The 57070-nt window shown below is 45.7% G+C and carries 67 protein-coding genes (1 of these 67 cut by a window edge); 20 read left to right on the top strand and 47 right to left on the bottom strand.

Going from position 1 to position 57070, the window contains the following annotated elements:
• The 10 genes from ICN30_RS06030 to ICN30_RS05985 all read right to left on the bottom strand — a co-directional run.
• Positions 1-327: the 5' end (the start) of an MBL fold metallo-hydrolase gene (locus ICN30_RS06030; RefSeq protein WP_255533131.1), read on the bottom strand. The gene continues 606 nt to the left of window position 1, outside the view; 327 of the gene's 933 nt are visible here — the first part of the coding sequence; its start codon is at positions 325-327; its stop codon lies beyond the left edge, outside the window.
• Between the two features lie 24 nt (positions 328-351).
• A complete protein-coding gene (locus ICN30_RS06025; RefSeq protein WP_216274032.1) occupies positions 352-777 on the bottom strand; it encodes a DsrE family protein in 426 nt (141 codons plus the stop codon).
• A 23-nt stretch (positions 778-800) separates the two neighbouring features.
• Positions 801-2531, bottom strand: coding sequence for a thiosulfohydrolase SoxB (gene soxB / locus ICN30_RS06020; protein WP_216274030.1), 1731 nt, complete (start codon positions 2529-2531; stop codon positions 801-803).
• A gap of 44 nt (positions 2532-2575) precedes the next feature.
• Entirely contained in the window at positions 2576-3214 is a 639-nt protein-coding gene (soxX, locus tag ICN30_RS06015) for a sulfur oxidation c-type cytochrome SoxX (RefSeq protein WP_216133307.1), read from the bottom strand.
• A gap of 19 nt (positions 3215-3233) precedes the next feature.
• Positions 3234-4049, bottom strand: coding sequence for a sulfur oxidation c-type cytochrome SoxA (gene soxA / locus ICN30_RS06010; protein ID WP_216274028.1), 816 nt, complete (start codon positions 4047-4049; stop codon positions 3234-3236).
• 55 nt (positions 4050-4104) lie between these two features.
• Positions 4105-4413 (bottom strand): thiosulfate oxidation carrier complex protein SoxZ, encoded by a 309-nt coding sequence (gene soxZ / locus ICN30_RS06005; RefSeq protein ID WP_015421154.1) that lies wholly within the window; start codon positions 4411-4413, stop codon positions 4105-4107.
• Between the two features lie 58 nt (positions 4414-4471).
• A complete protein-coding gene (gene soxY, locus ICN30_RS06000) occupies positions 4472-4924 on the bottom strand; it encodes a thiosulfate oxidation carrier protein SoxY (protein ID WP_216274026.1) in 453 nt (150 codons plus the stop codon).
• Between the two features lie 86 nt (positions 4925-5010).
• The gene (locus tag ICN30_RS05995) at positions 5011-6090 is read right to left on the bottom strand and encodes a c-type cytochrome (RefSeq protein ID WP_216274024.1); all 1080 of its coding nucleotides are present in this window, start codon (positions 6088-6090) and stop codon (positions 5011-5013) included.
• Positions 6074-7429 carry a sulfite dehydrogenase gene (soxC, locus tag ICN30_RS05990; RefSeq protein ID WP_370625610.1) on the bottom strand — a complete coding sequence of 452 codons (1356 nt, stop codon included), beginning with the start codon at positions 7427-7429 and terminating at the stop codon, positions 6074-6076. The genes ICN30_RS05995 and soxC overlap by 17 nt, the downstream gene beginning before the upstream one ends.
• An 80-nt stretch (positions 7430-7509) precedes the next feature.
• Positions 7510-7851 (bottom strand): metalloregulator ArsR/SmtB family transcription factor, encoded by a 342-nt coding sequence (locus tag ICN30_RS05985; RefSeq protein WP_216274021.1) that lies wholly within the window; start codon positions 7849-7851, stop codon positions 7510-7512.
• Positions 7852-7956: 105 nt separating this feature from the next.
• Here ICN30_RS05985 and modB point away from each other — a divergent pair, with 105 nt between their 5' ends.
• Genes modB through ICN30_RS05970 form a run of 3 tightly spaced genes read left to right on the top strand, consistent with a single transcriptional unit; the run spans position 7957 to position 10659 of the window.
• The gene (gene modB, locus ICN30_RS05980; RefSeq protein WP_216274019.1) at positions 7957-8607 is read left to right on the top strand and encodes a molybdate ABC transporter permease subunit; all 651 of its coding nucleotides are present in this window, start codon (positions 7957-7959) and stop codon (positions 8605-8607) included.
• The gene (locus ICN30_RS05975) at positions 8607-9716 is read left to right on the top strand and encodes an ABC transporter ATP-binding protein (RefSeq protein WP_216274017.1); all 1110 of its coding nucleotides are present in this window, start codon (positions 8607-8609) and stop codon (positions 9714-9716) included. Before modB ends, ICN30_RS05975 begins: the two co-directional genes overlap by 1 nt.
• 43 nt (positions 9717-9759) lie before the next feature.
• On the top strand, positions 9760-10659 hold the full coding sequence (locus ICN30_RS05970; protein ID WP_216274015.1) for a prenyltransferase: 900 nt from the start codon (positions 9760-9762) through the stop codon (positions 10657-10659).
• A gap of 58 nt (positions 10660-10717) precedes the next feature.
• Here the strand turns inward: ICN30_RS05970 and ICN30_RS05965 are convergent, their stop codons facing one another.
• The 7 genes from ICN30_RS05965 to ICN30_RS05935 form a co-directional block, all read right to left on the bottom strand.
• The gene (locus tag ICN30_RS05965; protein ID WP_216274013.1) at positions 10718-10915 is read right to left on the bottom strand and encodes a DUF2892 domain-containing protein; all 198 of its coding nucleotides are present in this window, start codon (positions 10913-10915) and stop codon (positions 10718-10720) included.
• A 66-nt stretch (positions 10916-10981) separates the two neighbouring features.
• Positions 10982-11959 carry a sulfurtransferase gene (locus ICN30_RS05960; RefSeq protein WP_216274011.1) on the bottom strand — a complete coding sequence of 326 codons (978 nt, stop codon included), beginning with the start codon at positions 11957-11959 and terminating at the stop codon, positions 10982-10984.
• Between the two features lie 13 nt (positions 11960-11972).
• Positions 11973-12596: a hypothetical protein gene (locus tag ICN30_RS05955; protein WP_216274010.1), complete on the bottom strand. Its 624-nt coding sequence runs from the start codon at positions 12594-12596 to the stop codon at positions 11973-11975.
• Positions 12597-12605: 9 nt separating this feature from the next.
• Positions 12606-12839, bottom strand: a complete 234-nt coding sequence (locus ICN30_RS05950; protein WP_216229028.1) for a hypothetical protein — start codon at positions 12837-12839, stop codon at positions 12606-12608.
• Between the two features lie 20 nt (positions 12840-12859).
• A complete protein-coding gene (locus ICN30_RS05945) occupies positions 12860-13429 on the bottom strand; it encodes a YeeE/YedE thiosulfate transporter family protein (protein ID WP_216274008.1) in 570 nt (189 codons plus the stop codon).
• A gap of 1 nt (position 13430) precedes the next feature.
• A complete protein-coding gene (locus ICN30_RS05940) occupies positions 13431-13955 on the bottom strand; it encodes a YeeE/YedE thiosulfate transporter family protein (RefSeq protein ID WP_216274005.1) in 525 nt (174 codons plus the stop codon).
• A gap of 149 nt (positions 13956-14104) precedes the next feature.
• Positions 14105-14689 (bottom strand): rhodanese-like domain-containing protein, encoded by a 585-nt coding sequence (locus ICN30_RS05935; protein ID WP_216274003.1) that lies wholly within the window; start codon positions 14687-14689, stop codon positions 14105-14107.
• Positions 14690-14888: 199 nt separating this feature from the next.
• Between ICN30_RS05935 and ICN30_RS05930 the strand changes: the two genes are divergently transcribed.
• Positions 14889-15197, top strand: a complete 309-nt coding sequence (locus ICN30_RS05930) for a high-potential iron-sulfur protein (protein WP_216133322.1) — start codon at positions 14889-14891, stop codon at positions 15195-15197.
• A 64-nt stretch (positions 15198-15261) separates the two neighbouring features.
• On the opposite strand, the gene ICN30_RS05925 is transcribed toward ICN30_RS05930, so the two are convergent.
• The 25 genes from ICN30_RS05925 to ICN30_RS05805 form a co-directional block, all read right to left on the bottom strand.
• Entirely contained in the window at positions 15262-15978 is a 717-nt protein-coding gene (locus tag ICN30_RS05925; protein ID WP_216274001.1) for a Crp/Fnr family transcriptional regulator, read from the bottom strand.
• A complete protein-coding gene (locus ICN30_RS05920) occupies positions 15975-16598 on the bottom strand; it encodes a class I SAM-dependent methyltransferase (RefSeq protein WP_216273999.1) in 624 nt (207 codons plus the stop codon). Before ICN30_RS05920 ends, ICN30_RS05925 begins: the two co-directional genes overlap by 4 nt.
• A gap of 33 nt (positions 16599-16631) precedes the next feature.
• Positions 16632-17840, bottom strand: coding sequence for an O-succinylhomoserine sulfhydrylase (locus ICN30_RS05915; protein WP_216273997.1), 1209 nt, complete (start codon positions 17838-17840; stop codon positions 16632-16634).
• A gap of 69 nt (positions 17841-17909) precedes the next feature.
• The gene (gene purF / locus ICN30_RS05910) at positions 17910-19448 is read right to left on the bottom strand and encodes an amidophosphoribosyltransferase (protein ID WP_216273995.1); all 1539 of its coding nucleotides are present in this window, start codon (positions 19446-19448) and stop codon (positions 17910-17912) included.
• A gap of 4 nt (positions 19449-19452) precedes the next feature.
• The gene (locus ICN30_RS05905; RefSeq protein ID WP_216273992.1) at positions 19453-20019 is read right to left on the bottom strand and encodes a CvpA family protein; all 567 of its coding nucleotides are present in this window, start codon (positions 20017-20019) and stop codon (positions 19453-19455) included.
• Positions 20019-20825, bottom strand: coding sequence for an SPOR domain-containing protein (locus ICN30_RS05900; RefSeq protein WP_216273990.1), 807 nt, complete (start codon positions 20823-20825; stop codon positions 20019-20021). Before ICN30_RS05900 ends, ICN30_RS05905 begins: the two co-directional genes overlap by 1 nt.
• A 3-nt stretch (positions 20826-20828) precedes the next feature.
• Positions 20829-22154: a bifunctional tetrahydrofolate synthase/dihydrofolate synthase gene (gene folC / locus ICN30_RS05895; protein WP_216273988.1), complete on the bottom strand. Its 1326-nt coding sequence runs from the start codon at positions 22152-22154 to the stop codon at positions 20829-20831.
• 5 nt (positions 22155-22159) lie between these two features.
• A complete protein-coding gene (accD, locus tag ICN30_RS05890) occupies positions 22160-23047 on the bottom strand; it encodes an acetyl-CoA carboxylase, carboxyltransferase subunit beta (RefSeq protein ID WP_216273986.1) in 888 nt (295 codons plus the stop codon).
• Positions 23048-23069: 22 nt separating this feature from the next.
• Positions 23070-23867: a tryptophan synthase subunit alpha gene (gene trpA, locus ICN30_RS05885; RefSeq protein WP_216181259.1), complete on the bottom strand. Its 798-nt coding sequence runs from the start codon at positions 23865-23867 to the stop codon at positions 23070-23072.
• Between the two features lie 48 nt (positions 23868-23915).
• The gene (gene trpB / locus ICN30_RS05880; RefSeq protein WP_216273984.1) at positions 23916-25109 is read right to left on the bottom strand and encodes a tryptophan synthase subunit beta; all 1194 of its coding nucleotides are present in this window, start codon (positions 25107-25109) and stop codon (positions 23916-23918) included.
• A gap of 32 nt (positions 25110-25141) precedes the next feature.
• Positions 25142-25816: a phosphoribosylanthranilate isomerase gene (locus ICN30_RS05875; RefSeq protein WP_216273982.1), complete on the bottom strand. Its 675-nt coding sequence runs from the start codon at positions 25814-25816 to the stop codon at positions 25142-25144.
• 38 nt (positions 25817-25854) lie between these two features.
• On the bottom strand, positions 25855-26682 hold the full coding sequence (truA, locus tag ICN30_RS05870) for a tRNA pseudouridine(38-40) synthase TruA (protein ID WP_216273980.1): 828 nt from the start codon (positions 26680-26682) through the stop codon (positions 25855-25857).
• 8 nt (positions 26683-26690) lie between these two features.
• Positions 26691-28076 (bottom strand): FimV/HubP family polar landmark protein, encoded by a 1386-nt coding sequence (locus tag ICN30_RS05865; RefSeq protein WP_216273978.1) that lies wholly within the window; start codon positions 28074-28076, stop codon positions 26691-26693.
• The gene (gene asd / locus ICN30_RS05860; protein WP_216273975.1) at positions 28076-29233 is read right to left on the bottom strand and encodes an aspartate-semialdehyde dehydrogenase; all 1158 of its coding nucleotides are present in this window, start codon (positions 29231-29233) and stop codon (positions 28076-28078) included. Before asd ends, ICN30_RS05865 begins: the two co-directional genes overlap by 1 nt.
• Before the next feature lie 40 nt (positions 29234-29273).
• A complete protein-coding gene (leuB, locus tag ICN30_RS05855) occupies positions 29274-30347 on the bottom strand; it encodes a 3-isopropylmalate dehydrogenase (protein ID WP_216273973.1) in 1074 nt (357 codons plus the stop codon).
• Positions 30348-30370: 23 nt separating this feature from the next.
• Positions 30371-31018 (bottom strand): 3-isopropylmalate dehydratase small subunit, encoded by a 648-nt coding sequence (leuD, locus tag ICN30_RS05850; RefSeq protein WP_216273971.1) that lies wholly within the window; start codon positions 31016-31018, stop codon positions 30371-30373.
• A gap of 30 nt (positions 31019-31048) precedes the next feature.
• Positions 31049-31252: a hypothetical protein gene (locus tag ICN30_RS05845; RefSeq protein ID WP_370626605.1), complete on the bottom strand. Its 204-nt coding sequence runs from the start codon at positions 31250-31252 to the stop codon at positions 31049-31051.
• 9 nt (positions 31253-31261) lie between these two features.
• Entirely contained in the window at positions 31262-32671 is a 1410-nt protein-coding gene (gene leuC / locus ICN30_RS05840) for a 3-isopropylmalate dehydratase large subunit (protein WP_216273969.1), read from the bottom strand.
• A gap of 18 nt (positions 32672-32689) precedes the next feature.
• Positions 32690-34003 carry a citrate synthase gene (gene gltA, locus ICN30_RS05835; protein ID WP_216273967.1) on the bottom strand — a complete coding sequence of 438 codons (1314 nt, stop codon included), beginning with the start codon at positions 34001-34003 and terminating at the stop codon, positions 32690-32692.
• Positions 34004-34085: 82 nt separating this feature from the next.
• Entirely contained in the window at positions 34086-34355 is a 270-nt protein-coding gene (locus tag ICN30_RS05830; RefSeq protein WP_216273965.1) for a succinate dehydrogenase assembly factor 2, read from the bottom strand.
• Positions 34352-35056 carry a succinate dehydrogenase iron-sulfur subunit gene (locus ICN30_RS05825; RefSeq protein WP_216273963.1) on the bottom strand — a complete coding sequence of 235 codons (705 nt, stop codon included), beginning with the start codon at positions 35054-35056 and terminating at the stop codon, positions 34352-34354. Before ICN30_RS05825 ends, ICN30_RS05830 begins: the two co-directional genes overlap by 4 nt.
• Before the next feature lie 17 nt (positions 35057-35073).
• Positions 35074-36852: a succinate dehydrogenase flavoprotein subunit gene (gene sdhA / locus ICN30_RS05820; protein ID WP_216273962.1), complete on the bottom strand. Its 1779-nt coding sequence runs from the start codon at positions 36850-36852 to the stop codon at positions 35074-35076.
• 3 nt (positions 36853-36855) lie between these two features.
• Positions 36856-37221 (bottom strand): succinate dehydrogenase, hydrophobic membrane anchor protein, encoded by a 366-nt coding sequence (sdhD, locus tag ICN30_RS05815; RefSeq protein WP_114691369.1) that lies wholly within the window; start codon positions 37219-37221, stop codon positions 36856-36858.
• Between the two features lie 24 nt (positions 37222-37245).
• Positions 37246-37665: a succinate dehydrogenase, cytochrome b556 subunit gene (gene sdhC / locus ICN30_RS05810; protein WP_216181217.1), complete on the bottom strand. Its 420-nt coding sequence runs from the start codon at positions 37663-37665 to the stop codon at positions 37246-37248.
• A gap of 143 nt (positions 37666-37808) precedes the next feature.
• Positions 37809-38546, bottom strand: coding sequence for a GntR family transcriptional regulator (locus ICN30_RS05805; RefSeq protein ID WP_216273960.1), 738 nt, complete (start codon positions 38544-38546; stop codon positions 37809-37811).
• Between the two features lie 151 nt (positions 38547-38697).
• Between ICN30_RS05805 and ICN30_RS05800 the strand changes: the two genes are divergently transcribed.
• Positions 38698-39687, top strand: a complete 990-nt coding sequence (locus tag ICN30_RS05800) for a malate dehydrogenase (protein ID WP_216133346.1) — start codon at positions 38698-38700, stop codon at positions 39685-39687.
• A gap of 12 nt (positions 39688-39699) precedes the next feature.
• Entirely contained in the window at positions 39700-40074 is a 375-nt protein-coding gene (locus ICN30_RS05795; RefSeq protein ID WP_216273957.1) for a hypothetical protein, read from the top strand.
• Between the two features lie 79 nt (positions 40075-40153).
• Here ICN30_RS05795 and ICN30_RS05790 read toward each other — a convergent pair whose 3' ends face one another.
• Positions 40154-41365 (bottom strand): DUF2863 family protein, encoded by a 1212-nt coding sequence (locus ICN30_RS05790; protein WP_216273955.1) that lies wholly within the window; start codon positions 41363-41365, stop codon positions 40154-40156.
• Positions 41366-41376: 11 nt separating this feature from the next.
• Complete coding sequence (gene yaaA, locus ICN30_RS05785) at positions 41377-42153, bottom strand: peroxide stress protein YaaA (protein ID WP_216273953.1); 777 nt, start codon at positions 42151-42153, stop codon at positions 41377-41379.
• 68 nt (positions 42154-42221) lie between these two features.
• Between yaaA and ICN30_RS05780 the strand changes: the two genes are divergently transcribed.
• From ICN30_RS05780 to ICN30_RS05720, 13 genes are all read left to right on the top strand, one after another.
• Positions 42222-43424 carry a pyridoxal phosphate-dependent aminotransferase gene (locus ICN30_RS05780; protein ID WP_216273951.1) on the top strand — a complete coding sequence of 401 codons (1203 nt, stop codon included), beginning with the start codon at positions 42222-42224 and terminating at the stop codon, positions 43422-43424.
• Positions 43425-43464: 40 nt separating this feature from the next.
• The gene (locus ICN30_RS05775) at positions 43465-44172 is read left to right on the top strand and encodes a glutathione binding-like protein (RefSeq protein WP_216274155.1); all 708 of its coding nucleotides are present in this window, start codon (positions 43465-43467) and stop codon (positions 44170-44172) included.
• Position 44173: 1 nt separating this feature from the next.
• The gene (locus ICN30_RS05770; RefSeq protein ID WP_216273948.1) at positions 44174-45028 is read left to right on the top strand and encodes a 3-hydroxybutyryl-CoA dehydrogenase; all 855 of its coding nucleotides are present in this window, start codon (positions 44174-44176) and stop codon (positions 45026-45028) included.
• Positions 45029-45070: 42 nt separating this feature from the next.
• Complete coding sequence (locus ICN30_RS05765) at positions 45071-45550, top strand: DUF3429 domain-containing protein (RefSeq protein WP_370626604.1); 480 nt, start codon at positions 45071-45073, stop codon at positions 45548-45550.
• Positions 45551-45560: 10 nt separating this feature from the next.
• Complete coding sequence (locus ICN30_RS05760; protein WP_216273946.1) at positions 45561-46874, top strand: replication-associated recombination protein A; 1314 nt, start codon at positions 45561-45563, stop codon at positions 46872-46874.
• Positions 46871-47512, top strand: coding sequence for a 2-hydroxychromene-2-carboxylate isomerase (locus ICN30_RS05755; protein WP_216273944.1), 642 nt, complete (start codon positions 46871-46873; stop codon positions 47510-47512). The genes ICN30_RS05760 and ICN30_RS05755 overlap by 4 nt, the downstream gene beginning before the upstream one ends.
• A 79-nt stretch (positions 47513-47591) precedes the next feature.
• A complete protein-coding gene (locus ICN30_RS05750) occupies positions 47592-48140 on the top strand; it encodes a peptidylprolyl isomerase (RefSeq protein WP_255533139.1) in 549 nt (182 codons plus the stop codon).
• Between the two features lie 37 nt (positions 48141-48177).
• On the top strand, positions 48178-50004 hold the full coding sequence (locus ICN30_RS05745; RefSeq protein WP_216273939.1) for a bifunctional chorismate-binding protein/class IV aminotransferase: 1827 nt from the start codon (positions 48178-48180) through the stop codon (positions 50002-50004).
• 9 nt (positions 50005-50013) lie between these two features.
• On the top strand, positions 50014-50574 hold the full coding sequence (locus ICN30_RS05740) for an NUDIX hydrolase (RefSeq protein ID WP_216273937.1): 561 nt from the start codon (positions 50014-50016) through the stop codon (positions 50572-50574).
• 13 nt (positions 50575-50587) lie between these two features.
• Positions 50588-51325 (top strand): leucyl/phenylalanyl-tRNA--protein transferase, encoded by a 738-nt coding sequence (gene aat / locus ICN30_RS05735; RefSeq protein ID WP_216273935.1) that lies wholly within the window; start codon positions 50588-50590, stop codon positions 51323-51325.
• A complete protein-coding gene (locus tag ICN30_RS05730) occupies positions 51322-52077 on the top strand; it encodes an arginyltransferase (protein WP_216273934.1) in 756 nt (251 codons plus the stop codon). The genes aat and ICN30_RS05730 overlap by 4 nt, the downstream gene beginning before the upstream one ends.
• A gap of 9 nt (positions 52078-52086) precedes the next feature.
• Complete coding sequence (locus tag ICN30_RS05725; RefSeq protein ID WP_216273933.1) at positions 52087-53118, top strand: quinone-dependent dihydroorotate dehydrogenase; 1032 nt, start codon at positions 52087-52089, stop codon at positions 53116-53118.
• A gap of 92 nt (positions 53119-53210) precedes the next feature.
• Entirely contained in the window at positions 53211-54029 is an 819-nt protein-coding gene (locus ICN30_RS05720; RefSeq protein ID WP_216228988.1) for an IclR family transcriptional regulator, read from the top strand.
• A 28-nt stretch (positions 54030-54057) separates the two neighbouring features.
• Here ICN30_RS05720 and ICN30_RS05715 read toward each other — a convergent pair whose 3' ends face one another.
• Together ICN30_RS05715 and ICN30_RS05710 are read right to left on the bottom strand one after the other, a co-directional pair.
• Positions 54058-55110 (bottom strand): serine hydrolase, encoded by a 1053-nt coding sequence (locus ICN30_RS05715; RefSeq protein ID WP_216273932.1) that lies wholly within the window; start codon positions 55108-55110, stop codon positions 54058-54060.
• A 109-nt stretch (positions 55111-55219) separates the two neighbouring features.
• Positions 55220-56107 (bottom strand): DMT family transporter, encoded by an 888-nt coding sequence (locus tag ICN30_RS05710; RefSeq protein WP_216273931.1) that lies wholly within the window; start codon positions 56105-56107, stop codon positions 55220-55222.
• Positions 56108-56312: 205 nt separating this feature from the next.
• Between ICN30_RS05710 and ICN30_RS05705 the strand changes: the two genes are divergently transcribed.
• Complete coding sequence (locus ICN30_RS05705; protein ID WP_216273930.1) at positions 56313-56879, top strand: phasin family protein; 567 nt, start codon at positions 56313-56315, stop codon at positions 56877-56879.
• A 95-nt stretch (positions 56880-56974) separates the two neighbouring features.
• Here the strand turns inward: ICN30_RS05705 and ICN30_RS05700 are convergent.
• Positions 56975-57070, bottom strand: a 96-nt coding sequence (locus ICN30_RS05700) for an IS3 family transposase (RefSeq protein ID WP_216217816.1), incomplete at its 5' end; no start/stop codon positions are given.

Genomic DNA, 57070 nt, shown 5'->3' with positions numbered 1-57070 from the left:
TTGCAGGCCATAGACGTGATCGGCATGGTAGTGAGTCACAATGACTGCAACTACTTTCTGAGGTGTGATCTTTTTGATTTCAGTAATAAGTTTTTTTGCGAGAACCGGCGAACCTAATGCATCAACAACTACTACGCCCTTAGGCGTAATAACAAATCCTGCATTGGAAATGAAATTCTGATTCTTGCTGTTACCCATTTCAGCAAGGCCTTGCACGAAATAAGTGTGTGGCGCTACCTGGATAGGCTTAAGAATTAAATCATCCGCGGCAAAAGCCGTGGTTAAAAAAAGGAAAAACGAGAAGGCGCCTAGGAGAAGCGATCGCATCTGAATGGCCATCACAGCTAAAAATTAAGGCTTTATGTAAGCGAAATGATTTTGGTACTGAAGGTCGGCAACGCGAACAACCCCAGATGGTGTGAAGTCAGTATCGAGAATAAATTGATCCTTCTTAAGATTACGATTCTTTAAGGTAATCTCGCAGACCTCGAAACGCACTCCCCGTGACTTCAATGCGCCAACTAGGGGTGCATATTCAATCCCATTCTTCTTATCTTTTGCACCTTCCATCATGATATCTACCCCATTGGCATGGGTAACAACAATGATCTTGGTTTGTGGAGATACATCCAAATGATTGCGGATATTACGCAGGCCTTTAATGCCCTGAGTCTCCGCATCATCAATGTGATAAACCACTTCAGTGGGACCAGCAGCATGAGCAGCTAAAGCAAAAAATGCAAAAGAGGCTGCGAGGCACTGAAGTAATTTTTTCATTATGTATCTCTGATTAATAGGTATTAGAGGGAAACCATTCCAGGGTTATTTTTTACGCCTTTGATGATTGGCTCGTTTAGCTTCACAGCCTTCACAACCTTCACATCGCGCAAATGACGCTCGATTACATCCCAGATCGGCTCACCACCAGCATTTCTAGCCTCTTCACTAACCGGCGCCCAACCAGCAACTTTATAAGTCTTGCTTGGGTCAATATCCTTGCCATTTAAACGCATATCGCTAATGCGTTTTCCTGCAGAGGCTGCCGGGTCGATGGTGTATTGCATACCACCAACACGAACCATATCGCCGCCCTGCTGGTAATACGGATCAGGGTTAAACAAGTTATCAGCAACGTCCTCAAGAATAGTCTTGATAGTCTCACCAGTCATATTCGTAACTGTGGTGTATGGATAGGTAATTGCAGTTTGATCCAATAGATTCTCACGGGTGATGGCCTGACCTGGCAATAAGCTTGTGCCCCAGCGGAAGCCTGGAGAGAATGAAATTTCTGCGTTCTTTTGAGCCATCAGTCCGTCCAAAATTAACTGGTCGAAGCTGCCATTGAAGTTGCCGCGACGATACAAAAGACCATCTGTAGTAGCTAACTTCTCATTCAACTTTGTCTCGTATGGAGCGCGAACTTTAGCGATCAACTTATTCATAGCCGGATCAGCCGGAATCATATTGGAGAAGATTGGGAAGAGTTTGTAGCGGAAATCTACTGGCTTGCCACCCTTCACATCAAAATCCAGCACGCCCAAGAACTTGCTATTTGAGCCTGCATTGGTAACCAAAGTAACGCCACCTGAATTCTTCACCTTGACTGGAATTGGTACGCCGTCATGCGTATGTCCACCCATGATTGCATCAAGACCACTTACACGTGATGCCATCTTCAAATCAACGTCCATACCGTTATGCGAAAGCAATACGACAACCTTTGCCCCCTTGGCCTTCACTTCATTAATTGTCTTTTGAAGATTCTCTTCCTGAATACCAAATGTCCAGTCAGGAGTGAAGTAACGTGGGTTGGCAATTGGCGTGTACGGGAATGCTTGACCAATGATGGCCACTTGAATCCCGTTTTGCACTTTCATTACGTAGGGATTAAATACAGAATCACCAAAGTCTGCGGTCTTAATATTTTGGGCAACAAAAGAAACCTTGCCCTTAAAATCGCCATTGACGATTTCCATTACGCGCTTCTCACCAAGAGTCATCTCCCAGTGAGGAGTCATGACATCAACACCCAACAGCAAGGCTGCATCAACCATGTCCTGGCCATTAGTCCAAAGCGCTGTACCGGAGCCCTGCCAAGTATCACCACCATCTAATAGCAATGCGCCTGGACGGCTGGATTTAATTTGCTTAATTAAGGTTGCCATATGGGCGAAGCCGCCCATCTTGCCGTAATTCTGTGCTGCAGCCACATAATCTAAATAAGTGAATGCATGCGCATCACGTGTGCCTGCAGCAATACCGTTAGCCTTGAGGAAGTACTCGCCAACCAAGTGCGGCGTCTTACCTTCTTGCGCGCCAATACCCAAGTTAACGTTAGGTTCGCGGAAATAGATTGGCAGGAGTTGCGCATGGCAATCCGTGAAATGCAGAAAGTGGACATTACCGAATTTCGGCAAGTCATAAAATTTTTGCGCAGTAGTTTGTGCGCTAGCAAAATTGGATTGCAAACTCATGCCACCAGCGGATGCGATAGCTAGCGCTTGTAAAAACTCACGACGGTTTAAAGACATAGTATTTCCTTAAGAAAACAGGCCTTTCGGCCTGTTTAGATCTGTTATTTATTTACAGGTGATTCTGGGTCAAGTAATAAAGCCATGACATCCTGAATTTGTTTCTCATTTAAGAGTTTGAAGTGGGCGATACGCGGCATATTGCTGCATGCGTTGTAAGCCTTTGCATTATTAATGCGGTTCCAAGTGTAAGTAATGACCTCAGGTGAGTAGCCACGCATTTTTCCGTAACCGGATAATGAAGGGCCAATCGTTCCATAGGAGATTTCTTTTGGATCGATTTGGTGACAGTTATAGCAGCCTCCACCGATCACAGTATCAGCCTTATCAGACCAGGTTGCGCCGCGACCGCTTTGGGCAATTTTTTCGCCATTCTTCCAGTCACCGATGTACTTGCCATCTGACGGCTGTTGAATCGTGTCCATATTCATTTTCTGAATTTTTTCACGCATAGCCTCGCCCTGCTTGCTATTAGCAAATTGAGGATCTGAACAGAATTTCTGTGTCGCATCTTGATCAATACGATCCAAACCGGCAATGCCTTGAGCCCTAAAGCTGTCTTGCATCATCTTATTGAATTTAGGGTCATTTTTTTGCTGAGCAAGAGCAGGTGTCTGCACCAAGCCAGCAGCAAAAATAAATCCAGAAATAGCTAAGAGTTGTTTTAAGTGTGTCATTTTCATTTTCGTCGTCTCTTATCTATTAACGCTTCAAGCCAGGTGTTTCAACTGTGCCGCCATTAGCGTTCTTTGCCATATACATTGACAAAGCCATGGTGACATCAGAGCCATAGATTGGGAAAGGGAAACGTTGTTGACGATAGCAATCATTTAAACGTTGCTGCATTGTCCAAAACTGACCGCTAGAAACACGGTATGCAGGCCAGTAACCCCAACCTAAAGCAGCACCCTTTTGTTCCGTGATATTTGGTAAATCTTGCAAACGAATACGCTTTCCATTTTCGGAGTGGCAAGATGCGCATGAGAAGTCCATCGGTCCGCCCTGGAAGAAAAAGGCACGCTTGCCGAGGTCATACATTTCTTTTTCTTTTGGATGGGCAGTGCTTACCTTGATCTTGTCACCCTTAGACTGGGTTACAACGTAAGCAACAATTGCCTCCATGTCCTTCTTTGGACCCTTTTGGAATGGTGCATCAATCATCTCTTGCGGATCGCGACCTTGTAAAACTTGCATACAGGTCATCAAGCGGGATTCAAGATCCTGAACCTTGTTGGTATCTTTAAAGTAGCGCGGTAGTTGTGCTGCAGCGCCTTTAACTACGCCTGGGCCTAAGCCTAAATTACATTTTTCAAGCGTGGCATTTTTAGGGCCCGCTGGTTTCTTCCATAAATTTTCGCCAGCCGCCTCGTAGAGCTCTGAAGGGTTACCATCAGCAATCATCTCTCGATATTTGGCAATATCGTCTGTAGCACTTTTTTGTGCTGACACCGAAGATGTCATTGTTAATAAAGTTGCCACTAAACCAGTAGCTAACCCTAAGGTCAATTTACGCTGCATTTCCTACCCTTTCAGAACCACGGAGGCGGTGATGATTTATTAAAGCAAAAAGCAATTAAGAAGCAGTTGCTTCATCAGTACGCTTGTCACCCTTGCTATCGTTCCAAGTTACAACAATCTTGTCACCTTTAGCGCCCTTGTATTTAAAGTTCAAGAATGGATCCTTAGAAACCGCTGGACCAAATTGACCGTTAAACACATCTTTGCCATTAGCTTTTACATTGATTGTGCTGATAAACCATGCTGGAATAGTTTTGCCTGAAGCGTCTTTGCGCTGGCCAGATTCCATATCATGTTTCATCAAAATTTTTACATCTACAGTACCGCCATTTTCAGCAGCTCTTACGCGCATTGGATCAGCCATTTTGGTTCCTCTTTTAATCTATATATAAGTGAATCGTATTTATCTACTTGCTTCGGTATTAACCGCCGCAACCACCAAGGGTTACCTTGACTTCTTTAACAGTCATTAACCACTTGCCATCAGCTTTTACCAAGCCGTATACATTGGATGTTTGACCCATTTTGATACGGGTTGTTACAAATGAATCAGTGCCAGCCGGGATGAAGAATTGAGCTGCCAATGAACTTGGGTTCTTTTCAACCAAGATGGCCATTTGTTCAGCCTTCAGTGTGGAAGTAATTCCAACAGGAACAACTGCGCCGTTTTCAGCGATATCTGGAGCGTTCAAAGTCACTGCAGATGATTTCTCTGGACTACCAGCGCCCAAGATCTTAAATACATCATCAATACCTTTGCCCTCAAAAGCGGCTTTGTTCCACTCTTGAGCTTGTGCGGTGCTAATGAGACCTGCTGAAGCCATCAAGCCAAATACTGCTGAATACTTCAATAAACTACGACGCTGCTGATTCATAAAAACTCCTTTATTAATCTTTACTTCTATCAATTTATTACCTATTTTGCATTAAAACATGGTGGTTACTACTTAGTTGGCAATTTTTATTTGCCACCAGATAGCACCCACGTTACTAAAGTCTTGCGGTCTTCATCCGAAAGCTGGGCTTGTGGTGGCATTGGAATAGAACCCCACACACCAGCTCCTCCAGATTTCACCTTTGCCATCAGCTTATCAACCGCTCCGCTTTGACCTTCATATTTCTTTGCAATCTCAGCAATTGAAGGCCCCACTAACTTTGCATTAGGAGCGTGGCAAGCCGAGCAGTTTTCACTTTGGAATAAAGCAGCAGGACCTTTTTTAGCGGCTGAATGCGTATCCTTGGCATGAGCCAAGCCCTCGCCGGCTGCGCCAGGTAATGCTTTTAATGGTGGCTTAGTTGAATCTGCTCCGCGGTATGGGCCATACATGCGGTTTTGCTCTGCAATATTGTCATGCGCATTTCGAGCAAAGTCAGGCAATGTTGAGCCGATTTGGACAAATGGTACGCAGTTATGCATACAAGCATTTCCATTAACGTCCGGCTTGTCCTTTACATTCCAGAAGCCGTGCTTTGTGGTCATGCCATTACGATTCGGCATTTTGACATCGGCAATATTTTTATCGCTCAGCACAAAATCATCAGGAACAATCTCGCCTAGACTCAAAATAAACGCAACAACCGCGTAAGTATCGTCAGGTGTTAGTGATCTTGGTGCATTCCATGGCATCGCGCGATAAATGTAATCCCATAATGTAGATACCGTAGGCACCTTCATGAGGGTTGTACGTTGCGGCTGCTTCATATCCTTTAATGAAGCTACCTTACCCGTTTTGACATCATCCTTAGTAGTACCACCAGCAATCGGAGTGAAGATCTCATTAGACTCACCAAATGTGCCGTGACAGCTTGCACACTTAGTCTCCCAAATTACTTGGCCCTTTTCGACAGAGCCAGATCCTTTTGGCAAACCTTTAAAGTCGGGGCGAACATCAATATCCCAAGCGGCAACTTCCGCAGGAGTAGCCGTTCTACCAATACCAGGGAATTTGACTGAACCAGACTGCGCTAACGCTTGTTGCGCAGTGATTGTGATGAGCGCCGCAAAGCCTAGGCCAATACTAAATTTATCCAACTTGAACATTGCTCACCTCGCCGTTTGAATCCAATTTCCATGATTGAATTGCATTGTTGTGATAAATCGATCGAGTGCCGCGAACATTGCGGAGTGTCTTGATCGAGGGTTGAATATAGCCAGTGTCATCCATCGCACGGGACTGGAGAATCGCGGGAGAGCCATCCCAAACCCAATCAATATTGAAGCGAGTAATGGACTTCGTAAGAACTGGAGTCTCTAGGCGAGCAGTACGCCAGTTATTTCCGCCATCAAATGAAACGTCTACACGTGTAATTTTTCCGCGGCCTGACCAAGCCATACCACTCACGTTGTAGAAACCTTTATCTAGCAACTGCTGACCACCTGAGGGAGTTGTAATAACTGATTTGCACTCTTGGATTGATGCGTATTGACGATGCGTTCCGTCAGGCATGAGTTCAATATAGTGAACCGCTTCGTCTTTTGCATTCCATGGCATATCGCCTACTTCCAAGCGACGCAACCATTTAACCCAGCTAACACCTTGAACACCCGGCACCACTAGGCGCAATGGGAATCCATTTTCAGGGCGCAACATCTCACCATTCATAGCCCAAGCCACGATGGTGTCATTCAAGCAACTCTCAAGATTGATGGTACGAGTCATACCTGAGCCATCGCCACCTTCGGCAAGCATGAACTTACCCTTTTTGAGATCAGCGCCACACTCTTCGAGCAAGACCTTTAATGGAACACCGGTGAACTCACAGCAAGAAAGCATGCCGTGTGTGTACTGAACCGTAGGAACGGCAACGTTGCCCCACTCCAATCCAGTATTTGCTCCACACTCAATAAAGTGGGTACGAGAAACAGAAGGCAGGCGCATTAAATCGTTCATGGTGAAAACACGTGGGTTTTTCACCAAACCATTCACCATCAAGCGATGGGTTTCAGGATTAAGGTTGTACCAACCTTGATGATGGCGCTCAAAGTGCAAACCATTTGGAGTAATAGTTCCAAATAAACCCTGTAATGGAGTGAAGGCAACCGAAGCCGCAGACACACGCGTTAAACCTGGAGACTCACGACGAATCAAGTTGGACTCATAAATAGATGGCACGCCATAAGGCATTGTTGCCACATTCTTACCAAGAGTGGTTTGCCATTCTTGCTTCTCAAGGATCGCAGGATCACCCTCGCCTGCAGCCATAGCCAGTGGTGCTGTTAAGCCAGCCGCCGCACCGCCTAGAGCAGACATAAAGCCCTTGCGCAAAAAGCCGCGACGATTCTCATCTAAACCATTGGCATTGATATCGGCGATAAGCTCTTGGGAAATAAAATGCTCAGGTGCCTTAACAAGGCGTGCCTGGTTAGCTGGCTTTTCGATAGCACCGATATCCTGCGCACTAATCTCTATTTGTTTTTTGGTCATGTGATCTCTACTTTGATGAATAGATACTTAAAAAATTAATGCAAACTTTCGGCCATCTTCGCGCAAACTGTTTGGCACATCTCTACAGTAGCGTTGTCAGCGATTGAGTAAAAAACAGTCGTGCCCTCTTTGCGTCTCAGCAATATTCCTGCCTTGTGAAGCGCTGCAAGATGACGTGAAACATTTGCCTGACTGGAGCCGCACAACTCAATAACTTCAGAAACAGACTTTTCACCGCTACACACTGCATACATGATGCGCAAACGTGATGGTTCAGAAAGCACGCTGAAATAATCTGCTGCGCGCGCGAAAACCTTTTCCATCGCTTTTGGAGAAAGATCCTTAGTGGCTTTTTTGACTTTTGCTTTGATATTCACTAGCTTAAAATAATATATGCGTATACGTGCATATATTGGACACCCAAGACCAAAACACTTATATAGTGGGATACCCTAGTCCGCAAAGGCAATACAATCAAAAAAATGGATATTGATGCAATTCTGCTGTCCTTAAAGCTCGCTTTTTGGACTATGGCTTTGATGCTCCCATTTGGGGTTTGGGTTGCCCATAAGCTAACCAAGCTCAATAAAAGCCGTCCATGGCTTGAGGCCGCTCTAGCCCTTCCCCTAGTTCTTCCGCCCACTGTTTTGGGTTACTACTTTCTAGTTTCATTTGGAAATACCAGCATTTTCGGCTTTCCTCTTGTATTTTCATTCACAGGCATCCTTCTTGCCTCACTGATTGTGAACATCCCATTTGCGATTCAGCCCATTCAAAGGGCATTTGAGGCCATCAACCCTGAAATTCGTGAGGCCGCCCAAGTCAGTGGTCTAAGCAACTGGCAAATCTTTCGCTTGATTGAGCTGCCGCTATCCTGGCGAGGCATTACTGGTGCTGCCGCCCTTACCTTCGCTCATACCCTTGGTGAGTTCGGCGTAGTCCTCATGGTTGGTGGTGCAATTCCAGGAGAGACAAAAACTGCCTCCATTGCAATATATGACAAGGTACAGAGCTTTGATACCTCGGGTGCAGGATCTTTAGCGCTCGTACTCTTGGGTATATCTTTAGTGTGCATAGCACTCTCATACGGAATATTCGGGCGCAACCCAAATCGTCGCAGAGGTATCAGCTAATGCTAAAGGTAAAGATTAGCCAAAACACACCTAGTCCACTACAAATTAGTCTGGAATGCGCACCTGGAGACTTGCATGCCTTGGTTGGCCCCTCCGGCAGCGGTAAAACTACAGCTCTTAGAACCATAGCAGGCCTAAATACGCCATCTAGAGGAAAAATTGAATGTAATGGCGAGGCTTGGTTTGAGGCTGATGATCTTGGCGGCAAGATAAGGCAGCTTTCGCCTGCGGAACGCTCATGTGGATTCTTATTCCAGCAGTACGCACTCTTTCCACATCTCAACGCAGTAGGCAATGTGGCAATTCCTTTGCAAAATTCTGGTCTCAATACATCTGAACGCAAGAAAGTCAGTTTGGATCTACTGGATCGCATGGGTATAGCTGATCTTGCAGATAGGTTGCCACACCAACTATCTGGCGGACAGCAGCAACGTGTTGCCCTCGCCAGGGCTTTGGCTAGACAACCTAAAGTCTTACTACTGGATGAGCCATTTTCAGCAATCGACGCTCCAACACGTCAAGGCCTTTATAAGACATTGGCACAGCTTCGTACAGACTTAAATATTCCCATGATCCTGGTAACGCATGACTTACGTGAGGCCGATTTATTGGCTGACCGGATTACCGTCATAGATCAGGGTATTAGCTTGCAAACTGCCGCACCAAGAGTTTTATTTGAAAGACCTAGGAATTCCCGAGTTGCGGAATTAGTTGGTATTAGCAATATGTTTCAAGGCGTATTTGACTCTGGTAGCTTGAGTTGGGATGGGTGCAACACCGCTTTTAGTGTTGCAGATAAAGGAAAGATTCCCCCCAAAGCACGTGTCGCCTGGGTTATTCCTCAGAGCGGCTTGAGTGTTCATAACAATCCGACTCAGACTAGCGTCCCTGCACTGGTTGAGAAGATGAGCGCGCTTGGCCAGATAGCAGTCATTCAATTGCGAATACAAAATAGTGAAAATACTGTTGAATGGGAAGCCTCTGCAGCTGAAGTTAACCGATTGCAGATGCAGACTGGGGCGCTAATGCATCTCGAACTCGATGGAAATCAAATTCATATCATGCCGCTAAGGCCAATCAACGATCCACGACGATTTATCGATCATTAATTTAGCCCCTTAGAATGCTTACGATAAGATTTCTAAATTACTGATGAGCAGTATCAAAAATTTCTTTTTGGCAACAAGGCCAAACTTCTTAATCATTACCCTATTGGGCTGCTGTATTGGTCTGTCATTTCCAAGTCTTGGAATTAAATCATCATGGATTGTTAACCTCCTGGCAATCATAGTAGCGATGCTTGCACATTCAGGTGCAAATCTACTAAATGACTACTGTGATCATCGCAATGGTAGCGATGAAAATAATGAGGAGCGCATCGCCCCCTATACAGGTGGTAGTCGATATATACAGAATCAAATCCTAAGCCCCAGACAAATTTACTTATCAGCACTCGTATTGCTGGGTCTAGCTGCAATCTCAGGCCTCCATATCTGCAGCGTTACAACTTGGGAGCTACTCCCCATTGGACTAGTTGGCATCTGCATGGCTTGGGGATACTCGGCGCCACCCTTACAGCTCATGTCTAGAGGCATCTTGGGTGAACTGGCAATTGCGATTGCATGGTCCAGCCTTGTAGTGGGTATGGCAAGTTTACAGATTGCTAAATTGGCGGTATCAGCAATTCCCGTTGGCTTGGCGTTTGGATTAATGATATCGAACATCCTATTGGTCAATCAAATACCCGACATCAATGCAGATAAAGCGGCTGGGAAGAATACCTTGGCAGTTCAATGCAAAAATAAACAAATATGGGTCTGGCAAATCCTAATTTTGTTAAGTGGATTCGCGCTTCAATTCATGAGTATTTATGATGGAACACTACCAAAATACACCTTGATAACATTGGCCTGTGTTCCGGGGTTTGCTTATTGCGCTTCTATACTTCGCACTCGCGCCAACATAAAGGCTCAGCTGAAATTGGCGATACAAGTCAATCTATTAACTGTGCATTTGTATGCAATATTGCTATTGACTGGAATGTTTCTCTAGAAATAAAAAATGCCCTTGCTAGATTTTCATCCAAGCAAGCGCATCAATATGAGTGGGATTATTTAGAGCAACTACTACCACTTGTATTGATTCCCAACAATGGATAGGCTGGACAGAATTTGAATAATCCGGTTGCCAAAGGAACAACGCCAACCCAGGCCCAAGCACCAGTAGTTCCAGTTAGAGCCAAACCAATTAATACGAGCCCAACGACAATACGTAAGATGCGGTCAATTCCGCCAACATTGCATTTCATATCAACATCCTTTTTAAAATTACGGAAAATTACTTAACTTATATGTGAAGCAAAAAATCAATGCAGTTAGTTCAGCGAAACACCTACCAATGGGCGACCTTCTAAAGTCCAAAGATATAGAGACCCGTCATAGAGCTTGGTAGATTTATTACCAATCAACTCAGACATCACAAACCAACCACCAGCAGCTAAGTGACCACTATTGCAATAGCTAATTGCAGGTGCCTTAGGATTAATGCCGTTAGCAGCAAATAAGGAGTTATAGGTATTCTTATCCCAGAAATACAATGCACCTTTTGCTGGCTTTGCCAATAACTCAGGTGCAAGCTCTTTCGCTCCAGCGATATGCCCATAAGCCCCTACATAGTCACGCTTGCTAAGACCAAAATACTGAACAGGCTGACGAGCATCAATCAAGGTGGATTTTCCTGTTTTTGAGGCAAGGGCTACCTGCTCTGAATTGGCAATTAATTCTTTACGCTCTGCTTTACCGAGCCAAGTTCCATTCGATTTAAGGGGTGGTGCAACAGAATAATCGCGGCCTTCAGAAAGCCAGCCAGCCATACCGCCATCCAATACAGCAATATTGTCCTCGCCGTAAACCTTAAATTGCCAATAGGCGCGTAAGGCTTCATCAATATCTGAAATATCAAGACCAACGGGAACCAAAATAATGGGTTTATCAGAATTAACTCCTACAGACTGAATAATCTTTTCAAAGTCGGCCTTTTCAGGAATGAGATATTTAATCTTCTTCCCATCAATCATTCTGTCAGCCCTAACTTTTTTGAAATCCAATAATGTTGAGTCCTGAATATGCCCGCCTACCTCAACCAAAAATTTCTTTCCAGTCTTTTTATCGACTTCAAATTCAGGGGCACGCGTATAGCTAGCGACATCACCGCGAACTTCAAGTATTTGAACTTCTGATTGGTTAGCTGCCAACCATTCTGCACTGACCACTGGACCAGGCAATGTCACGGCCTGAACAATTCCGATAAAGCTTGCGATGGCCAAAGCCAGTCCTAATTGCATCTTTTTCATTTGAACTCCTAGGTTAATTTTCAGGTAATAAATGCTGCGAAAGTTGATCCAATAAATCAATCTTGCTTTGCGTTAAAACATGATGACTCTTCGAATCCAATGCACTCTCCAAATCTCCAAGCTCGATCTTGAGCTCGCTAATTTTTTGGTCTCGGCTCAGGATCAGCTTTTCCATGTCGATAAAATATAGTTTTGTTAATGCGCTGATCCACCGTGCAATTGGACCCATTCTGCCCTTTATCGCCATATCAAAATCACGTAGCTGAGCAATAACTGATTGTGCAGAAACAAACTTTTCACCGGTGACCCATTGATTTGTGGTGAATAGCCGAACTGGCAAACCTTGTTGATTTAACGCAATCCCAATGAGGTGATGAAAATCATATCCACATCTCTTAAATAAGTGGAAATGGCCATGCTCACCATCCACCATCTCATCCGCTGAGTGTGCGTGGTAGTAAAACTCATAACCACTGACTTCGTCCACCAAGTCATTTGCTGGGTAATGATTCCACTCAATAAACTCCTTGGCGCCACAAAGCGCTACCTCGCTAAGGGTTAAGCCCTTTTTTGCGTATCGTGTTTGGATGCTTGCAATTTCTTGAGCAGCCAGACAGAGAGTGGATTGGATCAACACGTTTATGAATTAGTCAGCTGATTTACGCTTTTTCGGTCCACAGGGGTTTGCTGGTCCACAGGGATTAGCAGCCTTCTTCTTAGCTGGGCCACATGGGTTGGATGCATCCTTCTTTGGACCGCAAGGATTTTTTTGCTCGGCGCCAGCTGGTGTTGCTGGAGCATCCGCTGCATTTGCCATCGGAGCTGATGCCAGTCCTGCCAATGCTAAAGCTAATGCAACTACAGTTGATTTTTTAGACATTATTTTTTCCTTTTAAAGTATTAAATTTCTTGCGAGCTAACTGGACCACGTGATTTCTTTTCCATCCAGGATCCCAATGCAAATACACCAACCGCCGCAATCACCATTACGACATCAATAGATAGGCTAGAAACACTTAAGAGCTCTGGCAATGAATCGGCACTAGGAATTTCACCAAGAGTAGTGAGGGACTCAATACTTGGGTATATACCAGCGAATACGATTGTTCCAAGCAGCAACCCGATTAAAAAGATTCCAGCATCCATCCGACCCGACATGAGGCCAACCACTGAAGTTCCGGGGCAATAGCCACCAATAGCAAAACCCGCCCCAACAAATGCACCACCTAAGGCGGCAGCACCTAAAAATGATGGCGGCACAAAGAGGCTGCCACTATCTACAACGCCAACTTTTTCCAATATCAACAGTCCAACTGCCGAAAATACGATTGCAGTAAACATGACTTTAAATACAGACCAATCTGTTAGACGAAACTGACCTGTTAATTTATTGGGGTTACCAAAGCCAGCGCGCTCAAGCACAAAGCCAAAAGCTCCACCAAGCAATAGCCCAGAAAGAATTGTTCCCATCTTATTTCTCCTCTTTCATGAAGCGGCTAGCCAAGAGGCCAACAGCAAAGAATGTACCCAGAAAGGTAAATCCAGCGAGGCTAAGTACGGCTGCTCCTGATAGTCCTAAGCCACTTGTACAACCAGCAGCAATACGCGCACCAAAGCCCGCCAAGATTCCGCCAAATAGCGCTGTAAATGGCCTATTAGCACCACCGAGGAATTTCTTTCCATCCAGCTTAATGGCTATTCTTCCAGCAAAAAAAGCAGAAATTAGCGCTCCAAGCGCAACCCCTATGACCTGCCACGTAATCCAAGCATCGAGCGGCCTACCCTCCTCAACCATTCCGCCCAGATACTCATTGGCATTTGTTGCGGTGGGCATTAAATACATTCCAAACCATGCCGTCAGCCTGGTTGTAAAGCCGGTTGCCCCCAATCCATGACCAGTAAATAGAAATGTTGATAGCAGCACGATGCCAAGTAGGATTCCCGCAATTAGCGGATTCCAATATGGTGCTGGTTGCTTAAGTTGCTGTTGATTCATTGCTCAGAACCTCAATTAAGGTATTAATAATATATTTAATTATATATTATTACTGAGGAAAGAAAGAGTCAAGTGTCAATTGCAATGAATCTGAGCTAAAAAAATGGGGCTATAAAAGCCCCATGCGAAACTAAGTTCAATAGGAAAACTTAGAACTCACCCTTAACGGTAGTCAAACCTAGAGCATCCCAATCGAGCATGCCTCCACGGTAGTAGTAGATCTTTGTAGCTGGGAAGCCGTCGCGCGTCATGGCAGCCATCGCCATTGGGCTTTGCGGGCATACCGGACCATTACAGAAGGCATATACCTTTTTAGCCTTAGAGCAATCCCATTTAGTGGATCCGGCGATTGGCTTTTTGCAACCCAACTCGTCCATGCGCATGGCAACTTCGGTATAAGGTATGCCAACTGAGCCAGGAATAGTTCCTTTAACGCGATCGTCAATAACACGCATATCCACAACAATAGAGTCTTTGTCATTAAGCGCATTTAAAACATCGATCTCATCTACAGGAACAACCCCCTTAATTGGGACTAGCGGCTGCAACCAGCCCTTATTCTTAGCGCATGGGGTCATTACGCGGGTAATTTCCACGGGACCCTTAGGTGTATTTACAACAAATTTAGTGGATTTGTCGAAAATTTGTAGCAATTCGGGATTGGCAGGTGCGGATGACTGCGCAGAAACAATGCTGGATGCAAGCAGTAGACCAATTGATAAAAACTTTTTCATAGAACCCCTTTTATTATTTATCTGCCAATGAAATGGCTATTTAAATGCCTATATACGCATCAACGCATAATTTCACAGTTTGAGGCCAAGTCTTGCTAAACTTAATCCTGAGAAACCCCTATTGTTGTTGGTGTTATCCCCTTTAATATCTCTAAAGCTTGTTATTAACGCTTTTATTGACCTAAATACTGGAATCCACATGAAAAATAGTCGTCGCCAATTTATGATTTTGTCCGCTGCTGGTGCTTGCACCTTGGCTTTGAACGGAAAAGTTCAAGCTCAAGCAATGGTTTCTGAAACTGATCCGCAAGCTGCTGCTTTGGGTTACAAAGCTGTTGCCACATCTGTTGATAAAGCAAAGTATGCAAAATACGCGGCTGGACAAGAATGCGATAACTGCGCTTTGTTCCAAGGCAAAGTTGGCGATGCAACTGGCGGCTGCTCTTTGTTTGGCACTAAGAAAGTTGCTGGCAAAGGCTGGTGCTCTGCTTATGCTAAAAAGGCTTAATGCCAAATTAGCTTCCGTATTAAATAAAAAAGCTGCTTCGGCAGCTTTTTTAACGCTTAGTGGTTTAGGCGCTAGCTTGTGAGAACGCTTTTAACTTCTCAATACTTGGTATTTGAATGCTCAAGCGAGAGACATTTGAAATGACTCCCTGGTCAGCCATAGAGGCTAGAGCTCTGCTAATAGTCTCAAATTTCACATCCATCATGAGACCCATATCTTCACGCTTAAAAAGGGGTGCAACTGCCATGTCGCCAGAAACCTTAGCAACCCTTAAAAAGAAACGCGCTAAACGCACTTCAATACGACCGGTATTGATTTCAGAAAACCAAGATTCCGATTGGGCAAGAGCTTCACCCCATTTCTTAACAATCTGGCGATGTAAACGCGGTGACTCTTCACCTAAGGATGAAATAATCCTCTTGGGAATGCGGCATAGATGAATATTTGAAAGTGCGGCAGCTGAATGGGTGTAAACATCGCCTAGCAATGCTTCCATGCCAAATAAGTCTCCAGGAACTACGAGACGGACAATTCTTCCGGAGCCATCGGAATTAATGTGAAGTAATTTGATATAACCATCCCTCAGGGTGAACAGATAATCAGCCGCATCACCTTGCGTATAAATTCCGGAGTTGGCCTCAAACCTCAGATCATCAATCGGCTCATGTATCTTAGAAAAGTCTTCTTCATTGAGCTCAGCAAAAAGTACGGAGCTACGTATTGAGCAGGAATTGCAGTCGCTATTACCTTGCCAAGCACTCTTAATTTCGATCGTCTTCATGAGCTCTTTTTAGCAACCATACCGAGTAGTGCTGACATGCCAGTATGTCTAGCTCCTTCAGATAACTCTTTTTCATAACACTGTAGATCAAGAATATCGAAACCCTGACTCAGCTCTCGAATCATTTCTTCTGTATACAGGTGCTCAATTAAAGATGGACCACCCGTTTTATATTCCAATTGCTTCGGTGTATAGCCTTGCAGAATAAATAGGCCGCCAGGTTTCAAAGCCTGATGTACTTGCTTAAAAATCCTGGCACGCATTTCGGGATCAGCAAACTGGATGAAGATGACAACAACCGCATCATAGGCATTTACCTGCCAATCAAAACCATCGGTATCGCAGAGGCTATATTGGATGCTAACTTGATTCTCATTAGCAAATTGCTTAGCCTTAGCAAGAGCGATATCAGAAACATCAAAGCCGGTGACATGCATTCCCTGCTTTGCAAGCCAAACGCCATTACGCCCTTCACCATCAGCAATGCAGAGAACAGAATTTTTGGGCTTTAGATATTGAGCGGACTTCTGAACGAGATACTCATTTGGCTCTTTGCCAAAAATAAATTCACCTGTATCAAAACGCTCATTCCAGAACTGGGTAGCATCAGTAAAACTCATTTAGGCTCCGACCTTCAATTTGCGTTTATGCAACTACTTCTTGATACCACCAACGAGGTCATTCTTCAAATCAATCACATTTTCAAGTCCAACCGCAATACGAACAAGGCCATCGGTAATGCCGGCGGCTTTACGAGCTTCTGGACTTACACGGCAATGGGTTGTTGTTGCAGGATGCGTAATCGTGGTACGAGTGTCACCCAGATTTGCAGTGATAGAGCAAAGTTTGGTTTGATTGATAAGCTTGAATGCAGCCTTCTTGCCACCCTTAAGAGTGAAAGACAAGATAGCGCCGCCCGCTTTTTGTTGGCGCTTAGCCAGAGCATGCTGGGGATGTGACTTTAGACCAGGATGATAGACACGCTCTACTCCTGGCTGCCTTTCTAACCATTGAGCAATTTCCAAGGCATTCTGACTCTGCTGCTTCATGCGCAACTCGAGAGTCTCTAAACCTTTTAAGAATACCCAAGCATTGAACGCTGAAAGTGTTGGACCAGCAGTTCTTACATAGGGAAATACTTTGCCCATGATGAAATCATTGCTACCCACAATAGCACCGCCAACCACTCTACCCTGGCCATCCAAATATTTGGTTGCCGAATGAATGACCACATCAGCACCTAAGGCTAGCGGTCTTTGTAAGGCTGGTGTGCAAAAGCAGTTATCGACCGCAAACAAAGCATTTGCTTTTTTTGCAATCTTAGAAATAGCTTTGATGTCTGCAATTTCAGTTAATGGATTGGAAGGCGTTTCCAAATAAAACAACTTGGTATTTTCTTGGACGGCATTCTGCCAAGCCTTGGTATCAGCCAGATCTACATAAGTAGTGGTGATGCCAAAGCGTCCCAAAATATTGCTAAACAATTGGATGGTGGCACCAAATACAGAGCGAGAGCAGACTACATGGTCACCCGCCTGCAGATGAGACATTGCCATTGTCAAAATCGCAGCCATTCCTGAGGAAGTTGCGATACAGGCTTCACCGCCCTCTAAGGCAGCGAGACGATCCTGAAACATGCTGACTGTGGGATTGGTGAAACGAGAATAAATAAAGCCTTGATCTGCATGGGCAAAACCATCGGCAGCCAATTCAGCGCTATCGAAGCAAAAGCTAGAAGTCAGGAACATCGCCTCTGAATGCTCTTGATATTCAGCTGTGCGACGAGTTCCAGCGCGAACCGCTAAGGTTTCAAGCGCAAGTTTTGAGAAATCAGGTTTTTTGCGGGTAGTTTTACTCTTCATACCGCTATTTTGACACCGAATTACAGAATTGCCTCAGACACGCATGCCTGAGGAACTCGATCGTTGTTTTTAGTCTTCTGTAGCCAAATGCAAATGCAGTTGGGAGCGTGCAAAGTCGCTGGAGTCACGTTGACGATCAGCCTTAGCCTCGGAGGTATTACGAGCTGCCTCTAAAGCATCCAAGTAAGAGTCATTGATATCACCAGTGATGTAATGACCATCGAAACACGAGGCTTCAAAATGCTGAATATTAGGATTAATGTCCTTCACGGCCTGCTTCATATCTTCAACGCTTTGGTAGATCAACTGATCGGCACCGATCATCTTATTAATCTCTTCATCAGTGCGACCATAGGCTACCAACTCGCTACGAGTTGGCATATCAATACCATAGACATTCGGGAAGCGTACTGGAGGTGCTGCAGAAGCAAAAATCACTTTCTTAGCGCCAGACTCGCGCGCCATCTGCACAATCTCAAATGAAGTTGTGCCACGAACGATAGAGTCATCCACAATCAATACTGTCTTGTCTTTGAACTCAATACGCATGGCATTCAGTTTTTGACGTACTGACTTTTTGCGTACAGCCTGACCCGGCATGATGAAGGTTCTACCGATATAGCGATTCTTGAAGAAGCCTTCGCGGTAGTCAACGCCTAGACGTTTTGCAACCTGCATTGCTGCCGGACGACTAGAGTCCGGAATCGGCATCACAACATCAATCTCACCCGGAATCGTTTCTTTACGAATTTTCTCGGCAAGATAATCACCCATACGCATGCGTACGTTGTAAACGGTAACACCATCAATCGTCGAATCAGGACGAGCCATGTATACGTACTCGAAAATGCAAGGCGTCAGAACAGCGTCGGCTACACATTGACGTGAGTAAAAATTACCATCTAAATCAATATAAATTGCTTCACCAGGATTGACGTCTCGCACAAAGGTAAAGCCAAGGCCATCAAGAGCAACTGACTCAGAGGCAATCATCCACTCTGGGCCCTTAGGTGTATCAATACGTCCAATACATAAAGGACGAATACCAAACGGATCGCGGAATGCTAATAAGCCATAACCTGCTATCAAAGACACAACAGCATAAGAACCTTTAACGCGCTGAGTTACTTGTGTAACGGCATTAAACATAGCGCTTTCATCAAGGGCCGCGCTATTAGTTTCTTTTTGAAGTTCGTCGGCCAGTACATTCAATAGAACTTCTGTATCTGAGCTGGTATTAATATGGCGGCGGTCGCGGTAGGCCATCTCGACGCGAAGACTTGCTGCATTGGTGAGATTGCCGTTATGTGCCAAGATAATTCCGTATGGAGCACTAACGTAAAACGGTTGCGCCTCTTCTTCGCTACTAGCTGATCCAGCAGTTGGGTAACGCACCTGGCCAATACCGGCATTACCTAACAAGCTACGCATATTGCGAGTTCTGAATACATCTCGCACTAAACCATTGGCCTTATGCATCGTGAATGAGTTGCCATTCATCGTTGCCATGCCGGCAGCATCTTGACCGCGATGTTGCAAGAGCAACAAAGCGTCATATATCAGTTGATTAACTGGGGAGTGGGAAACTGTTCCAACGACGCCGCACATAAGCCTAGATCCCTATTGTTAATGAAGGTGTAACGGTGGGTGTAATTTTAGGTATTGCATCACCTAATTGTTTAGCCCAATCGGCTGGTAGCCAATTTTTAATTAAACCAGTTGCCATGTCTATGGCTGGACGAGTAATCGCTTTTTGCCAAGCCATGCTTTGAGGAATTGGAGTCAAAGCTGCTAATGTGGCCATCACAACCACCACCAGACCGCCACGCGCTAGACCAAAAATAAGACCCAAGAAACGATCTGTCATGCTGAGCCCAGCAGATAGAATGATCTTTTGAATCACGTTACCAATTAGGCCGCAAACAATCAGAGTCAAAATAAATAGAATTAGGAAGCTGACACCTAAGCTCAGCAGCTCATCCATATGAAAGGTGGACAGCCATTCAACAGAGAGATAGTTGGTGTAGTGATATGCAACCCAGGCAGCAACAAACCAAGAGGCAAGAGCCAGAACTTCTTTAAACAGACCTCGAGAAATACCCACCAAGGCAGAAACCAATAGCACTACTAGGGTGAAGTAATCCACCGTAGTTAACTTCAAGGTGGATAAATATTCCATTAAGGTGCTCCAACCTCAACCAGCCTTGGAGAAAGGCCCATGGCTTTGACTTTTTTCTCAGCAGCTTCGGCTGCATCTTTATCAGTAAAGGGACCAGCTCTTAATACATAGAGCTTCGCACCATCTGCGCCGGTTTTATTGAGCACGTAGTTCGGAATCTTTTGATCTTTCATCTTCGCAATCCAACCCTTGGCGCGGTCTTCGGAAGCAAAGGCGCCAATCTGAATAACGTACTTACCAGTACCTGCTTTTTTTGGAAGCTCTTCAGTTTTTGCTTTAGTAGTCGTATTTGGTGCAGCAACCACCTCTTCACCAGCAGCCAATCCAATAGAGCTAGCTTTAGATGCAGCAGGCGCTGGTTTAGCATCGGGTTTGACTTCGGAAGTTGGTGTTGGTGTTGGCGCGGCTACAACATCTTTTGTTTGCGCAACTTCTTTTTCTTTTGCAGGCGTTTCAACTACTGCTGCAGGTTTAGCCTTTTCATCGCTCGCAGGCAATGCCGCGTTAGGCGCTGGAAGGCTGGTAACGATGTTCACAGCAATATCGTTATTTACAGACTTTGGCTTGTTATCCAAGATGCGGGGTAAGCCCACTACCGCGATTAAAACCAATACAGCTGCACCAATCAAACGATGACGAGCACGTTGCTGCTCAGGATCTTCAGTAAGCGCAAGCTCCTCGCTCTCTTGAGCGCGCTGAAAACTGCGGGGAGCTAATTTATTGACGGTACGACGACCCCTCACTGAACCTAGGTCAAGGTCTTCAGTCTCAGGGTTTCGCTTAAAAAGCTTCGGTAAACGAATCATGGATCAATGCGCCTGGTTGTTTCGATATGCCATTACGCCGGCAACGGTATAGAAGGATCCGAAGATGACAATTCTATCACCCTCACCTGCCTTAGAAAGGGCTTTTTGATACGCTGCAGCAGGATCTGGGAAGCATTCAATACCGCCATCTTCGCCATTTTTAACGGCTACCCCCAGCTCTACCAGCCTCTCAGACAAGGCTGTCGCAGTAGCAGCCCGCGGAGTCGGTAAATCGGTGCAAAACCAAAAATCAACGCTATCCAATAATGGCTTAATAACTCCAGCTATATCCTTGTCCGCCATTGCCCCAAAAATGGCATAGGTATAGGGGTGATAACCCATTTTTTCGAGGCCCTGCCCTAAAGTAGCTGCGGCATGGGGGTTATGCGCAACATCCAGAACGACAGTAGGTTGACCAGGAAGTACCTGGAAGCGGCCAGGCAACTCTACCAATGCAAATCCATTACGAATATCTTGGGCGCTAACTGGTAGTCGCTGATGCAATGCCATTAGGGTTGCAATTACGGCAGAGGCATTGAGGATTTGGTTGGCGCCACGCAAAGCGGGATAGCCAAGGCCACTAAAGCGCTTTTGACGCCCTGCCCAACCCCACTGCTGCTTATCACCCTGAAAGTTATAGTCACGGCCTTGCAGCCATAAATCACAGCCAAGTTCTTCAGCGTAATCAATAAGTGATTGTGGTGGCACGGGATCGCCGCAAACCGCAATAGCGCCAGCACGAAAAATTCCCGCCTTTTCTCGTCCGATAGCTTCGCGAGTTCCACCCAGAAAATCAGCATGATCGATATCAATACTGGTAACTATCGCGCAATCTGCGTCAACAATATTGACGGCATCTAATCGTCCGCCCATACCAACCTCAAGCACAACAGCATCTAAATTCACCTTGGAAAATAAATGCATGATTGCCAAAGTGGTGAATTCAAAATACGTTAGGGTTGGAGCATCCACTAGGCTGACACGAGCCTTTTCAACAGCGGCAAAATGTTCTAACAAGAGATCATCTTTGACCTCTTCACCATTTACTCGAGCGCGCTCATTAAAGTTGAGTAAATGTGGGGACATATGGCAACCCACCTTATAGCCGGATGCCAACAAAATACTTTCAAGATAGGCGCAAGTCGAGCCCTTACCATTGGTGCCAGCCACTGTAATCACAGGACATTCGAAATGAAGCCCTAAAGCTGCCTTGACACGATTAATACGGTCAAGACCCATATCGATACCGACAGGGTGCGCAGTCTCGAGGTGACTAAGCCAAGCCGCTAGGCTAGAAAAAAGAATGGGGGATTGGTGTGCGGAGCTCAAGCGCTTTATACAGCTGCGCTACCCGCAATCGCAGGCTCAGGAAGCTGCTGGAGTAAAGCCAATAGTCGGGCAATTTCTCCGCGCATCTGGCGACGATCAACGATCATGTCAATGCCGCCTTTCTGCATCAAAAACTCAGAACGCTGAAAACCTTCTGGCAACTTTTCACGAACAGTTTGCTCAATCACACGTGGTCCAGCGAAACCAATCAAAGCTTTTGGCTCAGCCATCACCACATCACCCATAAAGGCAAAGCTGGCAGAAATTCCACCCATCGTTGGATCGGTTAAGACGCTGATATAGGGCAAACCTTTTTTAGACAACAAGGTCAACATCGAGTTGGTCTTAGCCATCTGGAATAAGGAGAGCAAGCTTTCTTGCATACGAGCACCACCAGTTGCAGTGATACAAATAAAAGCGCACTTCTTGGCAATAGCCTCTTGGACGCCACGGGCAAAACGCTCGCCCACTACTGAACCCATTGAGCCACCCATATACTGGAACTCAAAACAGGCAGCCACAACAGGAATACTTTCGATCTTGCCACCAAGGACGATTAAGGCTTCAGACTCACCAGAGGCATCATTCGCTTCTTTAATACGGTCTGGGTATTTCTTGGAATCTTTAAATTTCAGAGGGTCGGTTGGGTAAATGTCAGCGCCAATCTCGTAGCGACCTTTTTCATCCAACAGGCTGTCCAAACGCAAACGTGCGCCGATGCGCATATGGTGACTGCATTTTGGGCAAACCGATAAATTAGCTTCGATATCAGTACTGTAAAGAACAGTTTCACAGCTGGGGCACTTAACCCAAAGTCCCTCAGGAACAGATTTGCGGCTAGCAGGATCCGTATGTTGGATTTGTGGGGGTAGTAATTTATCGATCCAGCTCATCAGTTTTTAACTATCCAGTGCATTAACTATCTAAAGCGACGCGAATTTCACGTATGAAGGTTTCAAGTGATTGTACCGCCTGGCCGGGGGCAGAATCCTCCAAAAGTCGAATAATTCGACTACCAATTACCACCGCATCTGCTGTTTTTGATACCGCACGGGCACTTTCAGCGTCATTAATGCCAAAACCGACCGCAATAGGGATTGGGGTGGCTTCACGGATCTTAGGAATGATGCTGGCCACATCCTGGGTATTGAGGTGTGATGCACCAGTTACACCGCGCATAGAAACGTAATAGATATAACCAGAAGCTATTTTGGCAGCATCCTTTATGCGTTCTGGTGATGAAGTCGGTGCCAATAGAAAAATTGGGTCAACACCAGCAATCTTCATGCGAGCAGCAAAGTCCTCACACTCCTCCGGTGGGTAATCCACCACAAGAACACCATCAACCCCAGCTGCTTTTGCCTCAGTTGCAAAACGCTCTGCCCCCATTTGCTCCACAGGGTTGGCATAGCCCATCAATACAACTGGCGTATCCGCATCAGTTTTACGAAATTCTTTCACCATATCTAAGCAGCCATGCAAAGTAACGCCTTGTGTCAGCGCCCTCTCAGACGATCGCTGAATAACAGGACCATCCGCCATCGGGTCAGAAAAAGGAACGCCGAGCTCAATGACATTTGCACCACCGCGAACCAATGCATGCATTAACTCAACAGTGAGTTTTGGATCGGGGTCACCAGCAGTAATAAAAGGAATGAGTCCCTTTTTGCCAGAAGCTTTTAGTTCATTAAAGAGTGCAGTGATTTTTGACATGGCAATTCGTAATTATTATTTTTATGTGAGTTCGTAAGTGACTTCGAATTAACCTTCGGAGCCAGTAGCTTGTGCGACGGTATGCATATCTTTATCGCCACGGCCAGATAGGTTTACCAAGATGGTTTTATCTTTAGAAAGTGTTGGCGCTAATTTGCAAGCATAGGCAATTGCATGTGAAGACTCTAAAGCAGGAATGATGCCTTCGATACGACAGCAATCATGGAATGCCTTAAGCGCTTCTTCATCCGTCACTGCTACATAGTCAGCACGACCCGAATCTTTTAACCAAGCATGCTCAGGACCAACGCCGGGATAATCCATACCAGCAGAAACAGAATGCGTTTCAGAAATCTGACCATTCTCATCTTGCAATAAGTAGGTGCGGTTACCGTGCAATACACCCGGCTTACCAACACAAAGTGCTGCAGAGTGAAGACCGCTATTTAGGCCATGGCCTGCCGCTTCAACACCAACCAACTTAACTTCTGGGAAATCGATATAGGGATAGAAAATGCCCATCGCATTAGAGCCGCCACCAACACATGCCATGACATAGTCAGGCTGACGCCCTGTCATTTCAGGCATTTGTACTTTGCACTCTTCACCGATCACACTCTGAAAATCTCTGACCATCATCGGATATGGGTGAGGACCCGCCACAGTACCAATGATGTAGAAGGTATCTTCCACGTTGGTAACCCAATCTCGCATTGCTTCATTGAGCGCATCTTTGAGAGTCTTGGTTCCCGATTCAACAGGCACTACTTTTGCACCAAGCAATTTCATGCGAAATACGTTTTGGGCTTGACGCGCGACGTCAACAGATCCTTGATACACAGTGCAATCCAAACCAAAGCGTGCACAAATAGTTGCAGTAGCTACGCCATGCTGCCCTGCTCCTGTTTCAGCAATAATGCGCGGCTTACCCATGCGCTTAGCCAGCATCGCTTGACCAATGACGTTATTAATTTTGTGTGCGCCTGTGTGATTTAAATCTTCGCGCTTGAGATAGATTTGCGCACCACCCAACATCTCACTCCAACGCTTGGCGTGATAAACCGGTGATGGACGACCTACGAAATGCTTGAGCTCGTAATGAAACTCTTCCAAGAACTCTGGGTCGTGTTGGTATTTTGCGTAAGCCGCTTTGAGTTCATCCAAAGCGAACATGAGTGTCTCAGAAACAAATACGCCACCGTAAGGACCGAAGTGCCCTCGTGCATCTGGCTTATCGTACATAAATACCTCTTTTGATTAGTTACAGCAAATTATTAGGTTGATGTGCTTGCGTCTGCGGCTCGCACTGCCTCAATAAACTGCTTCATTAAGGCGTGATCTTTTACACCCTTGCTGACTTCAACGCCACTAGAGACGTCAACCGCGCAAGGATGCAGACGAGCAATAGCTTCGCCCACGTTGTGAACGTTCAATCCACCACTCAAAACGACCCGAGGCGCGTTTGCGCTTATCCATGCTTGTGGAATTCCTGACCAATCAAAAGGAACGCCCCCTCCGCCGTAGCCCTCAACAAGAGCATCTAGCAAAAAGGCGTTTGCATAGCCATATTGTAGGGAAAAATCATCAAACGCGAAGCCGGCCCCAACTCGTGCGGCCTTCATCCATGGCTGCCCCGCGGCTAGGCGCTCACACTCCTCTGGAGACTCATCCCCATGAAATTGCCATAAGGTGATGGATGCGGCCGCCCTAATGGCCTCAAATTCAGCATCAGAGGCGTTAACAACTAGGCCTACGGCATCTACCCCGGCTGGAAGCCTGGAAATCAAAGCGGCTGCAATATTGGGGGTTACTGCCCTTGGACTCGGTGGATAAAAGACAAAGCCAACAGCATCTACGCCAGCAGCAACGGCAGCATCCACATCTGCAGGCGTCTTAAGACCGCAGATTTTGACCCTAGTACGGCCAGGAGAGTTAGTAAGTAAGCCCATATGGGAAATGATAAGGCCTAGAGCAAATAAAGACCTGCCTAGGCGAATACCGCCTTAGGTAGCCAAGAATTTGCAAGCCAAGGCTTTGGGATCTGAAACTCATCCGGATAGGCAATTTGAGCCAAATAGAGTCCAGCTGGCGAAAACGTAGGCGCCGCAATGCTACGGTCTTTTGCTGCTAGTACCTCAGCCATCCACTCAGCTTTTTGCTTACCAAGACCAATTTGGATAAAACTTCCAACTAGATTGCGCACCATATGATGCAAAAAAGCATTTCCTTTGATCTTGAAATACAACCAAGGCTCATTCGAGAAAATCTCGATCGAATACATCGTTTTTACTGGAGTCTTACTTTGGCACTCTGAAGATCGGAATGAGGTGAAATCATGCTCACCAATCAAACATTTGGCAGCTCCCCTCATTGCATCAATATCAAACCAGCGATCTGGTGGAAGCATGACATAACCCGCGCGATCAGCTGCCATTGGTGAGCGGCATTGTCCGGCATGTAATGCGTAGATATAAGTTCGCTCATGAGCAGAATACCGAGCACTAAATTCTTCAGGGACAGCTTGAGCCCAATTAACCACTATCGATTCAGGTAAGAAAGTATTTACACCTCTAACCCACGACCAGTTTTCTCGTTCAACCTCAACATCGAAGTGAACAACCTGGCCTAAGGCGTGAACGCCCGTATCTGTCCTGCCGGCTGTGATAACGCGAATAGGATTCGAATTAACGGCATCGATACCTACAAAAGATGAAATCGCTTTTTCCAATTCATCTTGAATCGTGCTCTGGTTTACTTGAGACTGCCATCCTGAATAGGGGCTGCCATCATATTGAAGGCCAAGAGCGATGCGCATAGTACTGCTTAAGAATTTCTGTGCGATAGCTCAGCCAATAAACCCTGAGCCTCGATCGTAATTGCAGGATCAATTGAGCTACCAATATGGACAATCTCTTGAAGAGACTTCTTTGCAGCTGAAAAATCCTCTATGGTGATGTAAGCCCGCGCTAGATTTAGCTTCACACGAAGAGCATCAGCCAGCGGGTTGACCTCAGCAACTGGAGGCTTGGTAGATTTCTTAACAGGCGTTAAATCCAGATCGATTCCAGCAAATAGTGCTTTTGCACGATCCGGCATTGCACCATGAGCAGGATGATGCTCCTTGGCAGTTGAGGCAACTTTGGGTATTTCAGCTGAAAAATTACGTACCTCTGAACGACGGGCATTCTTGGCTAACAACCACAGCAGAAGACCTGTAAGACCCATTAATATCAAAGCAAAGATTGCTGGTGCAAACCCACCCAAACCAAATGAACCATCAGTTTTTGCGGAGTCTGTTGATTTGCCCTTAGCTTGGTCAAGTAAGCGCTGTAAATCAGCAATATTCTTTTCAAGTTCAGCGACGCGTACTTTTGTCTGCTCAAGCGCTTTTTCTTGGGCAACTAAATCTTCTGTATAGCGGCGCTCTTCAGAGCTGCCTTCAGCACTTGATCCAATTTTGAGACGATCTTTGACTGGGATATCCGCAGCATTCTTTGGTGTACCTGAACCTTGCGCCCCAACCTTTGCATCGCGTTCTGCTAACCACTGGGCATTAGACTCAGCTACAAACTGCTGAGCCTCTGCTGGACTAATCGAGCGCAATAAAGCTTGACTAGGTTGATTGAGTTCAGCGCCCGCCTCTAGGCGATTAATGCTACCGCTAGCAAATGCATCAGGATTCGCTTTAAACAAAGCCATCATAGTTTGATCAAGCGAAGCGCCCTGCAACTGAGGGGCTAACTGGGCTGCGATTTCAGAAAGTGTTTGGCCAGGCCTGACCAGAATTTTCTGCGCATCACCCAAGAGTAATGTAAAGGTTTTGGTGAGGCTTCCCGCCGACCAATTCAGCGTAACCAAGACATCCAAGAATGGATCATCCGTCATTGGCACAGACTCAACTGTCTCCAACAAGACCATCAACCGCTCTTGTTGATTGCGATAAATCATCGCCTGAGGATTCAGGGTGAGGATCTTTTGAGATATCCCCAAACGCTCGTAGGCTGCCTTATTCGCAATCCCAACATTCAAGCTGGAGAGCGCAGATTGCTCATCCACACCAACCCGAATCGGAAACTCCACTTTGAGTGGTTCACCAGGCCTAGAAAGAAGTTTTGGGGAGCCAAGAGAAATGGCTCCTGCAGCACATGACCAACTTAGCCAAACTAAGCAAAGCGCTTTTGCAAACTGAATTTGGCTAAATCTGAACATTAGTGCTCAAGCAAGATGCGGAGCATACGGCGCAATGGCTCTGCAGCACCCCACAAGAGTTGATCGCCAACAGTAAAAGCACCAAGGTATTCAGGACCCATAGCCATCTTATGGAGACGGCCAATGGGTACTGTCAAAGTACCACTAATTGCAGCTGGAGATAATTCACGCTCAGTTGTTTCGCGATCATTTGGAATGACCTTAACCCACTGATTATCGTTCGCCAAAATAGCTTCGATTTCTTTTAGCGGAATATCTTTTTTAAGTTTGACTGTGAGACCTTGTGAGTGGCAACGCATCGCGCCAACTCGAACACACAAGCCATCAATTGGAATGCTTCCAGGAGTTCTAAATGGAGGACGGCCCAAGATCTTATTAAATTCAGCGCCGCCCTTCCACTCTTCCTTAGTCTGACCATTCTCAACAGGAACATCAATCCAAGGAATCAAGCTACCTGCTAGAGGCGTATTGCGGAAATTTTTCTTTGGAAAATCAGGTGAACGCAAAGTCTCAGTAATCTTGCGGTCGATATCCAAAATCCAAGAGGATGGATCGGCTAACTCTGTAGCTACGCTGTCACGCAATGCACCCATTTGCAAAAGTAGTTCGCGCATATTTTGTGCGCCAGCTCCAGAAGCCGCCTGATATGTCATGGCGCTAATCCACTCAACCATGTCAGCCTTAACCAAGCCACCCATCGCCATCATCATTAAGCTAACTGTACAGTTGCTACCAATCCAGTTCTTTCCACCAGCAGCGAGGGCTTTATCAATCACCGGGCGATTTACAGGATCTAAAACCAAAACAGCATCTTCCTTCATGCGCAAGGCGCTAGCCGCATCGATCCAATGACCTTGCCAACCAGCAGCGCGAAGCTTAGGGAAAATCTCATTGGTGTAGTCACCACCCTGGCAAGTCAGAATAATGTCGCAACGTGAGAGCGCCTTGATGTCGTTCGCATCCAGCAAAGTATTTTCACTCTTAGTCACTTTCTGACCGTTCAAGAGTGGCACTTCACCGCCAGCTTGGCTGGTACTAAAAAATACAGGCTCAATAAGATCAAAATCCTTCTCAGCCAGCATTCTCTCCATGAGAACGCTACCAACCATACCGCGCCAGCCAACTAAGCCTACTAATGGAGTATTTGTATTTGCCATGATGAATGATCTATTGAGTGTATTTATGTAAGGTGTTGCGTTATTTTGAAAGAGCGGCAACTACAGCATCGCCCATTTCAATGGTGGAAACTTTTTTAGTGCCTTCGGTATAAATGTCAGCAGTGCGCAAGCCTTGCGATAAGACTTTTTGAACTGCAGCTTCGATTCGATCAGCCTCAGACGGCATACCCAATGAGTAACGCAACATCATGGCGGCAGAAAGAATCGTTGCCAATGGATTAGCGATACCCTTGCCAGCGATATCTGGCGCAGAGCCATGACTTGGCTCGTACAAGCCTTTATTGTTTTTATCCAAAGAGGCGGATGGCAACATACCGATAGAACCGGTTAACATTGAAGCTTCATCAGAAAGAATGTCGCCAAACAAATTACCCGTAACCACGACATCAAATGCTTTAGGAGCCTTGACCAATTGCATTGCAGCGTTATCAACATACATATGTGACAACTCAACATCTGGGTAATCTTTACCCACGCGAATCATGACGTCACGCCACAACTGTGAAGTTTCAAGAACGTTTGCCTTATCAACACTGCATACTTTTTTACCGCGCTTGCGAGCTGCTTCAAAAGCAACACGGCCAATGCGCTCTACTTCTGGCTCGCTGTAATGCATCATGTCATAGCCTTCACGTGCGCCTTTAAACAAAGGAAGCTCGGAAGTACGAATACCGCGTGGCTGACCAAAATAGATATCGCCATTAAGTTCGCGAATAATCAATATGTCTAAGCCGCTGACAATTTCAGGCTTCAGACTAGAAGCAGCTGTTAATTCGTCATAACAAATTGCAGGCCTGAAATTGGCAAACAATTCCAAATGCTTACGCAATCCTAAGATGGCCTGCTCAGGGCGAAGTTCACGAGCTAAGGTGTCGTATTTCCAGTCGCCAACCGCGCCAAACAAAATAGCATCTGCTTTTTTGGCGAGCTCTAAGGTTGCAGGAGGTAAAGGGTGACCGGCCACATCATAGGCGGCACCGCCAACTGGGGCAGTCTCAAGATCAAATTTAGGGCCGAGCGCGTTTAATACCTTAACGGCTTCAGCAACGATTTCCGGGCCGATACCATCGCCCGGTAGGACTGCAATTTTCATGAAAGGCCTTTAACTCTATAAAACTACGGCAGTTGTGTCGCAAGCCAAGGCATCTTAAGGATGCGCTCAGCTTCGTAAGCCTTGATTTTATCTGCATGTTGCAGGGTTAAGCCAATATCGTCTAAGCCGTTCAGCAGACAATGCTTTCTGAATGGGGCCACATCAAAGCTATAGGCGGTCCCGTCAGGGGTAATGACTTGCTGCGCTTCCAGGTCAATAGTGAGCTGATAGCCACTAAAAGCCAGGGTTTCATTGAATAAATGGTCTACCTGTATCTCCGAAAGAACAATCGGCAGAAGGCCATTTTTGAAGCAATTGTTGTAAAAAATGTCTGCAAAGCTAGGTGCTATGACCGCTCTAAAGCCATACTGATCCAGAGCCCAAGGCGCATGCTCGCGGGAGCTACCGCAACCAAAGTTCTTACGAGCAAGCAAAATACCTGCACCCTTATATCGCGGCTGATTTAAAACAAAATCTGGGTTAATTGGGCGGGTGCTGCAATCCTGACCAGGCTCGCCATGATCTAAGTAGCGCCACTCGTCAAATAAATTCTGACCAAAACCTGTTTTCTTAATTGATTTTAAGAATTGCTTCGGAATGATGGCATCGGTATCCACGTTCTCGCGATTAAGCGGAGCAACCAACCCTTTATAAACCGTAAATTTTTCCATAATGATCTTTGCTGAATATTGACTGCGCGTTTACTTCACCGGCGTCACAACAACATCTTTCCCTTTAGTCTGGGATTGATTGGTATTAGCAGAATTGCCACCCATAGAATTACCCATGGTTTGCATATCTTTGCCAAGACCTTCCATCGTATTGCTACAAGCGGCAAGCACCACTCCTGCGATAGCAACGATAGTTAATTTTTTAATCATTGTGAAAGAAGACCATTTAAACACTGTAATTCCTTAAGAAATCTTACGAACATCAACAAAGTGACCTTCAATTGCAGCAGCAGCAGCCATTGCCGGACTTACTAAATGCGTTCTTCCGCCATTACCTTGGCGACCTTCAAAATTACGATTAGAAGTGGATGCGCAACGCTCACCCGGCTCAAGGCGATCAGCATTCATTGCTAAACACATAGAGCAGCCAGGTTCGCGCCATTCAAAGCCAGCAGCCTTAAATACACGATCCAAACCTTCACGTTCAGCCTGAGCTTTTACCAAGCCAGATCCAGGAACCACCATAGCCAATTTGACGTTAGCAGCAACTTTCTTACCGAGGCGATCAACAACCTTGGCAGCAGCACGAATATCTTCAATGCGACTATTAGTGCAGGATCCGATAAACACTTTATCAATCGAAATATTGCTCAATGGCGTATTTGGAACCAACCCCATGTACTCAAGTGCACGCTCCATTGCGGAACGTTTATTCGCATCACGCTCTTTTTCAGGATCAGGAACACGATCGCTAATAGACAAAACCATTTCCGGTGATGTACCCCAAGTTACCTGAGGGGCAATCTCTTCAGCACGCAACTCTACGACAGCATCAAACTTTGCATCCACATCAGAATGCAAAGTGCGCCAGTATTGCAATGCATGACGCAAAGCTTCACCCTTAGGTGCGTAAGGCCTGCCTTGAATATATTCGATAGTAGTTTCATCAACAGCTACAAGCCCAGCACGTGCGCCCGCCTCAATCGCCATGTTACAGAGGGTCATGCGACCTTCCATAGACAAATTGCGAATCGCTTCACCTGCAAACTCAATTGTGTAACCGGTGCCGCCCGCAGTACCAATCTTGCCAATGACAGCAAGCACGATATCTTTTGCAGTGGAGCCTGGCTGAAGGCGTCCATCCACCTTCACCAACATATTCTTACTCTTTTTCATGAGCAAAGTTTGGGTGGCTAATACGTGCTCCACTTCCGATGTACCAATACCAAATGCGAGTGCACCAAATGCGCCATGAGTACTCGTGTGCGAATCACCACAAACAACAGTCATACCCGGCAAAGTTGCGCCCTGCTCTGGCCCAATAACGTGAACAATTCCTTGGCGGAGATCGTTCATTTTGTATTGAGTAATGCCAAAGGCATCACAGTTTTGATCCAGTGTGTCTACTTGTAATTTAGAGATTGGATCCGTGATTCCTTCAGAGCGATCTGTCGTTGGAACATTGTGATCTGAAACCGCCAAGTTGGCAGAAATACGCCAGACTGGACGGCCAGCTAAATTTAATCCTTCAAAAGCCTGAGGGCTTGTCACCTCGTGCAATAACTGACGATCTATATAAATCGTCGCCGTGCCGTCTTGTTCAGAATAGACGACATGGTCATCCCACAATTTGTCGTAAAGCGTGCGTGACATGTAATCCCTCTAAAGCTTTTATTTACGTACAGTAATGTTAGGAACCTTGCGTGAAGTTTCTCCAACATACAACTGACGTGGACGACCAATCTTGTACTCAGGGTCAGTGATCATTTCTTCCCACTGTGCAATCCAACCTACTGTTCTTGCTAAAGCAAAAATACAAGTAAACATTTCAGTTGGAATACCCAAAGCGCGCTGAACAATTCCAGAGTAGAAATCGACGTTTGGATAAAGCTTACGGCTTACAAAGTATTCGTCTTCCAAAGCAATCTTCTCAAGCGTCATTGCCAACTTGAATAATGGATCATTCTCAAGGCCCATTTCTTTTAAGACTTCATGGCAAGTTTCACGCATGAGTTTTGCGCGCGGGTCAAAGTTCTTGTAAACGCGATGACCAAAGCCCATCAAGCGAACGCTAGAGTTCTTGTCTTTGACTTGAGCGATAAATTCATGAATCTTATCTACGCCGCCATTTGCCTGAATTTCATTCAGCATCTGTAAGCAAGCTTCATTGGCGCCACCGTGAGCTGGGCCCCATAAACAAGCAATACCAGCAGAGATTGCAGCAAATGGGTTAGTTCCAGAAGAGCCACACAAGCGAACTGTTGAAGTAGAAGCATTTTGCTCATGGTCAGCATGCAATGTGAAGATGCGATCCAAAGCGCGAACCAATACTGGGTTGACTTTGTACTCTTCACATGGAGTAGCAAACATCATGCGCATGAAGTTGGCTGTATAGGACAGCTTATTGTCAGGGTAGATAAATGGCTGACCTACAGAATATTTATACGCCATGGCAACCAAAGTTGGCATCTTCGCAATCAATCGAATCTGAGCAACTTCACGAGCATGCGGCTGGCTGTAATCAATCTCGTCATGGTAGAAAGCGGCCATTGCACCAACTAAACCAGTCAATACTGACATTGGATGCGCATCGCGACGGAATCCGCGCAAGAAGAACTGCATTTGCTCATGAACCATCGTGTGATGCATGACCAACTCTTCAAAATCTTTTTTCTGAGCAGCATTTGGCAATTCGCCATTCAACAACAAGTAGCAAACTTCTAAGAAGTCGCAATTGTGTGCGAGATCTTCAATTGGGTAACCGCGGTAGAGCAACTCACCTTTATCACCATCGATGTAAGTGATCTTGCTATTGCATGAGGCTGTAGACAGAAAACCTGAATCGTAGGTGAACTTACCGGTTTGACCGTAAAGCTTACGAATATCAATTACGTCAGGACCTATCGTGCCTTTATAAATTGGCAAGTCGATATCTGGTGTGCCGTCCGAAAACGATAATTTTGCCTTGATGTCCGATTCAATCATTTCTAATCCTTAGTCATTCAAATTGATGATTAATACACTATTTGATCATGCGTCCGCACTACTGTTGCACCAAAATGCTGAATTACTTCTGTCTCAGCTTTTGTAATACCGCCCTAAATGGGGCTTCTTGTGATTCTTTCTCTAGCGCCGGTACAGAATCTTTTCGACCAATCAGTAAATCCATCAGGTCATTGTCTTCTAAGGCCAGCAACTGAGTTAATACTTTTCCATCTTCTGCATTTAGTTGAGCGCCGTAACGCTCAAAAAAACGCTGCAGAATTAAATCGTTTTCAAGCAAGCCTCTACGGGCATCACTCTTTAAGCGATATAACTCTGCATTTGTAAGGGTCATACTGCCCTACGAACCATCAACTCCTTGATCTTTCCAATTGCCTTGGTCGGATTCAAATGCTTAGGACATACATCCACGCAATTCATGATGGTATGGCAACGGAATAAACGGTATGGGTCTTCCAAGTTATCCAGACGCTGCGCAGTTTCTTCATCGCGGCTATCAGCAATAAAGCGATAAGCCTGCAACAAACCAGCAGGACCAACGAACTTATCTGGATTCCACCAGAAAGATGGGCATGATGTTGAGCATGATGCACACAAGATGCACTCATACAAACCATTCAACTCTTCACGCTCTTCAGGACTCTGGAGACGCTCTTTTTCAGGAGCTGGATTATCGTTTACCAAGTAAGGCTTGATAGACAAGTATTGCTTGAAGAACAAAGTCATATCCACAATCAAATCACGCACGACTGGCAAGCCAGGTAATGGGCGTAATGTGATTACTTTAGGCAAGGTCAACATATTAGTTAAGCAAGCCAAACCATTCTTGCCGTTGATATTCATAGCATCAGAGCCACAAACACCTTCGCGGCATGAACGACGATATGAAATTGTTTCGTCTTGTTTCTTTAAAGAAATCAAGGCATCCAACAACATGCGCTCACCAGTCAACTCAAGCTCATAACGCTCCATGCGTGGAGCAGCATCGACATCTGGATCGTAGCGGTAAATTTCAAATATACGAATATCACTCATTTTTAATTTCTCTTCGCTTAGAAAGTACGTTCTTTAGGAGGGAAAGACTCAACCGTCAATGGCTTCAGAACAACCGGCTTGTAGTCCAGGCGATTGCCTTCGCTATACCAAAGCGTGTGCTTCATCCAGTTGTTGTCATCGCGATTTGGGTGATCATCGTGCGAATGAGCACCACGACTTTCTTTACGTGCAGCCGCAGAAATCATAGTTGCATTTGCAGCTTCAATCAAATTGGCAACTTCCAAAGCTTCGATACGTGCTGTATTGAAAATCTCTGACTTGTCTTTGAGCCACAAATGTTTAGCGCGCTCAGTCAACTTCGCCATTTGACGAACACCTTCGTCCATCAACTCTTGGTTACGGAATACACCAGCAAATTTCTGCATAGTCTTACGAATATCATTCGCAACGTCTTGCGCATACTCACCAGATGTTGAATTATCAAGAGCGGCAATACGAGCCATTGTTTGCTCACCAGCGTTTGCAGGCAATGGTTTGAATTCGCGATTCTTGAGATCCATCGCAACAATGTGATTACCCGCCGCGCGACCGAACACCAGCAAGTCGAGCAATGAGTTTGTGCCCAAACGGTTAGCACCGTGAACAGATACGCAAGAGCACTCACCAATTGCATACAAACCATTAACGATGTCGTTATGTTTGCCGTTAGCAGGCACAACCACTTGACCGTTGATGTTGGTAGGAATGCCGCCCATCTGATAGTGGATAGTTGGCACAACCGGGATTGGCTCTTTAGTAACGTCAACGTTAGCAAAGTTAATACCGATTTCATATACAGAAGGCAGACGCTTCATGATTGTCTCGGCACCGATGTGGGTCAAATCCAGAACCACATAATCACCGTTAGGGCCACAACCGCGCCCTTCTTTAATTTCTTGGTCCATTGAGCGTGATACGAAATCACGTGGGGCCAAATCTTTCAGCGTTGGCGCATAACGTTCCATGAAACGCTCGCCATCTTTATTGCGCAAGATACCGCCTTCACCGCGGCAACCTTCTGTCAACAATACGCCCGCACCAGCTACGCCAGTTGGGTGGAATTGCCAGAACTCCATATCTTCCAATGGAATACCTGCGCGTGCTGCAAGACCCATACCGTCACCGGTATTAATAAATGCATTAGTAGATGCGTCCCAAATACGACCGGCACCACCAGTAGCCATCAATACAACTTTGGCTTCAAGGATGTAGACCTGGCCTGTTTCCATTTCGAGTGCAGTTACACCAACGACATCGCCTGCATCATCACGAATAAGGTCAAGCGCCAACCACTCTACAAAGAAGTTTGTTTTAGCGCGAACGTTGCGCTGGTACAAAGTGTGCAACATTGCATGACCGGTACGGTCGGCTGCAGCACAAGCGCGTTGAACTGGCTTCTCACCATAATTTGCAGTGTGACCACCGAATGGGCGCTGATAAATCGTGCCATCAGGATTGCGGTCAAATGGCATACCAAAGTGCTCGAGCTCATAAACAGCCTTAGGAGCTTCGCGACACATAAATTCGATCACATCTTGGTCACCCAACCAGTCGGAACCTTTGATGGTGTCGTAGAAGTGATAGTGCCAGTTATCTTCACTCATATTACCCAGTGATGCACCGATACCACCCTGTGCAGCAACAGTATGTGAGCGAGTTGGGAAAACTTTAGTTAATACCGCAACGTTCAAGCCAGCTTCTGCTAATTGCAAAGAAGCGCGCATACCTGAACCACCTGCACCAATAATTACCGCGTCGAAACGGCGGCGTGGCAATGCTTTTTTAATCGCAGTCATGAATTACACTTTCCACAAAATTTGTACGGCATAAGCCGCACAGGCTACGAGATACAAAACAGTTAACACTTGCAGTGTTAGACGAATACTGACTGGCTTGATGTAATCCATCCAAATATCGCGGATACCAATCCAAGCGTGATAGAACAAGCTAATGAAGAATAAAAGCGTCAAGAGCTTCATGAACTGATTGCTAAACAATGCAGCCCAGCCTTCATAAGTCGCGCTACCAGTGATGCAGTAGTCAACAACTAAAACGATTGTGAAAACAACCATCACGATGGCAGTTACACGTTGAATAATCCACTCTTTAAGGCCGTAGTGCGCTCCAACAACTAAGCGCTTAGGTCCAATTTGATAAATAGGCATTAGATTTCCTTAATGAAGAAGTGCTTAGTACAAGCCAAACAATTTGAGACCAACAACCGCAGTCAAAGCAAGACCCAAGAAAAATACAAAGATCGCTGAGCGGTTGGCATCTACCTTTTCAACACCAATCTCTAAATCCAACAAGAGATAACGAATACCGGCGCAGAAATGGTGCAAGAAAGACCAAATCAATCCAAGGAGAATGATCTTGACAAGAACATGACCTGTAATGGCTTGGAACTTTTGGTAGCTCATCTCGGAAGCCAAGCTTTGATCTAAAAGATAAAGCAAGAATGGCAACATTAAAAATAATGCCGCTCCACTAATGCGATGAAGAATTGATACTTTTCCAGCCCAAGGAAGGCGGTATTTGATCAACTGGGCAAGACCAATGTTTCGATAAACCGGTCTATCTTTTTTTACGTTTTGCTGTGCATCAACCATGGGCAATCTCAATCTTTCGGTGGAGGTTCAGTGTGGTTTTGTTGTGTTGCAACATATTCTATTGGAAACCTTGGGGGTGGTGGGGACTTTTTAGCGTTTAAAGGGGTTAAATAGTGGTTTTTACTGCTTTTTGAGTGTACTACCTAGTTCAATTTATTGTCATAGTGCTGATCAGAAGTGTCATACCTTGCGTGACGAATTTCTACTGGTTTATTCCCGTAGGTGAAAGCCACACGCTCAACAGATAGCAAGGCAGCCCCTTCTGGAACTTCTAGGTACCCAGAAAGCTCTGGATTAGCCAGGACAGCCTTTATTTTTTCTTCTGCCCGCACCATATGAGTAGCGTATTCACTTTCATAGAAGGCGTACATTGGGCCAGGCCATGCATTCAGGGCATCCAGGGTTAGACCCTTAAAGCGACCCTCAGGCAACCAAATCTCCTCAAAAACAATCGGGCGACCTGCGGAGCTTTGAACTCGATCAATCCGAATAATAGGGTCACCTGCCTTTAATTTAAGCAACTTTGCGATGTAAGCATCAGATTGCATGTTTTTGCAGGCTAAAAACTGGTTTTTGAGATGTAATTTATCGCCAGAATCCGGCTCTAACCGTAAAAAACGGTATTGAAAGTCCTCTTCTTGGTGAGTTGCTACAAAAGTACCCTTGCCTTGACGTCTCACCAGTAGATTTAGAGCGGCTAACTCATCAATCGCCTTGCGCACCGTACCCTGACTGACGGCATATCGGGCTGCAAGCTCCATTTCACTGGGGATAGCGTCACCAGGCAACCATTCGGATGCCTGCAAACTCGCCAAAATCATGGCTTTAATTTGCTCATAAAGTGGGCTAAATGAGGCTATGGGTTCAGATATCAACGACAAATTAACTCCAGGGCAGCTTCTATTGGATAAAATTCAAGCTTATCTCATATCTTATATAAGACATGATTGACAGTGTAAATGGAAAGTCCATACACTTGAATGGATAATAGAAAAGATTTCAATTAATTAACCTCAACTGGAGTTATTAGTAATGGCAAAAGCCCCAATGCGTGTAGCAGTCACCGGTGCAGCCGGTCAAATCGGATATTCCCTTCTCTTTCGCATCGCCAATGGCGATTTATTAGGCAAAGATCAGCCAGTAATCCTCCAGTTACTTGAAATTCCAGATGAAAAGGCTCAAAAAGCTTTAGCTGGCGTAATGATGGAATTAGAAGATTGCGCATTCCCATTGTTGGCTGGCATGACAGCCCACTCTGACCCAATGACAGCATTTAAAGATATCGACGTTGCTTTGTTGGTTGGCGCACGTCCACGTGGTCCTGGTATGGAGCGCAAAGATTTGCTGTCAGCTAATGCGCAGATTTTCACAGCCCAAGGTAAAGCATTGAATGCAGTTGCCAAGAAAACTGTGAAGGTATTGGTTGTTGGTAACCCAGCAAACACCAATGCTTACATCGCCATGAAATCTGCTCCAGATATTCCTGCGAAGAACTTCACAGCAATGTTGCGCTTAGATCACAACCGCGCACTCTCACAATTAGCTAACAAGCTGAACAAGCCAGTTGCTGATATTGAGAAATTAGTTGTTTGGGGTAACCACAGCCCAACAATGTACCCAGACTACCGCTTTGCAACTATTGATGGCAAGTCTGTAAAAGATAGCATCAACGATGCAGCATGGAATAAAGATACTTTCATTCCTACAGTTGGTAAGCGTGGCGCGGCAATTATTGAAGCACGCGGCCTCTCCTCTGCAGCGTCTGCAGCTAACGCAGCAATCGATCACATTCGCGACTGGGTTCTCGGCACAAATGGCAAGTGGGTCACTATGGGCATTCCATCTAAGGGTGAATATGGTATTCCTGCTGAAGTAATTTACGGCTACCCAGTAATTTGCGAAAACGGCGAATACAAAATGGTTGAAGGCTTGGAAATCGATGAGTTCTCACGTGAGCGCATGAACCACACCCTCAACGAATTGCTTGAAGAGCAAGCTGGCGTTAAGCACCTCCTCTCATAAGGATTACTACACATGAAGAAAACCCTTCTCATCATTAGCCTAGCAACAGCTGGCCTCTTGGGCTCAGCATCTGCTATTGCTAACGAAGAAGTAACTGCTTGGACTTGTAGCGAAAGCAAGCAATTCAAAACTTCAGGTACAACTGAATTGGTTCGCATTACTTGGGAATCCAAAACATTTGACTTGAAGCGCGAAAATTCCTTACCAGGAAGCTTGCGCTACAAAAACACCAACACTGGGCATGACCTCGTGGTGCTGGGTAACAAAGCAATGTTGTTTAACATTAAGTCTGGAACTCGTCTTGCTGATTTCTGCCAAACTGCAGAAATGAAAACAGGTAAGCTCCCGCACTTATTTGCAAATTCAGAGCCTTTTATTCAGAACTAAAAGTAATCGCATCAAAATAAAAAAGCCGAGAATTTCTCGGCTTTTTTATTGCCACCTTTTTCAGGTAAATGAATTTGACTTAGTGAAACAAAGGCTGCTGCGTAGGAGCATCGTCTGGCAACTCAGCATGAACAGCATCGCCCGATCGATCTGGAAATAATGGTGCTCCGCAATCATCGCAAAGCTCCGGATCAAACAACATTGCATGACGAAAGACATCCTCAACACCAGCATCATGAAGCGCATCTGCAATCCGCTTCATCGGACTCTCATCATCAGATAAATCATTCAGAGCATCATTGGCAACGCTCTCGCGATCATAGAGGGGCCAAATAACACCATAAACCACCTCAGGCGAGCCTTTCAAGCTAAATGAAATGCGGTACTCATCCGCCTGCTCCTCACCAAATGCACCCACCACACAAGACAATCCAGCAGGTAAAACTCCCAGCGTGCTCTCGAGAAAATTGACGCCAGCACGAATACTCAAAGGACGCACTTGTTTATCGGCTAAACGGCAGTTTGTGAAATAGGCTTCTGGCAACAAGAGCTCGAATTCACAGCCCGGCAAGAGTGCGGCAAGAGGTTCTTGCATCGTGTTTTGCCAACCAATCAAACTCACGCCCCGCTCCTGTCGCGTTGGCGCTTCTGCTTGCCAACGGAAAAGTGGAGTTCCCGAAGGCGCAGCAACAGCTGCGATGATGAAACGTGGATCAGCTAATACTGCAATCGTCTCTGACATCTCGCGCAACTCGAGCTTAACTTCGCTTGAAGAAATAGCCGCTGAGGCAAGCGCCTCAGTCAACAAACGAGTTTGGCAGTGTGAATGCGGCATTTGATCAATGCTATAGAGCCAAGGAACGATTGCTAATCTTGCATCTGTAGAGGCTATAGAGCTGTGTAATGCAGCTGCAGTAGATTCAATGACATTCAATGGCAGCGCACCAGACGGAATCTGATAGCGTGTGTGTGCCACGATAGGTAAAGCCAATAACAACACATCCCAGCTCTGACCCTCATGCTCGATAGTGAGTGATTCAGCAAGCGTCTCAGCAGAGTCTGCTAGCACCTCAAAAGCTACAGTATTAATACGGAAGGTTTGATCTAATGCCGCATCAATTACATTCTGATTTTGACTTTTCAGCAAACGCATTAAGCGAACATTTAAACGCTCTTCCCAAAAACGATCTTCCATTTGACTGCCAGAGGCAGCTAAAGAGATGGCGTCAGCTACCAGGCGCTCTACATCTGGGGAAGCGCGTTGTGAGGATTTAGTGCGATGAACAGCCATGGTGCACTCTCCTACTTTCTTTCGGGACGTCTAAATAGCGGTTTCTCTGGTTTTGATTCAGAGGCGACATATTTATAGCCATCCAAATTAAAGCCCTTCAAATCCGCAGGATCAGTAATACGATTTTCAACAACATAGCGAGCCATTAATCCCCTAGCCCGCTTGGCATAAAAAGAAATAATTTTGTACTTACCGTCTTTGCCATCCTGAAACACAGGGGAAATGACTGGGCACTCTAGGTTCTTAGCTTGCAATACCTTGAAGTACTCTTCAGAGGCTAAATTAAGGAGGACTGGTTTCTTTTGCTTCTCCAGTACCTTCTTAAGCGAATCGGTCACACGATCACCCCAAAATGCGTATAAATCCTTTCCTCGGACGTTCTTGAAGGATGTACCCATCTCTAAGCGGTATGGTTGCATTAAGTCTAAGGGGCGCAATGCGCCATATAAGCCAGAAAGAATGCGGATATGATCCTGTGCAAAATCAACTGCCTTGGTATTAAGGGTGTTCACGTCAAATCCATCATAGACGTCGCCATCAAAGGCATAAATAGCCGGCTTGCTATTTTCATCGGTAAATTTCTTGGACCAGTCGCGATAGCGGCCTACGTTCAGAGCGGCCAACTGATCTGATAAACCCATGAGATTGGCGACCTCTTGAGGCGAAAGCTTCTTAAGCTCGGCTATCAACTTTGCCGATTCCGAAACAAACTCCGGCAAAGTCGGGGCTTTGACCTTGACGGGGGTTTTGTAATCTAAGGATTTAGCAGGTGAAAGTACGATCAGCATGGCACAATTTGAATATGAATTTCTACCATTCTAGCGACTACCTACCTTATTTGCCTTAAACCGCCAGCATGGACCAAAACCACCCTCTGACCCCCGCCTTCCCTAGCCGACTACCCGATGTAGGGACAACAGTATTTACGGTGATGTCTGCCCTCGCTGCAAAACACCAGGCCATCAACTTGGGCCAAGGCTTTCCAGACTTTCCATGCGATCGAGAACTCATATCCCAGGTTAACAAGGCAATGCTGGCCGATCATAACCAATACCCGCCAATGATCGGGGTTGCAGATTTACGTCAGGGCGTGTCACAAAAAATATCCACTCTATATGGTCATGGCTACGATCCTGATACTGAGATCACCATCACTGCTGGTGGTACTCAAGGAATCATGACGGCAATCTTATCGTGCGTTAGTCCGGGTGATGAAGTTGTCATTATTGAACCGGCCTACGATAGCTATCGTCCCTCTATTGAATTGGCTGGTGGCAAAACTGTTGCCGTATCTTTGACTGCTAATTGCGATGAGCAAGGATGCGTTAATTCGTATTCAATACCCTGGGATGAGCTAGCAAAAGCAATCAATCCAAAAACACGACTGGTCATCATCAACACACCTCACAATCCAACCGGTATGGTGTGGCAGAAATCTGATCTTGATCACTTAGCCAATTTAGTAAGAAATACAACTGCGCTGATCTTGAGTGACGAAGTTTATGAGCACATGGTGTTTGACGGATTCAAACATATCAGTATTGCAAGTCATCCTGAATTAGCGGCGCGAAGCTTTGTAATATCAAGCTTTGGTAAAACCTATCATGTCACCGGCTGGAAGGTAGGCTATGTAGCTGCACCCGCAGCAATGATGAAGGAGTTTCGCAAGGTACATCAGTTCAACGTATTTACGGTGAACACACCAATGCAATATGGTTTAGCGGAATACCTCAAGAATGCAGATCATTACCTGGCGCTGCCATCTTTTTACCAAGCTAAGCGGGATTTTTTTAGTAAAGGACTGGGGCGCACTGGTTTCAAATTATTACCAGCACCAGCAACCTATTTTCAGTGCGTCAATTACACCAAGTTAAATATTCCCCAAGCCAAAATGAGCGAAGCCGATTTCTGCTCCTGGCTGACCACCGAGGTCGGTGTAGCCGCTATTCCTGTTTCTGTTTTTTATGCCAAGCCTGTTGAGTCAGGTGTGATCCGTTTTTGTTTTGCTAAAGAAGAAAAAACGCTTAGCGCAGCATTAGAGCGTTTACAAACCCTATAAAAGAGAAAAGATTATGGCAAAAAGTAAACCCAATAAAGACATCATTGATGTTTATAGCTGGCCAACGCCAAATGGGCATAAGGTGCACATCATGCTCGAGGAGTGCGGCTATAGATTAGGAAAGGACTGGATTGCCCATCCGATTGATATTGGAGCTGGTGACCAGTTCAAACCCGACTTCTTGGCGATTAGCCCAAATAACAAGATTCCAGCCATTACGGATCCCAATGGTCCGGATGGCAAGCCGATCCACCTCTTTGAGTCTGGCGCAATCCTGCTCTATCTAGCAGCCAAAACAGGGAAGTTTTTACCCAAATCCACTCGAGCCAAATACGAGGTCTTGCAATGGCTTATGTTCCAAATGGGGGGTTTAGGGCCACTTTTAGGTCAAAACCACCACTTTCGGATCTACGCACCCGAAAAAATTGAGTACGCAATCAATCGCTACACTAATGAAGCTAAGCGCCTATATGGGGTGATCGATCATCAACTGAAAGATAATCCCTATATTGCTGGAAAGGGTTACTCCATTGCCGATATCGCGATATTCCCATGGACACGTAATTGGAAAAATCAAGGTATCGATATCAACGAGTACCCGCATTTCAAGCGCTGGTTTGAAATGATTGGTGAGCGCCCTGCTGTTCAGCGTGGGGTTGAAGTATTAACTGCATTACGTAAGCCCTTGCATGATGACAAAGCAAGAGAGCAATTATTTGGTTCATCACAGTATCAAAAAAGGAAATAGCATGAAGATTCAATCGGTCGGAGTTATTGGTGCGGGTACGATGGGCAACGGTATCGCGCAAGTATGCGCAGTTGCTGGACTAGATGTTGTGATGGTCGATATCAGTGATGCAGCGGTTGAGCGTGGTTTGAGTCAGATCAGCAAGAGTTTGGATCGACTTGTTAAAAAAGAAACGTTAACGACTGAAGGTAAGGATGCGGCATTAAAGCGTATCAAAGGCAGCACTTCATATGCTGACTTCAAGGGCCTTCAATTAGTGATTGAAGCTGCCACCGAAAATCAAGCTGTTAAAGAAAAGATTTTGAAACAAGTTGATGAGATCGTCAGCAAGGAAACCATTATTGCAACGAACACCTCTTCACTATCTATCACTAAACTTGCTGCCCTAGATTCAAACCCAAGTCGCTTTATTGGTATGCACTTTTTTAATCCGCCACCAATGATGGCACTGGTTGAAGTGATTCGCGGTTTGCAAACTTCGGATGCAACACACGCAGCCATTATTGAAATGGCTAAGCGTATTGGCAAAGAGCCAATCACCGTTAAGAACTCTCCTGGATTTGTCGTGAATCGCATTTTGTTACCGATGATTAACGAAGCCTTCTTTGTGCTACACGAAGGCCTAGCGAGTCCTGAGGATATTGATGCCGGCATGAAGTTGGGCTGCAATCAACCAATTGGCCCCCTTGCCCTGGCTGACTTAATTGGCCTAGATACCTGCCTTGCAGTAATGGAGGTTTATTTTGAGAACTTCAGTGACTCAAAATATCGCCCATGCCCACTGCTACGCGAGATGGTTGCTGCAGGTTACCTCGGTCGCAAAACTGGGCGCGGCGTCTATACCTACGATCAGTAATTTTTCAATCCACTATTAACCCATCTTGATAAAGAAGTATTTGTGAACCCATTGCAACCCCTAGTTCGTAAATTAGCCTACGCTGGCCTAATCCCATTTGTTGGTCTCGCCTTAATGGTGCAGTTAGCACCGACACCACTCAATTATTTGAGCGCAGAGTCCTTGGCTGGTTATGGGGCTGTGATTACTGCCTTCATGGGTGCATTGCATTGGGGCGCTAATTTGCACACACTAGGTAAAGCACCTCCAGGTGATCGCTGGGAAGACCGGAATGCGTGGATTTGGGGTGTGATACCAGCATTAGTTGCCTGGGTTGCGCTACACATTTATATTCCAGTTGGTCTAGTCATCTTGGCATCGGCTTTGGTTATCCAGCGCAATATTGATAAAGAAACTTATCAATACTATTTTTCTAGTGAAGAGGCTTGCGCGGCTTTTATCACTCTACGCAATCGACTTACATTGGTTTCTGCCAGCTGCTTAATTTGGGCTGCTCTTGTAATTTTGTTTGTACAGAATTAAATCGGTAGCAATGGGTAATCTATTTGATCAAGCACCTCCGCCTCCACTGGCCGAGGCCTTGCGCCCAAAAACTATTGAAGAAGTCATTGGGCAAACGCATCTACTGGCATCAGGCAAGCCACTCAATTTAGCCTTTGCCTCTGGAAAACCTCACTCGATGATTCTTTGGGGTCCACCAGGGGTTGGTAAGACCACCCTAGCAAGACTTTCTGCAAAGGCTTTTGATCGCGAGTTCATAGCCATATCAGCAGTACTTGCAGGCGTAAAAGAAATTCGCGAGGCTATTGAGCAAGCCCAACAAAGCATGTCTCAATATGGCAGACAAACTATTTTATTTGTAGATGAGATTCATCGCTTTAATAAAAGCCAACAAGATGCCTTATTGCCGCATGTTGAGTCTGGCTTGTTTACCTTTATTGGCGCCACAACTGAAAACCCTTCGTTTGAGGTGAACTCAGCCCTACTCTCGCGAGCACAAGTCTATGTACTGAAATCCTTAGGCGCTTCAGAGTTAAAGCAATTATTTGATCGGGCGCGCGAATATGCAATGCCCGATATTACTTTCGAGGCTCATGCAATTGATAGCCTGATCTCTCATGCAGATGGCGACGCTAGGAGACTGCTCAATTTGGTTGAGCAAGTTCGTAATGCAGTTACTACTCCTAACTCCAACATCGCAACCGTTGATCAACAGTTCATTGAGAATGCCTTAACTGTTCAGGCCCGCCGTTTTGACAAAGGCGGAGATCATTTTTACGATCAAATTTCTGCCCTACATAAATCGGTACGTGGCTCTAATCCGGATGCAGCGCTGTATTGGTTTTGCCGAATGCTAGATGGTGGTGCAGATCCGCGCTATCTCGCCCGAAGAATTATTCGCATGGCCTGGGAGGATATTGGTCTTGCAGATCCAAGAGCAATGCAGCTAGCAAATGATGCCGCCCAAACTTTTGAGCGACTTGGCTCTCCCGAGGGTGAGTTAGCGCTAGGACAAGCGGTTGTCTATTTAGCCATTGCCGCCAAAAGCAATGCGAGCTATAAGGCATACAACGCAGCAAGAGCCTATGTTGCAAATGATCAAAGCAAACCAGTCCCTAATCATTTACGCAATGCTCCGACCAAACTCATGAAAGAGTTAGGCCACGGCAAAGAATATCGCTATGCACATGATGAGCCACATGCTTATGCTGCTGGAGAGTCTTATCTCCCAGAGGGAATGGCAGAGCCACATTGGTATGAGCCAGTTGATCGAGGCTTAGAGAGTCAGATTGCTGAGAAGATGGCTTTCTTACGCAAGTTAGATGAGGAATCGAATAAGAAATGACTCAAGAGCTAAAGAGTGCAACTCCAATTGCTGGGACTTTTTATTACGACATCATCTCTCCTTTTTCGTATTTCTACATCAAGCAGCGTCACCGCCTTGATCAGCGCGTCAATATTCAACCAATCCCGATCTTGCTCGGCGGTCTCTTTCGAGCAACCGATAATCGCGGACCTGGAGAAATAGAAGCAAAGCGCCCTCACACATACCAATACTGCGTATGGCTTGCTGAAAAGCTTGGCTTGCCATTTCAATTTCCAGATCACCACCCTTTTTTGACTGTTGCTGCGCAGCGTCTACTTGCTCAGCAAGATGCTCAATGGGAAATGGTTGAACGTGCATTTGAATACGTTTGGGTGGAAGGTAAAGATCCCAATTTATCTTGGCCTGAATTCTGCCAATATCTTGGTCTAGCGGCGGACACACCGAAACCAGACGCACCTGAGACCAAAGCAAAACTAATTAGCAATACAGAGAAAGCCAAAGCAGATGGTGCATTTGGCGTACCAACCCTGGTAATTGATGGTCATGCGTTTTGGGGAGTGGATACCATCGACTGGGCCTTGGATTATCTAGATAGGCCCGAGATGTTCGAAGAGGTAGCTTATCAGCACGCGGGCCAACTTCCATCCGGCCTTTGAGCAATACAATAAGATTTATCCCATTTTTACTAGATTTTTAAGGACTTTCACTATGCGCAAAATCATTGCCTCCCTATTCATGATTGCCAGCCTAATTACCAGTGCGGCATGCTTTGCAGGCCCTAAGGTTGAATTCAAAACCACCATGGGTAATTTTGTAGTCGAACTTAATTCTGTAAAAGCGCCAAAAACCACTGCCAACTTTTTGAACTACGTAAATAGCGGGTTTTATAACGGCACTATTTTTCACCGCGTCATTGATGGCTTCATGATTCAAGGTGGCGGCTTTACTCCTGACTTGGTTCAAAAGCCTACTAATGCCCCAGTAGTTTCAGAAGCTCAAAATGGACTCAAGAATGACACCTACACCATTGCAATGGCTCGTACGTCTGATCCCGATTCCGCAACAGCCCAGTTCTTTATTAACGTTAAGGACAACGAAGGCTTGAATTATCCAAATGCGATGGGCAATGGCTACACAGTATTCGGCAAAGTCATTTCTGGAACGCAAACTATTGATGCAATCCGTAAAATTCCTACGATGGTTGCATCAGCACCGAAAATGGGACGCATGGCAGATGTTCCTAGCAAGACGGTTACGATTGAATCCGCTACTGTCCTCAAGTAAATTCTCTAGGCCTATTTGAGCTCTGACGGTCAATAGCATGATCTTGCTCGATGATGCCCAGAGCACTCAGGCTAGGCCTAGCAGCCGCCTCTATGAACATGCACTTCAACACTGGACTGTCTACCCGCAGTCCAGTCATTCAGAAACAATTGCCGCTGTAGATCAATGCTTACGGGATATCCGCAAAGCATTAAGTCAAGGCGAATATGTTGTCGCAGCGTTTGCTTATGAGCTGGGCCTATACATCCACAAGATAGATCGACCTATTGCCGGGGATAAGAAAAGTCACCCGCTAATACAGGCATGGTCTTTTGAATCTTATGAGTGCTTAAGTAAAGAAAGTGTTGATACCCTCATTGAGAATCGCTTTTCATCTGTGGGGTCTGAAGCTCAAGTTGCAGGTATTGCCAATCTACACTTTTCTATTAATGAAGAGCAATTCAAATCTGATATTGAGACCATTCAAGAGTACATTCGTAATGGCGATACGTATCAAATTAATCACACCTTTCGGATTACGGGAGAGGCCTATGGTGACCCACTTGCACTATATGCACGATTAAGAAGTCGCCAGCCAGGAAGATTTGGCGCATTTATTGAGAGTGACTCTAACTACATTCTCTCCCAGTCCCCTGAATTATTTATTCAGAAGCAAGGCGGCACTCTAAAAGCTATGCCTATGAAAGGCACAGCTAGTGCACTGAATGATTCAGCGGAGCACTTGTCAGCAGATACCAAGAATCAAGCAGAGAACGTCATGATTGTCGATTTGCTACGCAATGATCTGAGCCGCTTAGCCTTACCGGGAACCGTTACTGTTCCTGAGCTCTTTGAGGTTGCCAGGTACGGTGATGTGCTGCAAATGACATCAACCGTGCAAGCTGAAATAAAGCCAGGAATTGAGTTGCATGATGTACTCAATGCTGTCTTTCCTTGTGGTTCTGTAACTGGGGCTCCCAAAAAACACAGCATGCAAATCATTCAAGAATTGGAGCCACAAGATCGCGGTTACTATTGCGGCGCACTTGGCTGGATGGATCCTAGCGGTGACTTTGCATTTAGCGTCCCTATTCGCACGCTTGAAATTGAACGAGATAACGATTCGCATGCTGCAACATTCACATTGGGAATAGGCGCCGGCATTACGATTGATTCTGAAGCTGCACAAGAGTGGGAAGAGTGCCAAATTAAAGCGGCCTTCTTAAGTAAGCTCCCTAGTAAGCTTGGCTTGTTTGAAACAATCTTAGTTCGGGAAGGTAAAGCTCAGCATCTGCAACTTCATCTAGGGCGCCTGTCTGATTCAGCCTTAGCGCTTGGCATCCCCCACTCCATGACCGACATAAGCAAGCTTATTGAGAGTGCTTGCGAAAATATCTCTAGCGATACCGACTACCGCTTGCGATTGGATTTAGATCATTCAGGAAAGCCCAGCTATCGAATATCCCCAATAAGTCCATTAGCAAATTCCGTAAAGATTTATTGGGCAAGCGACATTCTTCCTGACCGAGGCAATGCCACCCTTCACTCAGGCAATGTTTTACTGAGGCATAAAGTGAGTAGTAGAGATATTTATGATCGGACCTGGAAATTAGCAGAAGAGCATGGCGGCTTTGACGCTCTTTTTGTTAATGAACAAGGCTTTGTTACCGAGGGCGGAAGAAGCAGCATCTTTATTAAGTCTGGCGATCGCTGGCTTACGCCACCAGTCACAGCGGGTCTACTGCCAGGGGTAATGAGGTCAATCATATTGAATGATCCCAAGTGGAATGCCCATGAGGCAAACCTGACTATTGATGATGTACGAAATGCAAAAGAGATTATGCTTAGTAATGCACTACGTGGCCACATCCCCGCCCATTTTTAGAAAGACCGCATGAAGTTTTGCTCGCACTGCGCAGCACCTATTAGCATCAAGATTCCTGCGGATGATTCGCGGGAACGTCATGTTTGCGATTCTTGCGGAAGCATTCATTATTTCAATCCACGCAACGTGGTCGGCAGCATTCCCGTCTTTGGCAAGCAAGTTTTATTGTGTCGTCGTGCCATAGAACCTCGCCATGGCTACTGGACTCTTCCCGCTGGATTTATGGAACTTGGTGAAAGTACCAGCACTGGTGCAGCAAGGGAAACTCAAGAGGAGGCTGGCGCCATTGTTGAGATCGGCCCGCTGTACTCCCTACTTAATGTGCCACATGCAGAGCAAGTTCACCTCTTCTATCTAGCCACAATGACTTCACCTGACTTTCAAGCAGGAGACGAGAGTCTTGAAGTTGCCCTATTCAATGAGCAAGATATTCCGTGGAGTGATATTGCCTTTCCAACAGTGAAACAAACTCTAGAGTGGTTCTTCGCCGATCGCACCGCAGGAGTATTCGATTCGGGTCTTGAGTTTGGTGTTCGCAGCAGAGATATTCTGCCAACAGAAAAAATCTAATCATCGCAAGATCATGAGCAATATCAACTGGCTGGGATCTCAGGATGAATTTCCTAACCCAATTGATTGCGCAGATCCAGACCCGAGCGTTCCTGGCTTAATAGCAGTTAGTGAGCGTATCTATCCAGGGCAACTAGCTCGCGCCTACCAAATGGGAATATTCCCCTGGTACTCGGATAATCAGCCAGTTTTATGGTGGTCACCCAACCCCCGAATGGTATTGAAGCCTAAGAACTTTAAGTGCCATGACTCGCTGAAGAAAACTATTCGACACTTTTTAACGGATCCTCAAAAAAACATCGTCGTTGATGATGATTTCGGAGCAGTCGTTCGCTCTTGCGCAACCGCCAGGAGAAAAGATCAAGATGGCACATGGATCACCCATGAAATCATGGATGCTTATACGCAACTTCACGAGCAAGGTCATGCACACAGTATTGCGGTAACTGAAAATGGGCTATTGATTGGCGGCCTGTATTGCGTTGCATTTGGCGGGATGGTTTTCGGAGAATCGATGTTCAGCCATCAAACCGACGCCTCCAAAATTGCTTTAGCCGCCCTTGCAGCTTGGTGCGAGCAACATCAAGTCGAAATGATTGACTGTCAGCAAGAAACCGCCCACCTAGACTCTTTGGGGGCGGCACCAATATCTCGGGCTGAATTTTTAACTCATCTGCAAGTTGCATTAAAGCAAACTAATATAGAGATTCCTTGGACATTTGATAAAGCAATTTTGCGTCACTGGCTATGACCCAATTAAAAGAACTTCCTTTAACCGAGCTTCAGTTCTATGCAACAGCACCCTATCCTTGCAGCTATTTGCCAGGCAAGACTGCTCGCTCACAGGTGGCTACGCCCTCACACCTCATACATGCTGATTTATATGGTGAACTAGTCAATGCGGGTTTTCGTCGTAGCGGTCTATATACCTATCGACCCTATTGCGATGAATGCAATGCCTGCACAGCAACCCGCATCCCAGTAAAACAGTTTGCACCAAACCGTAGTCAAAAACGATCCTGGAAAAAACATGCGGGACTAGATATTCGTGTTCTGAATTTAGGCTACCAAGAAGAGCACTATCAGCTTTATCAAACCTACCAAAGCAATCGCCATTCTGGTGGCGATATGGATCAAGGTAGTGAAGATAGCCAAGACCAGTACATGCAATTTTTATTGCAAAGTCGAGTCAACTCGAGAATCGTTGAATTTCGTGATGGTCCACATGACCCCCATCCAGGACGCCTTCGAATGGTGAGCATGATCGATGTCTTGGATCAAGGCATCTCTTCTGTGTACACCTTCTTTGATACCAGCAATACCTCTGCCAGCTATGGGAGCTTTAGCATTCTGTGGCAAATTCAGCAGGCCCTAGGATTAGATCTGCCCTATCTATATCTCGGCTACTACATCGAGAATAGTGAAAAAATGTCCTATAAGGCCAAGTTCCAGCCCATAGAAGGATTGATGGATGATCATTGGCAACCCATCATTGGGCCATAATATCTACCCATGATCGATAGTTATCCTCTTCTACGCCCTTGGCTATTTTCTTTAGACCCAGAGCAGGCGCACAACCTGACCCTGAGCAATCTTGATCGCGCGCAGCGCTGGGGCTTATTGCGTCACCTAGTTGAGCAACCTGCTGCCGATCCCAGAAACTTATGCGGCATTACCTTTCCAAATCCAGTTGGGCTTGCCGCCGGACTAGATAAAGATGGCAAACACATTGATGCCCTTGGCTCCTTAGGTTTTGGTTTTTTAGAAATCGGTACAGTCACGCCGAGGCCACAACCTGGCAATCCAAAGCCCCGCATGTTTCGCTTACCGCAAGCGCAGGCCATCATTAATCGCATGGGCTTTAATAACGATGGTGTCGATGCATGTGTCAAGCGTGTTCGCAACTCTTCATATTGGCAAAATGGTGGCATCGTTGGTTTAAACATCGGCAAGAATGCAAGCACCCCAATTGAGGATGCTGCTAGCGATTACGTCACGGCCATGGAAGCGGTATATGAAGTTGCTTCATATATCACCGTCAATATCTCCTCCCCCAATACACAGAATTTACGTGCCCTTCAAGGCGAAGAGATGTTGCGCGCCTTACTTGGCTCTCTGCATTTAGCGCGTGAAGCCCTATGCGATATGCATGGTGTGCGCAAACCTCTCTTTTTAAAGATTGCACCTGACCTAGATCAAAATGACATCAAACTCATTGCCGATCTCTTGCTTGAATTTAAGATTGATGCAATCATCGCGACAAATACAACGATTGCACGTGACGCAGTTCAAGGTCTTGAATTTGGACAAGAAGCTGGCGGCCTGTCTGGCGCTCCAGTTCGCATTGCCTCTACTGAAGTGGTGAAGAGTCTTAAGCAGTATTTAGGTGACGCTATTCCCATTATTGGCGTAGGCGGCATTCTGTCTGGCAAGGATGCAGAGGAAAAAATGGAGGCTGGTGCGAGTCTAGTTCAGCTCTATAGCGGCCTAATTTATCGCGGTCCAAAATTGATCTCTGAGTGCGCAGCTGCATTAAAAAAGTAGCTTAGAAGGCTGAAGGCTCAATAATCGCTTTTTGGCATTGAAATCGCGTTTCATATTGTGCAATTTTGATAAAAATCGCTACAATTAACAGCATGACCACGAGCAAACCTGAAAAAGTAGCAAAAGTGCCTGGCGAGGCTGGCAAAACAGCCATCCAGGTAGTTGAGCGCATGATGAATCTGCTCGATGCCCTAGCAACCCATGAAGAGTCCAGTAGCCTTAAAAATCTCGCTGAAGAGACAGATTTACACCCCTCTACAGCGCATCGCATCCTGAATGACCTAGTTGCCTGCCGGCTCGTAGAACGTGGCGATGGCGGCACCTATCGTCTTGGCCTTAAATTACTCGAGCTTGGGAATTTGGTTAAGGCGCGCCTTTCAGTTCGCGAGGCCGCTCAAGCACCAATGCGAGCCCTACATAAACTCACTGGCGAGACTATCAACCTATCAGTACGCCAAGGTGATGAAATTGTTTACATCGATCGTGCATATAGCGAGCGCTCTGGCATGCAAGTAGTTCGTGCTATTGGTGGTCGCGCACCGCTTCACCTCACATCGGTAGGCAAATTGTTTCTGGCAAGTGATGATCCAAGCCAAGTTCGAGCGTACGTTACTCGTACTGGCTTAGCTGGGCACACTAGAAATAGTATTACCGAATTAGGAAAACTGGATTCAGAACTCAATCAAGTGCGTAAATTAGGCCATGCTCGGGATAATGAAGAATTAGAGTTGGGTGTTAGCTGTGTTGCCGCAGAGATTTTTGATGACAGCGGTAAGTTAGTAGCGGGACTGTCATTAAGCTCCCCTACCGATCGCATTCAAGCGGATTGGCTGAAGCTCTTACAAGATACGGCTTTGCAGATTTCTAAGGGGATGGGTTACAAACCCAAGGTCAACGACCCAAACTCCTAAAACTGAATTTCGTTTACGAATACAGCTCTTACATTAAGCGACGAATTGCATGCGGCTCACCTGAAGGCATGCGCTCATACCAGTCACGCACTCTAACCGCATCCGCAAAGCGTGACTGCGTGCCAACAGAGTCTAAGAAAACCAGCAACAACGGCGTGTTGTTTACTCTAGCCTGCATCACTAAGCACTTACCAGCCGCATTAATAAAACCTGTTTTTTGCAGGCCAATATTCATATCACCAGCACGTACTAAACGATTAGTATTTAGGAACTTCTGCGGACGTTTTGCAATCACCATAGTTAAATCAGGCCAAGTCGAAAACTCGCGAATCATTTTGTATTGATAAGCAGCGCTCAACATACGTGTGAGATCTTCAGCAGATGCCACATTCTCACTCATTAACCCTGTTGGGTCTGCAAAATGCGAATGCGTCATACCAATCTCTTTTGCCTTGCGATTCATAGCATCTACAAATGCTGGAATACCACCTGGGTAATTTCGACCAAGAGTATATGCGGCGCGATTCTCAGAGGACATTAATGCTAACAACAAGGCTTCTTCGCGCGTTAATACTGTACCGCCTGCAAGACGTGAAGTTCTATAGATATGAACATCATCTGCATTGATGACAATAGTTTCATCAAGTGGTAATTTGGAGTCGAGAACTACCATCGCAGTCATTAGCTTGGTGATAGATGCAATCGGAAGACTTACAGAGGGGTTCTTCTCAAAATAAACCTCTTTGGTGTCTTGATTGACTACCATTGCTACGCTGGACTTCAGACTGAGATCATCATGCTGGCCGCGCAATCCCAAGGCAGTTGCAAATGAAGGTCTAGCTTCTACAACCGGGTCGCTAGAACGTGTAACAGTTGTTCGAACGGCCTTGGATTTCTTGGGAGATTTGGCGACCTTCTTGATTTCTACTTTAGTGGTTGATTTAGCGCTTGATTTGGCTGAAGATTTAGTCGTCTTGGCTGCTTGAGAATCTTTATTAGCTGCACCCGCCTGAAAAGAAAAGGCTACGCCAAATGACATAAATACAGCTAGAGCGATAAGCCTAAATCGATTCAAATGCATCCCCAAATACCTTCCAAAACTTTTAACATACCGAATGATAAATAACTTTTGCTTCTATGCAGCAATTAGTGACTGCATGGGCAGTAAAAATACCTGCTTATAGTGCTGCCTACTCCGCAATCGTCGCAACAACACTGGCCTGTCCACGATTCACCAGTACTACGCCAGTCATAGTCAGCAATAAGCCCCCTGCCATCATTAAAGTGAATGGCTCATCAAATAGGAACCATGCCATTACTGCAGTGGTTGGCGGCGTCAAATACAAGAGGCTCGTTACCTTGGTTGCCGCGCCTTTACGAATCATCATAAAGAGCAGGCTAATCGAGCCTATAGAGAGCGGGAAAATTGCCCAGAGCAATGCACCAACAACGGAAGCATTCCACACCATGACGCCAGATTCAAAGTAATACATACAAATAAAGCAGAGAACAGCGGATACACCAAACTGAATAGATGAGCCGGCGCGAAGATCGAATACTGGGCAGAATTTCTTCTGATAGAGAGTGCCAAATGTTATTGAAAGCAAGGCGGCAAAGGCGAGTACATAGCTAAACAAGGGGATATGGGCGAAACCAATTTTTTCCGCAACTACTAAAGCCACACCAGCAAACCCAAAGCCCAAACCGATCCACTGACGACCAGTCACCCTCTCAGAAACCCAGGCGGCAAACCAAGCGGTCAGAATTGGCTGCAAGCCAACAATAATCGCCACTAGACCAGCCGTCATTCCCAAGCGCACAGCAAACCAAACGCCCAGCAAGTAGCCAAACTGAAGCAACATCCCTGCAACCGCAATGTGCTTCATTTGAGACCAGCTTGGCCAGCTTATCTTCCACACTAGGCTGAGACATGCCATGGCCATTAAGACGCCTGCAAATCGCCAAAATAGGAAGGTGGCTGGCTCTACGTAAGGCATCGCTAAACGTGCAATTACAAAGCCTGTACTCCAGATCACTACAAATAGTGGTGCAATTAGGCTGTCTAGCTTCAATTTCATGGATAACTTATTGAAAATGTGGAGTTTTTTATTTAATCACTGATTTTAGGCCTTTTTGAATACCCATATCTCGCTTTATAAATTGTGTAGTGCATTATGTTGCAGCGCACCATTGTTGCTGTAAAATGGTGCGTAATTAAATTGACAAGCTCCAGATATAGCTCATAGTGAGCAAAGAGATTGAGTCCACAAGAAAGGGATTGAAATGAACTTAACGCCAGAACAAATAGCAGCAGCGCAAAAAGCAAATTTAGAGACCTTAAGCGGACTTACCAGTCAAGCATTGCAAAGCATAGAGAAATTGGTTGAGCTCAATATGCATATTGCTAAGCAAAGCCTAAGCGATAGCATGAGCAGCGCCAAGAAAGCCCTGGAAGTAAAAGATATTCAGCAACTCCTGGCACATCAATCAGAAGCCGTCCAGCCGATGGCTGAAAAAATCATGGCCTACAGTCGCCATCTTTATGAATTGGCCCACGAAACACAAGCAAGCTTTACAAAGTCTGCTGAAAAAGAGATGCAAGCGGGCCAGAAAAAAATTAATGCTTTGGTTGAAGACTGGACTAAGAATGCACCAGCAGGATCTGATGCTGCTGTGAATGCCATGAAACAAGCCATCGCCTCTGCTACCAACGTTTTTGAAACAAGCCAAAAGGCAGTAAAGCATGCGGTTGAAGTAGCTCAAACAAATTTGAGCAATGCTACTAGCTCAGTTGAGAAGACTATGAAAACAAGCAGCAAGCCTGCGACTAAATCCAGCAAGAAAAAGTAATACGGACCTTAGTATTGAATACCCTCTTTCCACAAGAGTGGAAATAAAAAAAGCCCCTAGTTTTTGAACTGACCCACAAAAGTTGGACAGTTTGATTAGGTTACCAGAAGGGATTGAGTTCGGTATTGCACCGGGCTCAATCCCTTTAGTTTTTGCTTGATCCGATCATGGTTGTAGTAGTGGATATATTC

The sequence above is a fragment of the Polynucleobacter sp. 31A-FELB genome, from assembly GCF_018882405.1.
Taxonomy (GTDB): domain Bacteria; phylum Pseudomonadota; class Gammaproteobacteria; order Burkholderiales; family Burkholderiaceae; genus Polynucleobacter.
Note: the sequence above shows the minus strand (reverse complement) of the source record. Positions and strands in the feature narration are given on the sequence as shown.

Bases quoted from the DNA above. Each gene is read 5' to 3' on its own strand.
- ICN30_RS06025 (WP_216274032.1), bottom strand. From the start codon at position 777: ATGAAAAAATTACTTCAGTGCCTCGCAGCCTCTTTTGCATTTTTTGCT.
- soxB (WP_216274030.1), bottom strand. From the start codon at position 2,531: ATGTCTTTAAACCGTCGTGAGTTTTTACAAGCGCTAGCTATCGCATCC.
- soxX (WP_216133307.1), bottom strand. From the start codon at position 3,214: ATGAAAATGACACACTTAAAACAACTCTTAGCTATTTCTGGATTTATT.
- soxA (WP_216274028.1), bottom strand. From the start codon at position 4,049: ATGCAGCGTAAATTGACCTTAGGGTTAGCTACTGGTTTAGTGGCAACT.
- soxZ (WP_015421154.1), bottom strand. From the start codon at position 4,413: ATGGCTGATCCAATGCGCGTAAGAGCTGCTGAAAATGGCGGTACTGTA.
- soxY (WP_216274026.1), bottom strand. From the start codon at position 4,924: ATGAATCAGCAGCGTCGTAGTTTATTGAAGTATTCAGCAGTATTTGGC.
- ICN30_RS05995 (WP_216274024.1), bottom strand. From the start codon at position 6,090: ATGTTCAAGTTGGATAAATTTAGTATTGGCCTAGGCTTTGCGGCGCTC.
- modB (WP_216274019.1), top strand. From the start codon at position 7,957: ATGGATATTGATGCAATTCTGCTGTCCTTAAAGCTCGCTTTTTGGACT.
- ICN30_RS05975 (WP_216274017.1), top strand. From the start codon at position 8,607: ATGCTAAAGGTAAAGATTAGCCAAAACACACCTAGTCCACTACAAATT.
- ICN30_RS05970 (WP_216274015.1), top strand. From the start codon at position 9,760: ATGAGCAGTATCAAAAATTTCTTTTTGGCAACAAGGCCAAACTTCTTA.
- ICN30_RS05965 (WP_216274013.1), bottom strand. From the start codon at position 10,915: ATGAAATGCAATGTTGGCGGAATTGACCGCATCTTACGTATTGTCGTT.
- ICN30_RS05960 (WP_216274011.1), bottom strand. From the start codon at position 11,959: ATGAAAAAGATGCAATTAGGACTGGCTTTGGCCATCGCAAGCTTTATC.
- ICN30_RS05950 (WP_216229028.1), bottom strand. From the start codon at position 12,839: ATGTCTAAAAAATCAACTGTAGTTGCATTAGCTTTAGCATTGGCAGGA.
- ICN30_RS05945 (WP_216274008.1), bottom strand. From the start codon at position 13,429: ATGGGAACAATTCTTTCTGGGCTATTGCTTGGTGGAGCTTTTGGCTTT.
- ICN30_RS05940 (WP_216274005.1), bottom strand. From the start codon at position 13,955: ATGAATCAACAGCAACTTAAGCAACCAGCACCATATTGGAATCCGCTA.
- ICN30_RS05935 (WP_216274003.1), bottom strand. From the start codon at position 14,689: ATGAAAAAGTTTTTATCAATTGGTCTACTGCTTGCATCCAGCATTGTT.
- ICN30_RS05930 (WP_216133322.1), top strand. From the start codon at position 14,889: ATGAAAAATAGTCGTCGCCAATTTATGATTTTGTCCGCTGCTGGTGCT.
- ICN30_RS05925 (WP_216274001.1), bottom strand. From the start codon at position 15,978: ATGAAGACGATCGAAATTAAGAGTGCTTGGCAAGGTAATAGCGACTGC.
- ICN30_RS05920 (WP_216273999.1), bottom strand. From the start codon at position 16,598: ATGAGTTTTACTGATGCTACCCAGTTCTGGAATGAGCGTTTTGATACA.
- ICN30_RS05915 (WP_216273997.1), bottom strand. From the start codon at position 17,840: ATGAAGAGTAAAACTACCCGCAAAAAACCTGATTTCTCAAAACTTGCG.
- purF (WP_216273995.1), bottom strand. From the start codon at position 19,448: ATGTGCGGCGTCGTTGGAACAGTTTCCCACTCCCCAGTTAATCAACTG.
- ICN30_RS05905 (WP_216273992.1), bottom strand. From the start codon at position 20,019: ATGGAATATTTATCCACCTTGAAGTTAACTACGGTGGATTACTTCACC.
- ICN30_RS05900 (WP_216273990.1), bottom strand. From the start codon at position 20,825: ATGATTCGTTTACCGAAGCTTTTTAAGCGAAACCCTGAGACTGAAGAC.
- accD (WP_216273986.1), bottom strand. From the start codon at position 23,047: ATGAGCTGGATCGATAAATTACTACCCCCACAAATCCAACATACGGAT.
- trpA (WP_216181259.1), bottom strand. From the start codon at position 23,867: ATGTCAAAAATCACTGCACTCTTTAATGAACTAAAAGCTTCTGGCAAA.
- trpB (WP_216273984.1), bottom strand. From the start codon at position 25,109: ATGTACGATAAGCCAGATGCACGAGGGCACTTCGGTCCTTACGGTGGC.
- ICN30_RS05875 (WP_216273982.1), bottom strand. From the start codon at position 25,816: ATGGGCTTACTTACTAACTCTCCTGGCCGTACTAGGGTCAAAATCTGC.
- truA (WP_216273980.1), bottom strand. From the start codon at position 26,682: ATGCGCATCGCTCTTGGCCTTCAATATGATGGCAGCCCCTATTCAGGA.
- ICN30_RS05865 (WP_216273978.1), bottom strand. From the start codon at position 28,076: ATGTTCAGATTTAGCCAAATTCAGTTTGCAAAAGCGCTTTGCTTAGTT.
- asd (WP_216273975.1), bottom strand. From the start codon at position 29,233: ATGGCAAATACAAATACTCCATTAGTAGGCTTAGTTGGCTGGCGCGGT.
- leuB (WP_216273973.1), bottom strand. From the start codon at position 30,347: ATGAAAATTGCAGTCCTACCGGGCGATGGTATCGGCCCGGAAATCGTT.
- leuD (WP_216273971.1), bottom strand. From the start codon at position 31,018: ATGGAAAAATTTACGGTTTATAAAGGGTTGGTTGCTCCGCTTAATCGC.
- leuC (WP_216273969.1), bottom strand. From the start codon at position 32,671: ATGTCACGCACGCTTTACGACAAATTGTGGGATGACCATGTCGTCTAT.
- gltA (WP_216273967.1), bottom strand. From the start codon at position 34,003: ATGATTGAATCGGACATCAAGGCAAAATTATCGTTTTCGGACGGCACA.
- ICN30_RS05830 (WP_216273965.1), bottom strand. From the start codon at position 34,355: ATGACCCTTACAAATGCAGAGTTATATCGCTTAAAGAGTGATGCCCGT.
- ICN30_RS05825 (WP_216273963.1), bottom strand. From the start codon at position 35,056: ATGAGTGATATTCGTATATTTGAAATTTACCGCTACGATCCAGATGTC.
- sdhA (WP_216273962.1), bottom strand. From the start codon at position 36,852: ATGACTGCGATTAAAAAAGCATTGCCACGCCGCCGTTTCGACGCGGTA.
- sdhD (WP_114691369.1), bottom strand. From the start codon at position 37,221: ATGCCTATTTATCAAATTGGACCTAAGCGCTTAGTTGTTGGAGCGCAC.
- sdhC (WP_216181217.1), bottom strand. From the start codon at position 37,665: ATGGTTGATGCACAGCAAAACGTAAAAAAAGATAGACCGGTTTATCGA.
- ICN30_RS05800 (WP_216133346.1), top strand. From the start codon at position 38,698: ATGGCAAAAGCCCCAATGCGTGTAGCAGTCACCGGTGCAGCCGGTCAA.
- ICN30_RS05795 (WP_216273957.1), top strand. From the start codon at position 39,700: ATGAAGAAAACCCTTCTCATCATTAGCCTAGCAACAGCTGGCCTCTTG.
- ICN30_RS05790 (WP_216273955.1), bottom strand. From the start codon at position 41,365: ATGGCTGTTCATCGCACTAAATCCTCACAACGCGCTTCCCCAGATGTA.
- yaaA (WP_216273953.1), bottom strand. From the start codon at position 42,153: ATGCTGATCGTACTTTCACCTGCTAAATCCTTAGATTACAAAACCCCC.
- ICN30_RS05780 (WP_216273951.1), top strand. From the start codon at position 42,222: ATGGACCAAAACCACCCTCTGACCCCCGCCTTCCCTAGCCGACTACCC.
- ICN30_RS05770 (WP_216273948.1), top strand. From the start codon at position 44,174: ATGAAGATTCAATCGGTCGGAGTTATTGGTGCGGGTACGATGGGCAAC.
- ICN30_RS05760 (WP_216273946.1), top strand. From the start codon at position 45,561: ATGGGTAATCTATTTGATCAAGCACCTCCGCCTCCACTGGCCGAGGCC.
- ICN30_RS05755 (WP_216273944.1), top strand. From the start codon at position 46,871: ATGACTCAAGAGCTAAAGAGTGCAACTCCAATTGCTGGGACTTTTTAT.
- ICN30_RS05750 (WP_255533139.1), top strand. From the start codon at position 47,592: ATGATTGCCAGCCTAATTACCAGTGCGGCATGCTTTGCAGGCCCTAAG.
- ICN30_RS05745 (WP_216273939.1), top strand. From the start codon at position 48,178: ATGATCTTGCTCGATGATGCCCAGAGCACTCAGGCTAGGCCTAGCAGC.
- ICN30_RS05740 (WP_216273937.1), top strand. From the start codon at position 50,014: ATGAAGTTTTGCTCGCACTGCGCAGCACCTATTAGCATCAAGATTCCT.
- aat (WP_216273935.1), top strand. From the start codon at position 50,588: ATGAGCAATATCAACTGGCTGGGATCTCAGGATGAATTTCCTAACCCA.
- ICN30_RS05730 (WP_216273934.1), top strand. From the start codon at position 51,322: ATGACCCAATTAAAAGAACTTCCTTTAACCGAGCTTCAGTTCTATGCA.
- ICN30_RS05725 (WP_216273933.1), top strand. From the start codon at position 52,087: ATGATCGATAGTTATCCTCTTCTACGCCCTTGGCTATTTTCTTTAGAC.
- ICN30_RS05720 (WP_216228988.1), top strand. From the start codon at position 53,211: ATGACCACGAGCAAACCTGAAAAAGTAGCAAAAGTGCCTGGCGAGGCT.
- ICN30_RS05715 (WP_216273932.1), bottom strand. From the start codon at position 55,110: ATGCATTTGAATCGATTTAGGCTTATCGCTCTAGCTGTATTTATGTCA.
- ICN30_RS05710 (WP_216273931.1), bottom strand. From the start codon at position 56,107: ATGAAATTGAAGCTAGACAGCCTAATTGCACCACTATTTGTAGTGATC.
- ICN30_RS05705 (WP_216273930.1), top strand. From the start codon at position 56,313: ATGAACTTAACGCCAGAACAAATAGCAGCAGCGCAAAAAGCAAATTTA.